The sequence below is a fragment of the Pseudarthrobacter sp. CCNWLW217 genome, assembly GCF_037203985.1.
Lineage (GTDB): Bacteria > Actinomycetota > Actinomycetes > Actinomycetales > Micrococcaceae > Arthrobacter.
The window spans coordinates 1-53897 of record NZ_JBBCBT010000021.1; the positions used below are offsets into that span (position 1 = coordinate 1).

At 64.6% G+C, this 53897-nt stretch carries 60 protein-coding genes, 1 tRNA gene and 1 pseudogene (1 of these 62 running past the window's edge); 30 read left to right on the plus strand and 32 right to left on the minus strand.

The features are described from left to right. Positions 1 to 910, plus strand: a pseudogene (locus tag V9L18_RS19490) (HNH endonuclease signature motif containing protein); the annotation flags it as partial. 50 nt (positions 911 to 960) lie between these two features. On the opposite strand, the gene V9L18_RS19495 reads toward V9L18_RS19490, so the two are convergent. Further along, positions 961 to 1034, minus strand: a tRNA-Cys gene (locus tag V9L18_RS19495). 302 nt (positions 1035 to 1336) lie between these two features. On the opposite strand from V9L18_RS19495, the gene V9L18_RS19500 reads away from it, so the two are divergent. The 5 genes from V9L18_RS19500 to V9L18_RS19520 all read left to right on the plus strand — a co-directional run bounded on the left by V9L18_RS19500 (position 1337) and on the right by V9L18_RS19520 (position 4405). Further along, positions 1337 to 1855: a flavin reductase family protein gene (locus tag V9L18_RS19500; protein ID WP_337348808.1), complete on the plus strand. Its 519-nt coding sequence runs from the start codon at positions 1337 to 1339 to the stop codon at positions 1853 to 1855. Beyond that, positions 1852 to 2163 carry a hypothetical protein gene (locus V9L18_RS19505; RefSeq protein ID WP_337348809.1) on the plus strand — a complete coding sequence of 104 codons (312 nt, stop codon included), beginning with the start codon at positions 1852 to 1854 and terminating at the stop codon, positions 2161 to 2163. The genes V9L18_RS19500 and V9L18_RS19505 overlap by 4 nt, the downstream gene beginning before the upstream one ends. Then, positions 2160 to 2603, plus strand: coding sequence for a hypothetical protein (locus V9L18_RS19510; RefSeq protein ID WP_337348810.1), 444 nt, complete (start codon positions 2160 to 2162; stop codon positions 2601 to 2603). The genes V9L18_RS19505 and V9L18_RS19510 overlap by 4 nt, the downstream gene beginning before the upstream one ends. 458 nt (positions 2604 to 3061) lie before the next feature. Beyond that, a complete protein-coding gene (locus tag V9L18_RS19515) occupies positions 3062 to 3661 on the plus strand; it encodes a J-domain-containing protein (protein ID WP_337348811.1) in 600 nt (199 codons plus the stop codon). Positions 3662 to 3793: 132 nt separating this feature from the next. After that, positions 3794 to 4405 carry a PadR family transcriptional regulator gene (locus tag V9L18_RS19520; RefSeq protein WP_337348812.1) on the plus strand — a complete coding sequence of 204 codons (612 nt, stop codon included), beginning with the start codon at positions 3794 to 3796 and terminating at the stop codon, positions 4403 to 4405. Positions 4406 to 4457: 52 nt separating this feature from the next. Here the strand turns inward: V9L18_RS19520 and V9L18_RS19525 are convergent, their stop codons facing one another. The 3 genes from V9L18_RS19525 to V9L18_RS19535 form a co-directional block, all read right to left on the minus strand. Beyond that, positions 4458 to 4997, minus strand: coding sequence for a GNAT family N-acetyltransferase (locus tag V9L18_RS19525; protein WP_337348813.1), 540 nt, complete (start codon positions 4995 to 4997; stop codon positions 4458 to 4460). A 41-nt stretch (positions 4998 to 5038) separates the two neighbouring features. Further along, complete coding sequence (locus tag V9L18_RS19530) at positions 5039 to 7213, minus strand: transglycosylase domain-containing protein (RefSeq protein ID WP_337348814.1); 2175 nt, start codon at positions 7211 to 7213, stop codon at positions 5039 to 5041. Positions 7214 to 7343: 130 nt separating this feature from the next. Beyond that, on the minus strand, positions 7344 to 8663 hold the full coding sequence (locus tag V9L18_RS19535) for an ammonium transporter (RefSeq protein ID WP_337348815.1): 1320 nt from the start codon (positions 8661 to 8663) through the stop codon (positions 7344 to 7346). A gap of 353 nt (positions 8664 to 9016) precedes the next feature. Between V9L18_RS19535 and V9L18_RS19540 the strand changes: the two genes are divergently transcribed. Next, complete coding sequence (locus tag V9L18_RS19540) at positions 9017 to 9811, plus strand: alpha/beta fold hydrolase (RefSeq protein ID WP_337348816.1); 795 nt, start codon at positions 9017 to 9019, stop codon at positions 9809 to 9811. Between the two features lie 22 nt (positions 9812 to 9833). Here the strand turns inward: V9L18_RS19540 and V9L18_RS19545 are convergent, their stop codons facing one another. Further along, positions 9834 to 10628: a carbon-nitrogen hydrolase family protein gene (locus tag V9L18_RS19545; RefSeq protein WP_337348817.1), complete on the minus strand. Its 795-nt coding sequence runs from the start codon at positions 10626 to 10628 to the stop codon at positions 9834 to 9836. Positions 10629 to 10660: 32 nt separating this feature from the next. Between V9L18_RS19545 and V9L18_RS19550 the strand changes: the two genes are divergently transcribed. Further along, positions 10661 to 11317, plus strand: coding sequence for a GntR family transcriptional regulator (locus tag V9L18_RS19550; protein ID WP_337348818.1), 657 nt, complete (start codon positions 10661 to 10663; stop codon positions 11315 to 11317). 69 nt (positions 11318 to 11386) lie between these two features. On the opposite strand, the gene V9L18_RS19555 is transcribed toward V9L18_RS19550, so the two are convergent. Then, a complete protein-coding gene (locus V9L18_RS19555) occupies positions 11387 to 12778 on the minus strand; it encodes an MFS transporter (protein WP_337348819.1) in 1392 nt (463 codons plus the stop codon). 150 nt (positions 12779 to 12928) lie between these two features. On the opposite strand from V9L18_RS19555, the gene V9L18_RS19560 reads away from it, so the two are divergent. Continuing rightward, positions 12929 to 13615 carry a DUF2848 domain-containing protein gene (locus V9L18_RS19560; RefSeq protein ID WP_337348820.1) on the plus strand — a complete coding sequence of 229 codons (687 nt, stop codon included), beginning with the start codon at positions 12929 to 12931 and terminating at the stop codon, positions 13613 to 13615. A 33-nt stretch (positions 13616 to 13648) separates the two neighbouring features. After that, on the plus strand, positions 13649 to 14047 hold the full coding sequence (locus V9L18_RS19565) for a DUF3592 domain-containing protein (RefSeq protein ID WP_337348821.1): 399 nt from the start codon (positions 13649 to 13651) through the stop codon (positions 14045 to 14047). Positions 14048 to 14066: 19 nt separating this feature from the next. Here the strand turns inward: V9L18_RS19565 and V9L18_RS19570 are convergent, their stop codons facing one another. From V9L18_RS19570 to V9L18_RS19580, 3 genes are all read right to left on the minus strand, one after another. After that, positions 14067 to 14405 (minus strand): DUF202 domain-containing protein, encoded by a 339-nt coding sequence (locus V9L18_RS19570; protein WP_337348822.1) that lies wholly within the window; start codon positions 14403 to 14405, stop codon positions 14067 to 14069. A gap of 3 nt (positions 14406 to 14408) precedes the next feature. Next, entirely contained in the window at positions 14409 to 14813 is a 405-nt protein-coding gene (locus V9L18_RS19575) for a YidH family protein (protein WP_337348823.1), read from the minus strand. Positions 14814 to 14895: 82 nt separating this feature from the next. Then, on the minus strand, positions 14896 to 15255 hold the full coding sequence (locus V9L18_RS19580; protein WP_337348824.1) for a YnfA family protein: 360 nt from the start codon (positions 15253 to 15255) through the stop codon (positions 14896 to 14898). Positions 15256 to 15309: 54 nt separating this feature from the next. On the opposite strand from V9L18_RS19580, the gene V9L18_RS19585 reads away from it, so the two are divergent. The 4 genes from V9L18_RS19585 (at position 15310) to V9L18_RS19600 (ending at position 19150) form a co-directional block, all read left to right on the plus strand. Beyond that, the gene (locus tag V9L18_RS19585; protein WP_337348880.1) at positions 15310 to 16344 is read left to right on the plus strand and encodes an LLM class flavin-dependent oxidoreductase; all 1035 of its coding nucleotides are present in this window, start codon (positions 15310 to 15312) and stop codon (positions 16342 to 16344) included. Between the two features lie 100 nt (positions 16345 to 16444). Beyond that, the gene (locus tag V9L18_RS19590; protein WP_337348825.1) at positions 16445 to 16648 is read left to right on the plus strand and encodes a hypothetical protein; all 204 of its coding nucleotides are present in this window, start codon (positions 16445 to 16447) and stop codon (positions 16646 to 16648) included. Between the two features lie 221 nt (positions 16649 to 16869). Continuing rightward, the gene (locus tag V9L18_RS19595) at positions 16870 to 17967 is read left to right on the plus strand and encodes a ferredoxin reductase (RefSeq protein WP_337348826.1); all 1098 of its coding nucleotides are present in this window, start codon (positions 16870 to 16872) and stop codon (positions 17965 to 17967) included. 13 nt (positions 17968 to 17980) lie between these two features. Then, positions 17981 to 19150, plus strand: a complete 1170-nt coding sequence (locus tag V9L18_RS19600) for a fatty acid desaturase family protein (protein ID WP_337348827.1) — start codon at positions 17981 to 17983, stop codon at positions 19148 to 19150. A gap of 80 nt (positions 19151 to 19230) precedes the next feature. Here the strand turns inward: V9L18_RS19600 and V9L18_RS19605 are convergent, their stop codons facing one another. Both V9L18_RS19605 and V9L18_RS19610 read right to left on the minus strand, forming a co-directional pair. Continuing rightward, positions 19231 to 20067 carry an alpha/beta fold hydrolase gene (locus tag V9L18_RS19605; RefSeq protein WP_337348828.1) on the minus strand — a complete coding sequence of 279 codons (837 nt, stop codon included), beginning with the start codon at positions 20065 to 20067 and terminating at the stop codon, positions 19231 to 19233. Positions 20068 to 20174: 107 nt separating this feature from the next. After that, the gene (locus V9L18_RS19610) at positions 20175 to 20372 is read right to left on the minus strand and encodes a hypothetical protein (protein WP_337348829.1); all 198 of its coding nucleotides are present in this window, start codon (positions 20370 to 20372) and stop codon (positions 20175 to 20177) included. 150 nt (positions 20373 to 20522) lie between these two features. On the opposite strand from V9L18_RS19610, the gene V9L18_RS19615 reads away from it, so the two are divergent. Then, the gene (locus V9L18_RS19615) at positions 20523 to 20738 is read left to right on the plus strand and encodes a hypothetical protein (protein ID WP_337348830.1); all 216 of its coding nucleotides are present in this window, start codon (positions 20523 to 20525) and stop codon (positions 20736 to 20738) included. An 88-nt stretch (positions 20739 to 20826) separates the two neighbouring features. Here the strand turns inward: V9L18_RS19615 and V9L18_RS19620 are convergent, their stop codons facing one another. From V9L18_RS19620 to V9L18_RS19635, 4 genes are read right to left on the minus strand one after another with little or no spacing between them, the layout of a single operon-like run. Continuing rightward, positions 20827 to 21462 carry a methyltransferase gene (locus V9L18_RS19620; protein WP_376048469.1) on the minus strand — a complete coding sequence of 212 codons (636 nt, stop codon included), beginning with the start codon at positions 21460 to 21462 and terminating at the stop codon, positions 20827 to 20829. Between the two features lie 2 nt (positions 21463 to 21464). Further along, positions 21465 to 22475, minus strand: a complete 1011-nt coding sequence (locus V9L18_RS19625; protein WP_337348831.1) for a Bug family tripartite tricarboxylate transporter substrate binding protein — start codon at positions 22473 to 22475, stop codon at positions 21465 to 21467. After that, positions 22472 to 23995 carry a tripartite tricarboxylate transporter permease gene (locus tag V9L18_RS19630; RefSeq protein ID WP_337348832.1) on the minus strand — a complete coding sequence of 508 codons (1524 nt, stop codon included), beginning with the start codon at positions 23993 to 23995 and terminating at the stop codon, positions 22472 to 22474. Before V9L18_RS19630 ends, V9L18_RS19625 begins: the two co-directional genes overlap by 4 nt. A 2-nt stretch (positions 23996 to 23997) precedes the next feature. After that, positions 23998 to 24594 carry a tripartite tricarboxylate transporter TctB family protein gene (locus tag V9L18_RS19635; protein WP_337348833.1) on the minus strand — a complete coding sequence of 199 codons (597 nt, stop codon included), beginning with the start codon at positions 24592 to 24594 and terminating at the stop codon, positions 23998 to 24000. A gap of 153 nt (positions 24595 to 24747) precedes the next feature. Between V9L18_RS19635 and V9L18_RS19640 the strand changes: the two genes are divergently transcribed. Together V9L18_RS19640 and V9L18_RS19645 are read left to right on the plus strand one after the other, a co-directional pair. Beyond that, complete coding sequence (locus tag V9L18_RS19640; protein WP_337348834.1) at positions 24748 to 25590, plus strand: MurR/RpiR family transcriptional regulator; 843 nt, start codon at positions 24748 to 24750, stop codon at positions 25588 to 25590. Continuing rightward, the gene (locus tag V9L18_RS19645) at positions 25587 to 26783 is read left to right on the plus strand and encodes an MFS transporter (RefSeq protein WP_337348835.1); all 1197 of its coding nucleotides are present in this window, start codon (positions 25587 to 25589) and stop codon (positions 26781 to 26783) included. Before V9L18_RS19640 ends, V9L18_RS19645 begins: the two co-directional genes overlap by 4 nt. Before the next feature lie 62 nt (positions 26784 to 26845). On the opposite strand, the gene V9L18_RS19650 is transcribed toward V9L18_RS19645, so the two are convergent. Then, positions 26846 to 27589, minus strand: a complete 744-nt coding sequence (locus V9L18_RS19650) for a GAF and ANTAR domain-containing protein (RefSeq protein WP_337348882.1) — start codon at positions 27587 to 27589, stop codon at positions 26846 to 26848. A gap of 551 nt (positions 27590 to 28140) precedes the next feature. Between V9L18_RS19650 and V9L18_RS19655 the strand changes: the two genes are divergently transcribed. The 3 genes from V9L18_RS19655 (at position 28141) to V9L18_RS19665 (ending at position 31673) form a co-directional block, all read left to right on the plus strand. Then, entirely contained in the window at positions 28141 to 28737 is a 597-nt protein-coding gene (locus tag V9L18_RS19655) for an adenylate kinase (RefSeq protein WP_337348836.1), read from the plus strand. Then, positions 28734 to 29606, plus strand: a complete 873-nt coding sequence (locus V9L18_RS19660; protein WP_337348837.1) for an NAD-dependent epimerase/dehydratase family protein — start codon at positions 28734 to 28736, stop codon at positions 29604 to 29606. Before V9L18_RS19655 ends, V9L18_RS19660 begins: the two co-directional genes overlap by 4 nt. Positions 29607 to 29849: 243 nt before the next feature. Further along, the gene (locus V9L18_RS19665) at positions 29850 to 31673 is read left to right on the plus strand and encodes a S8 family serine peptidase (RefSeq protein WP_337348838.1); all 1824 of its coding nucleotides are present in this window, start codon (positions 29850 to 29852) and stop codon (positions 31671 to 31673) included. A 94-nt stretch (positions 31674 to 31767) separates the two neighbouring features. Here the strand turns inward: V9L18_RS19665 and V9L18_RS19670 are convergent, their stop codons facing one another. The 6 genes from V9L18_RS19670 to V9L18_RS19695 form a co-directional block, all read right to left on the minus strand. Next, entirely contained in the window at positions 31768 to 31965 is a 198-nt protein-coding gene (locus V9L18_RS19670) for a hypothetical protein (protein WP_337348839.1), read from the minus strand. 14 nt (positions 31966 to 31979) lie between these two features. Next, positions 31980 to 32189, minus strand: a complete 210-nt coding sequence (locus V9L18_RS19675) for a hypothetical protein (RefSeq protein ID WP_337348840.1) — start codon at positions 32187 to 32189, stop codon at positions 31980 to 31982. A gap of 37 nt (positions 32190 to 32226) precedes the next feature. Then, on the minus strand, positions 32227 to 33537 hold the full coding sequence (gene mmsB, locus V9L18_RS19680; RefSeq protein WP_337348841.1) for a multiple monosaccharide ABC transporter permease: 1311 nt from the start codon (positions 33535 to 33537) through the stop codon (positions 32227 to 32229). Positions 33538 to 33541: 4 nt separating this feature from the next. Further along, entirely contained in the window at positions 33542 to 35071 is a 1530-nt protein-coding gene (gene mmsA / locus V9L18_RS19685; protein WP_337348842.1) for a multiple monosaccharide ABC transporter ATP-binding protein, read from the minus strand. Between the two features lie 108 nt (positions 35072 to 35179). Further along, on the minus strand, positions 35180 to 36304 hold the full coding sequence (gene chvE / locus V9L18_RS19690; protein ID WP_337348843.1) for a multiple monosaccharide ABC transporter substrate-binding protein: 1125 nt from the start codon (positions 36302 to 36304) through the stop codon (positions 35180 to 35182). Positions 36305 to 36535: 231 nt separating this feature from the next. Continuing rightward, the gene (locus V9L18_RS19695) at positions 36536 to 37666 is read right to left on the minus strand and encodes a DNA alkylation repair protein (RefSeq protein WP_337348844.1); all 1131 of its coding nucleotides are present in this window, start codon (positions 37664 to 37666) and stop codon (positions 36536 to 36538) included. Between the two features lie 233 nt (positions 37667 to 37899). Between V9L18_RS19695 and V9L18_RS19700 the strand changes: the two genes are divergently transcribed. Beyond that, a complete protein-coding gene (locus V9L18_RS19700) occupies positions 37900 to 38604 on the plus strand; it encodes a phosphatase PAP2 family protein (RefSeq protein ID WP_443197979.1) in 705 nt (234 codons plus the stop codon). A gap of 2 nt (positions 38605 to 38606) precedes the next feature. Continuing rightward, positions 38607 to 38915 (plus strand): MmcQ/YjbR family DNA-binding protein, encoded by a 309-nt coding sequence (locus V9L18_RS19705; RefSeq protein WP_337348846.1) that lies wholly within the window; start codon positions 38607 to 38609, stop codon positions 38913 to 38915. Positions 38916 to 38976: 61 nt separating this feature from the next. On the opposite strand, the gene V9L18_RS19710 is transcribed toward V9L18_RS19705, so the two are convergent. Continuing rightward, a complete protein-coding gene (locus V9L18_RS19710) occupies positions 38977 to 39297 on the minus strand; it encodes a MerR family transcriptional regulator (protein WP_337348847.1) in 321 nt (106 codons plus the stop codon). A 152-nt stretch (positions 39298 to 39449) separates the two neighbouring features. On the opposite strand from V9L18_RS19710, the gene V9L18_RS19715 reads away from it, so the two are divergent. The 3 genes from V9L18_RS19715 (at position 39450) to V9L18_RS19725 (ending at position 40763) form a co-directional block, all read left to right on the plus strand. Further along, positions 39450 to 39872, plus strand: a complete 423-nt coding sequence (locus V9L18_RS19715; RefSeq protein WP_337348883.1) for an Hsp20/alpha crystallin family protein — start codon at positions 39450 to 39452, stop codon at positions 39870 to 39872. Positions 39873 to 39959: 87 nt separating this feature from the next. Further along, positions 39960 to 40355: a J domain-containing protein gene (locus tag V9L18_RS19720; RefSeq protein ID WP_337348848.1), complete on the plus strand. Its 396-nt coding sequence runs from the start codon at positions 39960 to 39962 to the stop codon at positions 40353 to 40355. A 30-nt stretch (positions 40356 to 40385) separates the two neighbouring features. Further along, on the plus strand, positions 40386 to 40763 hold the full coding sequence (locus tag V9L18_RS19725; protein WP_337348849.1) for a hypothetical protein: 378 nt from the start codon (positions 40386 to 40388) through the stop codon (positions 40761 to 40763). Here V9L18_RS19725 and V9L18_RS19730 read toward each other — a convergent pair. Beyond that, positions 40755 to 42143, minus strand: coding sequence for an ATP-binding protein (locus V9L18_RS19730; protein ID WP_337348850.1), 1389 nt, complete (start codon positions 42141 to 42143; stop codon positions 40755 to 40757). The two genes, V9L18_RS19725 and V9L18_RS19730, sit on opposite strands and share 9 nt — an antisense overlap. A 140-nt stretch (positions 42144 to 42283) precedes the next feature. On the opposite strand from V9L18_RS19730, the gene V9L18_RS19735 reads away from it, so the two are divergent. After that, positions 42284 to 43831 carry a GH1 family beta-glucosidase gene (locus V9L18_RS19735; RefSeq protein WP_337348851.1) on the plus strand — a complete coding sequence of 516 codons (1548 nt, stop codon included), beginning with the start codon at positions 42284 to 42286 and terminating at the stop codon, positions 43829 to 43831. A gap of 11 nt (positions 43832 to 43842) precedes the next feature. Here V9L18_RS19735 and V9L18_RS19740 read toward each other — a convergent pair whose 3' ends face one another. Genes V9L18_RS19740 through V9L18_RS19750 form a run of 3 tightly spaced genes read right to left on the minus strand, consistent with a single transcriptional unit; the run spans position 43843 to position 46414 of the window. Beyond that, the gene (locus V9L18_RS19740; RefSeq protein WP_337348852.1) at positions 43843 to 44901 is read right to left on the minus strand and encodes an App1 family protein; all 1059 of its coding nucleotides are present in this window, start codon (positions 44899 to 44901) and stop codon (positions 43843 to 43845) included. A 45-nt stretch (positions 44902 to 44946) separates the two neighbouring features. Continuing rightward, a complete protein-coding gene (locus V9L18_RS19745; protein WP_337348853.1) occupies positions 44947 to 45678 on the minus strand; it encodes a DUF72 domain-containing protein in 732 nt (243 codons plus the stop codon). 1 nt (position 45679) lies between these two features. Next, on the minus strand, positions 45680 to 46414 hold the full coding sequence (locus V9L18_RS19750; protein WP_337348884.1) for a GAF and ANTAR domain-containing protein: 735 nt from the start codon (positions 46412 to 46414) through the stop codon (positions 45680 to 45682). A 147-nt stretch (positions 46415 to 46561) separates the two neighbouring features. On the opposite strand from V9L18_RS19750, the gene V9L18_RS19755 reads away from it, so the two are divergent. From V9L18_RS19755 to V9L18_RS19765, 3 genes are all read left to right on the plus strand, one after another. Continuing rightward, a complete protein-coding gene (locus V9L18_RS19755) occupies positions 46562 to 48370 on the plus strand; it encodes a glycoside hydrolase family 15 protein (protein ID WP_337348854.1) in 1809 nt (602 codons plus the stop codon). 117 nt (positions 48371 to 48487) lie between these two features. Next, positions 48488 to 48781, plus strand: a complete 294-nt coding sequence (locus V9L18_RS19760; RefSeq protein WP_337348855.1) for a hypothetical protein — start codon at positions 48488 to 48490, stop codon at positions 48779 to 48781. Next, positions 48781 to 49506, plus strand: coding sequence for an HAD family hydrolase (locus V9L18_RS19765; protein ID WP_337348856.1), 726 nt, complete (start codon positions 48781 to 48783; stop codon positions 49504 to 49506). Before V9L18_RS19760 ends, V9L18_RS19765 begins: the two co-directional genes overlap by 1 nt. Before the next feature lie 58 nt (positions 49507 to 49564). Here V9L18_RS19765 and V9L18_RS19770 read toward each other — a convergent pair whose 3' ends face one another. Further along, positions 49565 to 49810: a hypothetical protein gene (locus V9L18_RS19770; RefSeq protein ID WP_337348857.1), complete on the minus strand. Its 246-nt coding sequence runs from the start codon at positions 49808 to 49810 to the stop codon at positions 49565 to 49567. 170 nt (positions 49811 to 49980) lie between these two features. Between V9L18_RS19770 and V9L18_RS19775 the strand changes: the two genes are divergently transcribed. Beyond that, positions 49981 to 51162, plus strand: a complete 1182-nt coding sequence (locus V9L18_RS19775) for a zinc-dependent alcohol dehydrogenase (RefSeq protein WP_337348858.1) — start codon at positions 49981 to 49983, stop codon at positions 51160 to 51162. Positions 51163 to 51181: 19 nt separating this feature from the next. On the opposite strand, the gene V9L18_RS19780 is transcribed toward V9L18_RS19775, so the two are convergent. The 4 genes from V9L18_RS19780 to V9L18_RS19795 form a co-directional block, all read right to left on the minus strand. Continuing rightward, a complete protein-coding gene (locus V9L18_RS19780; protein ID WP_337348859.1) occupies positions 51182 to 51544 on the minus strand; it encodes a VOC family protein in 363 nt (120 codons plus the stop codon). 66 nt (positions 51545 to 51610) lie between these two features. Then, positions 51611 to 52720, minus strand: coding sequence for a serine hydrolase domain-containing protein (locus tag V9L18_RS19785; RefSeq protein ID WP_337348860.1), 1110 nt, complete (start codon positions 52718 to 52720; stop codon positions 51611 to 51613). A gap of 176 nt (positions 52721 to 52896) precedes the next feature. Next, entirely contained in the window at positions 52897 to 53367 is a 471-nt protein-coding gene (locus tag V9L18_RS19790) for a hypothetical protein (protein ID WP_337348861.1), read from the minus strand. A gap of 319 nt (positions 53368 to 53686) precedes the next feature. After that, positions 53687 to 53897: the end of a bifunctional allantoicase/(S)-ureidoglycine aminohydrolase gene (locus tag V9L18_RS19795; RefSeq protein WP_337348862.1), read on the minus strand. 602 nt of this gene lie beyond the right edge of the window; the window shows 211 of its 813 coding nt (coding positions 603-813); its start codon lies off the right edge, out of view — the gene reads right to left on this strand; it ends in the stop codon at positions 53687 to 53689.

The following is a 53897-nucleotide window of genomic DNA, read 5'->3' on the forward strand; positions in this document are numbered from 1 at the left end:
CACCCTCCAGGGCCCGGCCGAGACCCGCACCATGACCCAGCTCCGCGCCGACATCGCCGCCCAACTGCTCCTCAGCGGTGGATTCCCCACGGGCAGCCCCGCCGAGGCCCGCACAGACACAGCAGCTGGCAACAGCGCCGGCACCAGCAGTGTGAGCGTCAATAGTGGCGGGGCCCGCAGCACCAGCGACGGCACCAAAACGAGTACCGGCTTCAGCGACGGAACTGCCCCCAGCTCCAGTGATGTCGTGGCTGGTGGCGTTCCGGCCGCCGACTCGGCCACCGCCAGTGATGTCATGACGGGCCGGGTCCCGTTACCGGCGGCGCAGGTCCTCGTGACCGTGCCGGTGTTCGCGCTGATGGGCCTCACCGACGAACCAGCCACCCTCGACGGGTACGGGCCGATCCCGGCGTCGATGGCCCGCAACCTGGTCGCCGACGGCGCCGGCTCGTTCCACCGCGTCCTGACCGACCCCCGCAACGGGGCGCCGCTGGAGATCGGCCGCCAAAGCTACCGGATCCCCGCCGCGATGCGCCAATGGCTCCGGCTCCGGGACGGCAAATGCCCCTTCCCCGGCTGCAACAACCAATCCCTGGACAACGAAGCAGACCACCTCCTGGCCTGGGCCGACGGCGGCACCACCGGCATCAGCAACCTCGGCCAGCCCTGCCCCAAACACCACCGGCTGAAACACACCACCGCCTGGACACCCACCGAAGCCAGCATCGACAAACCACCCGGCTGGACCTCACCCACCGGACGCCACTACCAAAGCGAACACCAAGACTGGGAACCACCCCAATGGCCACCCCGCATCATGGACGAACTGGCGCGCCACGAACCAGATCCGTCACCAGTTGACGGCAGGCTGCCCGGCGATGCTCTCCCTGATGACGCGCTGCGTCTGTGACCCTTTGCTGGACTGCCGGCAGCCACCTGAGATCCGCGCGGCTTGCGGAGTGGACGTGATGGCGGGATTCGAACCCGCGTCAGCGGTTTTGCAGACCGCTCCCTGGCCTCTCGGGCACATCACGTAGCAGTAGCTTAAGCACCAGCCGCGGCATTGTCCCGCTCTGTTAACCAATCCTGCGGACGATTGCGGTGTACGACGTTTGGCGTCGCTCGATGAACCGGCCACCGCTGACTGACGCGATGGGGCCCGAATCCGCAACGGTGGTGAACGCACTGGTCAAGGCAGTGTTTCCAGGCTTTTTCGTTACCCCATGCTTCGGGCCGTGAAGCCAGGTTTCTCTGCGCGTCGGTGCGTTTCACCTGTGGTTGAAAGGGTCGTGGACGGGTGGTTGGTTTGGATTATCGGCCTTGAAAGGAAAAGAACATGACGGAACATTTTGATCTCAGCCCCCAGCGCCTGCGTCACGTCCTGGGCCACTTTGCCTCCGGTTTGACGGTGATCACCGCGGTGACGGACAACGGCCCGGCCGGCTTCACTTGCCAGTCCTTCTCCTCCCTCTCCCTGGATCCGGCGTTGGTTACTTTCAGCCCCGCCCGCAGTTCCGGCACCTGGCCGCAACTCCGGAAAGCCGGACGGTTCACGGTGAACATCCTGCCCGCCGGGCACCAGCACCTCGCCGCCCAGTTCGCCCGGTCCGGAACCGACAGGTTTGCCGGCGTCGACTACACCGCCTCGCCGCTGGGCAGTCCGGTGCTGGATCAGGCCCTCGCATGGGTGGATTGCGAACTGCATGATGAATACGACGGCGGTGACCACACCATCGTGGTGGGCGCGGTGTGCGCACTCGGTGCCAGGGATGGCGCAGAGCCGCTGCTCTTCTTCAAGGGCGGCTACTTCGAGGGCGTGCCGTCCCGGGCCAAGTTGCTGGAGAGCGTTGCATGACGCCGGTCAAGTCAGGCTCCCGCAGGCGGGGCCGGCGCCCGCTCCAGCGGGATCCTGCCGACGGGCCGGGTGCTGGCCTCCACTATGACGCCGTTCAGGACCACGCCGTCCAGGACTGGTCCGCGATCGGGGTGGGGTCGACCGTCAGGGTCACACCTCCGGCGGGCATGCCCTACTTCGGCCGGGTTGACGCCAAAACGCCCGACTCCGAAATTGTCTGGGTGCTCAGCCTCGAAGGATCCGGCCGCCAGATGCACGGCAACCTAGACGGGGTCAGCCTGCTTCCTGCCGCGAGGTGGCCGTTGTGATCAAGGCACTCACCCGCAGGATCCAAGTGAGCTGCGGAGACGAACTGTCCCTGCTTCGCCGGCAGATGTACGCACTCGCCAGGCAGGACATCCACGAGGGTGCGGTGGACAGCGCCGCCACAGCAATGGCCCGCAAGCCCTCTTGCGTGAACCACGGCGTCAGCGTGGACGTGGTGTGCTTCGCGCTCCGTCCTACCAACGAGGACGCCACGTTCATGATCTCGGTGGCGATGCACGTGCATCCCGACCGCCGGTCCGGGGATGTGTACTGGGAGGAAGCCGACGCCTGGGCGCAGGCCGTCGCCGGCCATGAATGGTTCAGGGTGGAGCCACGCGGCCGGCTGGAAAACCCCGACAGCCGGGTCTTCCACTACGCACTGACCGAGACCGAGCATGATGCCGAGCTGGCGTCGTCCTGGATTCGGCAGCCCACAGCTTGAGCACTGCAGGACCAGTTCTTGCACGCCCCGGCCCCGGGCGCTTTCCTCGACCTTCTTCAGCGACTGCTGAGCCAGGGCCTTCCGCCGGAAATCGGGGGAGACGAAACGCGTTTGACCTCCCAATAGCCCATGTTCCGCGTCCATCTGCCCGCGCAGCCCTGCTGCCAGGGGTGGTCCAACCGGTCTGGACCCAACTCACGCTCTTTCGCGGGACGCGAATCGCATGCCAGCGTTCCTTTGACAGCCACTGTAGGAGCAGCCATAGGCGCGAGCCCAGCTGGTCGGGCCAAGGCTGTCACGGGGTGAAACCAGGCGTCAGCGGGTGCGATGCGCGGTCACGAACGGCAACAAAAAGCTCCATCAGGTCTCGATGGTGATGAATTAGCCCGTTGAAACCGAATGCGGACACTTGAATACTGGAAGTCAGGAGCGGCGCAGTTCAGGGGCGGTGACGGGACATGGGTGAAGCTGACAACGCCTTCAGGCGGCGGCTGGAACGCGGTGCGGAGCTGCGTTCCTACCGGGGCGCGGGCATTAGCGCCGAGGAAGAGGCACAACTGGAGGCCGCTGAGGAAGACGAGCGGCAAAAACGACGCAAGGTTGACGACGCCAAACGGGTGGAGTACCTCATCCGCGACGCCATGGCCCAAGGCAAGTTCGACAACCTCAAGTACTCGGGCAAGCCGATTCCCGGCATGGGCGAGGCCTACGATCCAGACTGGTGGGTCAAGGGCCTGATCCAGCGCGAGAACATCAGTGGCCTGGGGCCCAAGGCCATCCTGCTGCGCACCGAGGACGCCGAACTGGATGCCCGCCTGGATGCCCAGTTCACCGAAAAGCAGGTCCGGGACATCCTGAAGGACTTCAACGCCCGTGTCGTCGACGCCCGGCGGCAGCTGCAGGGCGGCCCGCCCGTCGTCACCAAGACCCGGGACATCGACGTCGAAGTGTCGCGCTGGCACCAGCGCCGCACCGCCCGCGCCAAGGCCGCCAGCCCTGAGCCGCAGCCGGAAGCCAGGCGCACGTGGTGGCAGCGGCTGTGGAACGGCACCGGTTAGCGGGATAACGACGGCGGCACCTTGCCGCCGTCGTCGGCTATTGCCAAGCGATACTCAGCGATATATCGTTAAGTATCGCTCGCCGGTGTGGTGGGCGACTGGAATCTCCACAACCGGAAGGACAATGCCGCTATGAAAGGCATGTACGAAGACAACAAATATGCAGAGAATGAGCCGCACCGCGGACGCTTCGGACGCGGGCACGGCCGCCGCGGACCGCATGGCCACGGCGGCGGTGGCTTCGGGCCGCGCGGTTTCGGGCCCCGAGGTTTCGGCCCGGGCTTTGGGCCGGGGTTTGGACCGGGCGGTCCCAGGCGGGCCAACAGGGGTGATGTCAGATCAGCCATCCTGTCCCTCCTGGCGGAGGCGCCGTCGAACGGGTACGGGCTGATCAAGACGATCGCCGAAAAGACCTCCGGCGCGTGGCGCCCCAGTCCGGGCTCGGTCTATCCCACCCTTCAGCAGTTGGTTGACGAGGAACTCATCAGCCCTGTTGGCGAAGGCCGGCGTACCGAATTCGCGCTTACCGACGCAGGCCGGGAGTATGTGGCAGAGAACAGTGAGGAACTGGACAACGCCTGGAACGCCGCCGGAGACGCCACGGGACCCGCTTTTCACGAGAGCATCGGAAAACTCATGGGGGTCATCCACCAGTTCCGCGGCGCCACCGAGGAGCAACGCACTGCCGCCATCGAAAAGCTCGATGAAACCCGGCGGGCGCTTTACCTCATCCTCGCTGACTGAAGCATCTGCTGAAACACCCGACAGTATCTGTTGAAATACACGACGACGGCGGCTACGGCTGCGGGGCAGTCGCCTCGAAAAGCTCGCAGAGCGAGTTGTAGTACCGGGGGGTCTGCCCCAGATGCCGCATACCGATCCTGATGCAGACTTTCTGGGAGGCAGCATTGGCCGGCGCCGTCACCGCCACCACCCGCCTGAGTCCGCTGGCAAAGGCGAAGTTCAGGGCAGCGGCCGCTGCCTCGGTCGCGAAACCGTGGCCCCAATGGTCGGGATGGAAGTGCCAGCCGATTTCCGTATCGCCGGACGGCTGCAGCGGCAGGGAAGGCCCGGACGCGGGGATGGATTTCAGGAGCAGGTTTCCCACCAGCTGGCCGGACCCCTTGAGCTGCACAACCCAGACCGCGTGCACAGGGTTGTCCATTTGCCGCCAGTCCCGGATCCGCCCCTCTGCCTCGGCCCGCCCGGCCATCACGCGGGGAGGATTGCCGATGAACCGCTGCACTTCCCAGCGGGAGTACAGGTCGAAGGCGAAGTCAGCGTCCTCCGGCTCCCACGGTCGCAAGATCAGCCGGTTGGTCTCAATGGTTGGCATCGGATCATTTTCGCACCCTCGCTTGCGACCAGGCCGGACTCCTAGGGCTTTGCTGAGGGAGCGGGTGAAGGGGACGACATCGAAGCAGGCGGCGGCGGGAACGGATTTGCAGGGTAGAGCTTCACCACTTGCAGCATGTAGTTGACCCACTGCGGGCCGGCGATCATATAGCCGTCCAAGCGGGGGTAGAACACGCCGTTGATGGTGACGTTCTGGCCGGGCCGCTTCTGGCCCTCCAAAGCATCACCGAAGAAGGACGCGGTGGCCAGGCCTGACGTGTAGCCAACAATCCAGGTGGCGCCGTTGTTGTTCGAGGTTCCGGTCTTTGCCGCGGTGGGCACCACAGTGTGGATCTTGGGATTGATCCACACGCCGGAGCCCACTTTCAGGACGTCCTGGAGAACTGCGTTGACACCACGTGCCACTTCGGGTTTGACCGCGTTGCGGCATTCGCTGGCCTGGGCGGGAAGCTTGCCGCCGTTTACGTCCGTCACGTCCACCACTGCGATGGGGACGCAGTAGCGGCCGTCATTGGCGAAGGTCGCAAAGGCATTCGCCAGGTGCAGCGGGGCCACGCCGATGGCCCCCAGCAGGTTGCCCAGCTGGTGCATGTTGATCTGCGCGCCGTCCAGGCCGCTGTGCAGCCCCACAGCGTCCACCATTTTCTGGATGCCGCAGAAATCAAGCTGGGCGGCGGAGGCGAACGTGGCGGTGTTGATGGAGTTGTAGAGGCCGTAGTTCACGGGCATGCGGCGGTAGTAGCCCTCGTCCGCGTTCTGCAGGTCGTCTGCGGCGCCCAGCTCGGGATTGTTCTGGGCCGTGCTGTACGCGCCCAGGACCCTGCCGCAGCTGGACCGCCAGGGGAATCCCAACGGATATACCCGCCTGGAAGCGTCCACTTCGGCCGTCATGGACTTGCCTTCATTGAGCCACTCAGCGAAGGTGAACGGTTTCATGGTGGATCCCGGTTGGAAGCCGCCGGCACCATTGAGGTCATTGCCCTGCGGATCGCGGGCGTCCACGTTGAAATTCAGCTGCGTGTCGAATTTCCCTTCCTCCGGCAGGAACACAGTGTTCTGGGCCATCGCGAGGATGTTGCCGGTACCAGGCTGGATCGTCACCAGCGCCGCCCCCCACCTGTCGGGATTTGCACCCGCCGTGCTGTCCACCTGTGCCTGCGCCGCAGCCTGCAGCCTTGGATCCAGCGTGGTCTTGATGGTCAGGCCACCCCGGTAGAGCCTCCGTTCGCGTTCTATCAGGCTTGCCCCGTACGCCGGGTTGTTGAGGATGAGGTGGGAAATGTAGTCGCAGAAGTACGGCGCCATCGTGGCGTTGGCGCAGCCCTGCCTGCCGGGGTTCAGCTTCAGTTCGATGGGCGTTGCAACAGCGGCGTCATGCTCGGCCTGGGTGATTTTTTCCGTGGCAAGCATCTCGGAAAGCACCTGGTTGCGCCGCACGATCGATTTGTCCGGGTTGACCGCGGGGTTATAAAAGCTAGGGCTGTTCACCAGTCCGGCCAGGAGCGCGGCCTGCGGCAGTGTGAGGTCCTTCGCCGAGGTGCTGAAGAAGTACTGCGAAGCGGCCTCGATGCCATACGCATCCCGGTTGAAGAACACGATGTTGAGGTAACCCTCGAGGATCTGCTCCTTGCTGAACTTCTTCTCCAACGCGACGGCAAGCTTCATCTCCCGGAGCTTGTCAGCCATGCTCTTTTGGCCGCTGAGAATCACCTCGTCCGTCTTGTCCTGGGACAGGTAGGCCTCGTTGATCACATTGGTGACGTACTGCTGGGTGATAGTGGACGCACCCTGCCTGCCGCCACTGGTCATGTTGGAGATCGCAGCGCGCAGGATCCCTTGGGGGTCGATTCCGGCGTGCTCGTAGTAGCGGCTGTCCTCGATGGCTACGACGGCGTCACGGATGTAGGGCGACATCTGGTCCAGCGGGACTTTGATCCGGTTCTCGGCATAGAACGTTGCAATGAGCTGGCCATCGGAGGCCAGGACCTTGGTGGATTGCGACGGCGGCGCGACCACAAGTTCCTCAGGCAGGCGGTCGAAGAAACTGATGGAACTGCTGACCCCGAAGCCTGCGGCTGCCACCGCCGGAACCACCAGGCTCGCAACAAGAACGCCGCATAATGCGCTCGCGGTGAAGAACCCGATGACCCTTCCGAGGGTCGCGACCAGACCGTGTCCGCGTTTCTTCTTCGCCATTTTTTCAGCTCTCAGGCTAGCGACGTGACATCAGCATACGCCGCCCGTCTTCGCATCCTCCAGAGCCGTTATCACATAGAAACCGATCCTTTGTGGCGCAACAAAGGCGCAACAGAATGGGGTCGCAGTGTCAGGCGAAGCTGTCTTCCTTGGCGCGCTGGGAGGCGGACTCCTGGGCTGCCGGCTGCGCGGCAGCGAGGTGGCCGGACGGGTTGAAACGGCTGCCCAGTTCCCCGAAGGAGTAGGCGCTCTCGGCGTGCTCGGCGAGGTCCACGCCCACGGTCTCGGCCTCGTGGCTGACCCGGAAACCGATGGTCTTGTTGATCGCGCGCCCAATCACCAGCGTCATACCGCCGGAGAGGACCAGGGTGACCACCACTGCGGCGGTCTGGGCGATCAGCTGCTGCACGCCTCCGCCGTACAACAGTCCACCACCCACGCCGTCCACGGGAAGGGCGATGAATCCCAGGGCCAACGTCCCGATAAGGCCCGCGCCGAGGTGGACACCCACAACGTCGAGGGAATCGTCCAGGCCGAAGCGGTACTTCAGGTCCACAAACCAGCAGCAGGCTGCGCCGGCCACCAGGCCCAGGCCGATGGCGGCCACCGGGCTGATGTTGGCGCAGGACGGGGTGATTGCCACCAGGCCTGCCACCACGCCGGAGGCAGCGCCGAGGGACGTCGGGTGGCCGTGCCGTACCTTTTCGACGACCAGCCAGCTGAGCATGGCTGCGGCGGGGGTCACCAGGGTGTTGACCCAGATGAGGCCGGCCTGTTCCGCCGTCGTCGCCGCGCCGCCGTTGAAGCCGAACCAACCGAACCACAGGATGGCGGCACCAAGCATGATGAAGGGGACGTTGTGCGGTCGGTGGTTGGGATCCTTGGCGAAGCCGTGCCGCTGGCCCACGATCAGGGCAAGGACCAGGGCAGCAGTGCCGGAGCTGATTTCTACTACTGCGCCGCCGGCGAAGTCGATGACTTGGCCGAAGATCGACGTCAGGGCGCCGCCGGCACTGAGGAGTCCGCCGCCCCAGATCATGTAGGCGAGCGGGCAGTAGACGAGCGTGATCCACACAGGAACGAAGACTGCCCAGGCGCTGAACCGGGCACGGTCCGCGATGGCGCCGCTGATCAGGGCCACGGTGATGATGGCGAAAGTGGCGCTGTAGCCGGCCTTGATGAGCTCGGGCGAGCCCATGAGGTTCTGCAGGCCGAAGTTGGCAAACGGATTGCCGAAGAGGCCCAGGATGCCTTCGCCGGTGGTCATCGAGTAGCCCCAGAGCACCCAGACCACACCGACGATTCCCGCGGAGATGAAGCTCATCAGGATCATGTTGAGGGCCGCCTTGGCGCGGGTCATGCCCCCGTAGAAGAGGCCTAGCCCAGGGGTCATGAACAGTACCATTGCCGCTGAAATCATCAGCCAGACGTGTTGCGCAGTGATTTCCACCTGCGGGTCCCTTCGCGTTGAGCCTGCAATACGGGACTCTCCAGTTCGGCCCTCGCATTCCCCCTGGTCAATATTTGCCGCCGTGTGTTTCCGTTTCTGCTTCGCTAAGTTGCAGGCAGGTTACGCAAACGTCGCCTACGTGAAGATCGCATGACCGATATGTTTCCGAAATGTTAACGAAGCCTGTTGAGCTGTCCGGAGAACCCCGGATCAGCATGCTGGATGCCACCAGCGGCGCGAAATTGGGTGCACGGAGGGTGAGAAGCCGCCGACGGACGCTAAAGGCCAGAAGGTTTCGTGAAAATGAACGGCAGCTCACCGGGCCCGCGGTGGGATTCACGTACGGTGATGGGATGCCCACGTCAATCCAAGGATTTACTGTTACCGCCGGGCAGGGAGTGGAACTGCGTTGCTATGACACAGGCGGCAGCGGGCCCAACGTAGTGATCCTCCACGGCCTCGCCAGCAGCGCCCGCGAATTCTTGCCGACGGCGGCAGCGCTCCCCGAATGCCGCACAGTGCTGGTGGACCAGCGCGGCCACGGCGCCAGCACCCGCCACCCAAGGGATGTCTCGCGCGCTGCTTACGTGTCCGACGTCGTGCGTGTGCTTGAGGCGGTGGGCCCGCCGGCAGCCTTGGTGGGGCAGTCGATGGGTGGCCATACGGCCATGCTCGTGGCCGCAGCGAGGCCGGACTTGGTATCCAGGCTGGTGCTGCTGGAGGCGGACGCCGGCGGGGGAGGGGCGGAGGACCGCGCGGCGATGGGGGATTATTTCCGGTCCTGGCCCGTGCCGTTCCCCAGCCGGGCCGCGGCCCAGGCCTTCCTTGGCGATGCACCGCTCGCACTTGCCTGGGCGGCGGATCTGGAGGAGCGCGACGGCGGCTTTTGGCCGCGGTTCGACGCCGATGTCATGGTGGCGGCCATCAGTGCGGTGGCCGTCCCGCGCTGGGGGGAGTGGGAAAGCGTGGCTGTGCCCACCCTGGTGGCCTACGGGGAAGCCGGCATGTTTGACGAAGCGGGCAAGGCCGGGTTTGTCCGGCGAGGCAGGAATGCGACGCGCGTTGACCTCCCCGGGGCCTCCCATGACGCCCACCTGGACTGTTTCGGGCCGTGGATGGCCGCACTCAGGGGATTTGTGCTTCCGTGAACGCGGCCATCTCCCGCACGCCCTAGAAGGACCGGGCGTTCTCCAGGACGGGCAGTTTTCCGCGGACCTCGGCAACGACGGACGGGTCAATGTCGACGATCGCGAGTTCCGGTTCGCCGCCAAGCGCCACCAGGGCTGAACCCAAGGGAGAGATGACGGCACTGTGCCCGATGCCCGTGGGTGCATTGCCGGCGGTGGTGATGCCGACGCTGGCCGGATCACCCTGGCCGCAGGCCACCACAAAGGTGGTGCTGTCCAGGGCCCGGGCCCGGACCAGAAGGTCCCACTGCTCCGCCTTGCCCTCGCCGGCGCCCCACGAGGCGCAGACGATGTTGACCTGGGCGCCGGCCTTGGCGTTGGCGGTGAACAGGGCGGGGAAGCGGACGTCGTAGCAGGTGGCGAGGCCGAAGGTGGTGCCGTCCACCTCAAAGGTCACGGGACCGGTTCCGGCCTCCACGGTGTCTGACTCGGCGAAACCGAATGCGTCAAAGAGGTGGATCTTGTCGTAGGAGGTTTCCACATGAGGTCCAGTAACCAGCAGGGTGTTGCGGACGCGCCCGTCCCGCCCTGGAGTGAACATGCCCGCCACTACCGTGATGTCCAACTCCTTGGCGAGGCTGCGCACACTGCCGGCCCAGGCGCCGTCGACCGTTTCAGCGATATCCGTCAGCCGGTGGCCGAAGGCGCGCATGGCGGCTTCCGGGAACACCACGAGTTCCGCCCCGGCTGCTTTTGCGCGGGTGGCGTATTCTCGGATCAGTTCCAGGTTGGCGGCCAGATCGGCTCCGGTGATGATTTGGGCCACTGCTAAACGCATGAAATTACTCCATTCTGTTGTATACATAATGTATGCGAAAAATGTCGGGAACGGCGGCCTCTGGCCGGGAAAAAGCGTACGCGTACCTGCGCGAAAACATCCTGACCGATCCGGACATGCAGGGCCGGTTCCTGAACGAACAGGAGCTTGCCGCCGAAATCGGCGTTTCGCGGACCCCTGTGCGTGAGGCCCTCCTGCTGCTCGTCTCCGACGGCCTGGTGGAACTGATCCCGCAGCGCGGCGCCTACGTTCCGCCGGTGACCGGCCGTGAGATGTCCGAACTCATGGAACTGCGTGGTGTCCTGGAAAGCCATTCCGCCCGGCTGGTGATCGACCAGGGCGTGGTACCCGCCCGGACCATGCAGGACACCCTCGACCAGCAGGCAGCCCTTCCTGATGAACTGAATCCTGAGGCTGCGCGAGAGTTCATCCGGCTGGACACCCTCTTCCACCAGCAGTTGATCGATGCTGCCGGCAACGAACTGATCTCCCGGACTTACAGCAAGCTGCATGTCCGCCAGATCCTGGTGGGCGTGTCCGCGCTGTTCCGCACCGGTGGCCGGCGGGAGCAGGTATGCGCCGAACACCAGGACATCCTCGATGCCCTGGTGTCCGGCGATTCCGCGAAGGCCCAGCAAGCCATTGACCATCACCTGGCTGTCACGCGGGACATCCTGCTCCGCAACTGAAGGAGTTCTTGTCCACATGACTTCCACGGCGCGTTTTGGGCGACTTCCGTGGACAAAAACTCCGGGTTCTCACTCGGTTTCGCGGATTCCGGACGGCTGCGGTGCGGCCCCGGTGCCTTCCAGCAGGAGCCGGTAGTCCTCGTCCTCCACGGTGTTCGAATCCCGGCCCAGGGCCAGTCCCACCAAGGTGACGGCGCCTGCAACGGCAACGTAAATCGCCACGGGAATCCAGGTGCCGAACTGGGACAGCAGCACCGTGAACATCAGCGGGGCAATGGCGCCGCCGATCACGCCTGCAAAGGTGTAGGCCAGTGAGCTTCCGGTGGAGCGGAGCCGCGGCGAGAACTGCTCCACGATGAACGCGGCCTGCGGCCCGTACATAAAGGAGTGCGCCATAAGCCCCAGCACGATGCCAATGATCAGCACCGGCTCGTTGTCGCCGCCGAGGACCCCGAAGAAGACGAACGTCCAAAGGGCGCCCAGGACCGCGGCGGTGCCGTAAACCACGCGGCGGTTGAAGCGGTCGGACACGGCGCCGGCCAGGGGGATCATGAACAGCTGGAACGCCGAACCGATCAGGACTGCGGTGAGCACCTGGTTGCGCTCGTAGCCGAGGGTCTGGATGCCGTACGTCAGCGTGAACACCGTAAAGAGCGCGTAGAGGACGTCCGGGCCGACCCGGCACAGGATGGCGGCGATCAGCGGGCGGAGCTCTTTGCTGAAGACTTCGCGGACCGGGGCGTTGGGCTGTTCGCCGTGCGCCTCGATGGCCTTGAAGATGGGGGTGTCCTCCAGCTTGAGCCGGATCCAGAGGCCGAATCCCACCAGTACGGCGGAGACCAGGAACGCGATCCGCCAGCCGAAGCTGAGGAACTGCTCCTCGGTCAGGGCCAGGGTCAGGATCGCCAGGGCGCCGTTGGCCAGCAGGTTGCCGGCCGGTGGGCCGACCTGCGCGGCTGAGGCCCAGAAACCACGGCGGTGCGGGTCACCGTATTCGCTGGAGAGCAGCACTGCGCCGCCCCATTCGCCGCCCACGCCAACGCCCTGGGCGAACCGCAGCAGCACCAGGATGATGGGGGCGGTGATGCCGATGCTGCCGTATCCGGGCAGGACGCCAATGAGGACGGTGGCCACACCGATGATCATCAGGGTGGTCACGAGGACCTTTTTGCGGCCGATCCGGTCTCCGAGCCGGCCGAAGATGATGCCGCCCACAGGGCGGGAAACGTAGCCCACCGCATAAGTGGAGAAGGCCAGGATGGTGCCCGTCAGCGGATCCGAGGACGGGAAGAAAACGATGGGGAATACGACGGCGGCCGCGGCGGAGTAGACGGCGAAGTCGTACCACTCGAGTGCGGTGCCGGTGAGGCTGGCGGCGAAGGCCTTGTACAGGCCCTTGGGATGAATCGGCTTGTCCTGATGCGGCGCTGCGCCGGAAACCGGAACTGGGACTCTAGCCATGGTGTTTGTCCTCCACGAGTAATTTGAGGGTGACGCCTGTCACGCTGGCGTTAAATGTATACATTACGCATACTGGATGTACATAGGCGACTGTTTCCGGTTTCCGGTTTGTAAATTTTCCCCGCAACACACGCAAAGGATGGATCCACCATGACGGTTCTCAGCTTCGAACTTCCCGACGGCAGCACGCGGGATGTACAGGTCAATCACCTCCTCAACGCAGGCTACGCAGGGCGCGAGCAGGAAGAAGTGCAGGCCCATATTGCCGAACTGGCAGAACTTGGCGTGCCGGGACCTGCAACAACTCCGGCCCTCTACCCAGTGTCCCCCTACTTGGCCCAGCAGGTCACGGAAGTCCGGGTCCAGCATGCCCGGACGTCAGGGGAAGCCGAATGGGCGCTGGTCATCACCGACGACGGCGTGCTGCTGACGGTTGCCTGCGACCACACCGACCGCGAACTCGAGGTCCACGGCGTTGCCTGGAGCAAGAACGCCAGCCCGGATGTCCTGGGCCGTAAGGCATGGCGCCTGGAGGAAGTGCGCGGCCATCTGGACCAGATCACGCTGAAGGGCTGGGTGGGGGAGGGCGACACCCCGGACACCCTGATACAGGACAGTTCCCTGGGAGCCCTGCTGACCCCTGATTACTGGCTGGAAGTGCTCGCCGAACGCGGCCTGAACGAACCGGGAACGGTACTCATTTCGGGCACGGTCGCCATGACCAGCGGGGTGAACCAATTCGCCCGCAGCTGGAGGGTGGAAATGACGGACCCAGTCACAGGATCCACCGTGGACGCCCAGTACGTGGTGGAGCAGATGGCCGAACCAATCGGCTGATTCCGTTAACCCGTTCCCTGTAGCATCTTGACTATGCCAACTGCGCTCGAAATGGCAGGTCCCATCCTGGAAATGCTGACCTGGTTATGCCTGCCTGCCGGGCTGATGCTGCTGGTCTATGCCGGGTTCCTGCGGCGATTCGTGAACCCGTGGGTGGTCGCCGAGGGCGTGGTCTATTCAGATGCGAGCGGGACGGGCTTTCGGTGGTTTGACCACAAGTACCGGATCCATCATGCGCCCATGTCCCCGCACGACATCAAGGACATGGCAGTGGGCGACACCCTTCCCATCTACTACCACCCCAAACGTCCCACCCAGTGGCAGACCGCCGCACCGGAAGCGGCCGGGAAGACTGCCGTAGTGGTGGGGCGGATCCTTACCGGTGTCGGCACAGTGGCGTTTTTGGCGGGGTTCATCCTCCCCATGTTCTGAACCGGCGCCGGGGGGCGGACTAGGTGACGAGTACCACCAGGATGCCCAGGCCGCCCAGCGCAACTGCGGAGGCCGCGGTCCACAGCACAGCGGATGTGTCGGCGTCGACGGTTTCCTGCCTAATCCCGCGCGTGCTGGTGCGGTAGCGGCGGCGCTGCGTGAAGTAGATGGCACCGGCAGCGCCGGCCGAGACAGCAAAAAGCAGCAGGATGGGGAGCCCGTGGTGCGGGAGCCAGCGCAGGAAAATAGCGCTCACAGTCACCAGCGCCATCATGGTCCGGCCCCATGCCAGCGTGGTCCGCTCAGGCTGGAGGCCCGGATCATCATGTCCGGGCGGTGCCGCCCTGGTGCGGGCCACGGGTCAGCGCCAGAGGATAAAGATGAGGACGACGGCGGCGGCCAGCGCCCCAGCGCCGGCCAGCAGCGGCACGATGAGCGGCAGGGGGAGCGGGGTCTTGTTGCGCATGCTCCGTTCCACCCTGATCCAGCGCACCGCGGCACCGGCGCTCAGCAGCATGCCGAGAAGGAGCAGCAGGATTGCAAGGCCCTTGCGGACCGGTTCGAGGAACAGGTCCGAGGTGAAGGCCTCGATGGCGATTCCCCCGGCCAGGAGCGCCAGGGAGGTCCTGATCCAGGCCAGGAACGTGCGCTCGTTGGCCAGCGTGAAGCGGGGATCCGGCTCCGTGCCGCCTGGCAGCAGCCGTTCGGCGATTTTCCCCCGCTGCGGAGGCGCGGGATCGCCGGGCGGTGGCTGTTTGGTGGACACGGGGACAGTTTAGCCTTTGGCCGGGGCTGATCCGCCGGATCCGGCTGCCTGGGGCATGTCCGTCACCTGAGGCCAGGGGTGCTCAGCCCGCGTTCCTCGGGGCAAACATGATCACTGCCACGCCGAGCAGGCAGATGACGGAGCCGGCAATGTCCCAGCGGTCAGGCCGGAAACCGTCAAAGATCATTCCCCAGGCAAGGGAGCCAGCTACAAAGACACCGCCGTAAGCGGCAAGGATGCGGCCGAAATGGGCATCGGGCTGCAGCGTGGCCACAAAACCGTAAAGGCCCAGGGCAATGACGCCCGCCCCGGCCCACCACCAGTCCTTGCCCTCCCGGACGGATTGCCACACCATCCACGCGCCGCCGATCTCAGCGGCCGCCGCCAGGGCGAACAGCACTACTGTCTTCGCAATCGAGACGGTTTCAGCTGGAACATTCACAGCCCCATCATGCCAGCCGGGAATGCGGGCGCGTGCCGGGTGGTTGCCCCCTACATGCAGCGCATCGGATTCCTCTCCTTCGGCCATTGGGGCCCCGGCCAGGGTTCCCGCACCAGGAGCGCAGGGGATGCCCTGCTCCAGGGCATCGAGCTGGCGGTAGCGGCAGAGGAACTCGGAATCGACGGCGCCTTCTTCCGGGTACACCACTTCGCGCGTCAACAGGCGTCCCCCTTCCCGCTCCTGGCGGCCATCGCGGCCCGGACCAGCCGGTTAGAGCTGGGCACCGGCGTGATCGACATGCGCTACGAGAACCCGCTCTACATGGCCGAGGAAGCCGCCGCGACGGACCTGATCAGCGGCGGCCGGCTGCAGCTGGGCATCAGCCGCGGTTCACCCGAGCCGGCCCGCAACGGGGCCGCAGCGTTCGGTCACGTCCCGGAACCAGGGGAAACGGACGCGGACATGGCCCGCCGTCACACTGAGCTCTTTCGCCAGGCCATCAGCGGCGCCGGGGTGGCGGAGGCGGACCCACGTTATGCCGGCGGAACGCGGGGACTGCTGCCCGTCCAGCCACAATCGCCCGGCCTTGCGGAACGCATCTGGTGGGGAGCCGGTAGCCGGAAGACGGCGGTCTGGGCCGCAGGACTGGGGATGAACCTGATGAGCTCCACTTTGCTGACCGAAGACACCGGCGTCCCCTTCGACCAGCTGCAGGCGGAGCAGATCCAGCTCTTCCGCGACGCCTGGGCTGCCGCCGGGCACAGCCATCAGCCGCGCGTTTCGGTCAGCCGCAGTATCCTGCCGATCGTTGATGAAGAGGACAACAGGTATTTTGCGGGCAGCGCCCTTCGCGACAGCAGGGACCAAGTAGGTGTCATCGACGGCCTGACAGCAAGGTTTGGGAAGACCTACGCCGGTGCCCCAGATCTGCTTGCCCAACAGTTGGCCGCCGACGCCGCTGTCCAGGCCGCAGATACGCTTCTGGTGACGGTCCCCAACCAGCTCGGCGTCGACTTCAACGCCAAGATGCTGGGCAATATCGCCCGTCATATTGCCCCCGCGATCGGATGGAGCGCGGCCCGTTCCTGATCCGGCGCAGATTCGGCTGTGTGATCTGACCGGGAGGGAATATCCTGAGAGTGTGCGGGCCACTGCAGCCCGGACATCCTGACAGCCCAGAGAGGCTCCCATGTCTGACAAACTCCACCTGTCGCCGGACGACGACTTCCCCGAAGATCTCTCGGTGGTGCCGGACCAGGACCTGCAGGTCCTGGACAGCCAGGTCCAGCGCCAGCTGGACTACGAGTACGTGGTCGAGGGTGAGCCCAACCCGGAGACCGAATTCAGGCACTTCGACCTCGATGAGGAATTCCAGGAACGCGACGCCCGCTGAGAATGCGGGCCCTCTCCGTCGACCCCGGACCCTGGCGCGGCAGCCCTATTGGCTAATAATCAGTAACCTTACTAAAATCCCCATGGAACCATCCAACGACAGCAGCCGTTATTCTTGTAGCGGCTTGGGGGCTTAGCGTCCATCATCAGAAGCGTGACTGCGGGAAACGGTCATGTGACGGGAGAGAGAAAAATGGCTCGCGCCGCTTTAGGCTTGACCGCATGATCCGGCTACGTCAGCTGGCCCAGGCGGCCTCTGTTTTAACCACGCCCTTGGCGCCCGAAGATATTCTGGCGCTGTTCAACCCTGTCTTCTCCGCGAGGCAGCTCCGCGGTGTGGTTACACGCGTGGTGCAGGAGACGGCCCAGTCGGCAACGATCTTCTTCCGGCCAGGCCGCGGCTGGCATTCACACCTGGCAGGCCAGTGGGCCCGCATCGGTGTTGAGCTGGATGGCGTGCGCCACTGGCGCTCCTATTCCCTCAGTGCCCCCGCGGGCAAGGACCCTGCCATCACGGTCACCGACGTCGGAGCTGTTTCCGGGACACTGGTACGCACCACCCGGCCCGGCGACGTCCTGTTCCTGGCCCCGCCGCAGGGCGACTTCGTTCTGCCGGAGCACCCGCGCCCGCTGCTGATGGTCACCGCAGGGAGCGGCATCACCCCGGTGATGTCCATGATCCGTACGCTGGTGCCGCGTCGCCGGGATGCCGACGTCGTACTCATCCACTCGGCCCGCACCCCCTCGGACAGCCTCTTCCGCGAGGAACTCGACGAGCTGGCAGACCAGTTCCCCAACTTCCGGCTGGCGCACTGGTTCACCGGCCAGCAGGGCCGCCTGGACTTCACCACCACCGCCGAGCTTGACGACCTCTGCCCGGACTGGAAGGAACGCGCGGCCTACGCCTGCGGTCCGGACAGCTTCCTGGACGATGCCGAGGCGCTCTGGAAGCAGGCTGCACTCACCGCCGGGGCCCCGGGCACCGCCGTCGCGATTGCCGGCGATCCCGGCAACCTCATGATTGAACGGTTCAACACCACCTTCGCCGGCGGTCTGGGACACGACGGTGGCCTGGTCACCTTTGAAGCGTCGGACCGGGAAGTGGACGCCGACGGCGACACCCCCCTGCTCGATGTGGGCGAGGACGCCGGGGTGCTGATGCCCAGCGGCTGCCGCATGGGTATCTGCCACAGCTGCCTGACCCCGCTCCTTGCCGGTCAGGTCCGCGACCTCCGCACGAACGAAGTCCATGGTGAACCCGGCCAACTGATCCAAACGTGTGTCTCGGCAGCCGCCGGACCCGTCAACCTCGAACTCTGAGGAGCAATACCGCATGTCAGTAGTTTCAGAAACCAAAACCGCCCCCACTGGAGCGGCAAAGACGCGCCCCGGCGCGCTGGCGGAATCCGGCAGCCCGTTGGTCCGTCCGCCCGCCGCAGCCCACCTGTCCGACGAACAGGTGGCGGAGCTGGGCCGTGAACTCGATGCGATCCGCGACGAGATCCTGGCCAAGCGCGGCGCCTCAGACGCCGCCTATATCCGGCGCATGATCAAGATCCAGCGCGGGCTGGAGATCTCGGGCCGCGCGGCACTGCTGGTCAGCAAGAATAAGGCGGCCTGGGTTACGGGCACTACGCTCCTGAGCCTCGCCAAGATCCTGGAAAACATGGAACTGGGCCACAACATCCTGCACGGCCAGTGGGACTGGATGCGGGACCCGGACATCCACTCCACCACCTGGGAATGGGACTTCGTCACGCCCTCGCGCTCCTGGCAGCACACCCACAACGACCTGCACCACCGCTGGACCAACGTGGTGGGCAAGGACAACGACGTCGGGTACAACCTCCTGCGCATGGACGAGAACCAGCCGTGGAAGCCCATCAACCTGGCCAACCCGCTGTTCAATGCCATCCTGGCGCCCATCTTCGAGTGGGGCATTGCCATCTATGACCTCGAGCTGACCGAGTACAAGGAAGGCAAGAAGTCCAAGGAGGCGTTGAACAAGGACCTCAAGGCCCTGGGCCGCAAGGTCATCACCCAGTTCACCAAGGACTATGCTGCTACCCCCGCCGTCGCCATGCTCACCGGCTCCGGCAAGCAAGCCCTCTACGGCACCTTGGCCGCCAACGCCGTTCGCAACGTCTGGGCGCACGCTGTCATCTTCTGCGGTCACTTCCCCGAGGGCACCGACACCTTCACCGAGGAAATGGTGGAAGGCGAAACCCGCGGCGACTGGTACGTCCGCCAGATGATCGGCTCCGCCAACATCTCCGGTTCAAAGTTCATGCACCTCATGACCGGCAACCTGTCGCACCAGATCGAGCATCACCTCTTCCCGGACCTGCCGTCGAACCGGTACGCCGAGGTTGCTCCGCGGGTCCGCGAGATCTGCCAGCGCTACGGCCTGAAGTACACCACGGGGCCGCTGCTGAAGCAGGTGGGATCGTCCTGGGCCAAGGTCTTCAAGCTGGCCCTGCCGGGCAAGGCTGCCAGGGCCTGACCCAGGCGGTATCCGTACAGCACAGCGGAGGGGCCAGGCGTGATGCCTGGCCCCTCCGCTGTGCTGTTTACAACCGGCCTTTACTTCTTAAGGAAGCCGAGCAGGGCTTCGTTGACTTCCGCAGCGTGGGTCCATAGCAGGCCGTGCGGGGCGCCGTCGATCTCTACGTAGTCGGCGCTGGGCAGGGCCTTGGCAAAGAGGCGCCCGGTGGAGTCAATCGGCAGGATGTTGTCCGCCGTGCCGTGGACAATCAGGGCAGGAACATCGATGCGCGGGATGTCGGCACGGAAATCGGTGAGCCAGGTGGGCTGGGCAGCCACCGATGCGGTGGCTCCTGCTCCGGCGGCAAGGTTCCAGCTGGCGGTCAGGGCTCCCTGGCTGAGTCGCGGCGTCCCCAGGAATGTATCGGTGTTGTAGAAGTTCTTGAAGAATTCCGTGAAGAACGCGTAGCGGTCCGCCGTGACTGCTTCCGTGAGTCCGTCGAAGACCTCCTGCGGAACGCCGTCGGGGTTGTCGTCCGTCTTCAGGAGGAACGGTTCCAGGGAACCCAGGAACGCGGCCCTGGCCACGCGCGCCGAACCATAGGTGCTGAGGTAGCGGGCAACTTCGCCGGTACCCATGGAAAAGCCCACCAGCACCGCGTTGTTGAGGTCCAGCGTGTTCAGGAGGGTATTGAGGTCGGCGGCGAACGTGCCGTAGTCGTAGCCTCCGGTGGGCTTGCTGGACTTGCCGAAACCGCGGCGGTCGTAGGTGATGACGCGGTAGCCTGCCTCCAGGAGGGCGGCCGTCTGCTTTTCCCAGGAGGAACCGTCCAGCGGGTAGCCATGGATCAGGACAACAGGCTGGCCGCTCCCGTGGTCTTCGTAGTAGAGATCGATATTGGTGCTGTTCTCGGTTCCAACGGTGACGAATGCCATCTTGGCAGTCCTTTCGAGGCTTCGGAATCAGGTTCAGGGCGCAACCAAAAGGCCGCGCCAAGCATTCCCTACTCTAGGGAACGCCCGACGCGGCACCAAGGACCGGGTTACTGGGATGGCTGGGGCAGCTCGCACGCAACCTGCGGGTTGACCCCCATGTAGTTCAGGGGTCCCGCCACGATGGTCACGGCCACCGTCCCAACCTGGGCGCAGGACCCCGGAGCTCCGCCGAAGTAACCTCGCTGCCAGGCGGCGATTCCTCCGATGATCAGCCAGATAATGATCAGTGCTCCGAGAAACTTCATGGTGTCCTCCGTTGGCATCGCCGCCTGTGCATTCAATTATGCGCCGTTAACCGGAATCCAGACAGCGCCGGTCAAATCCATCATGTCCAGGCAGCCAAGCTAGCGCTTCGATTTGCCGAGTATGTGCTGAGCCTGTGAAAGGCTGGGCCCATGGAGGACACGGGCGTGGCGGGCGGCGTGCCGCGGTTGCTGACGGTGGGCCACGGAACCGCAAGCCAGGACGAATTCGGGGAACTGTTGGCCGGTGCAGGAGTCCAGGCCCTTGTGGACGTCCGGCACCTGATGCCCGGCGGGAGACTGGCTCATCACCAGCGGACCTCTGGCGTGCGCGTCGCCGGGAACGGGCTCGTCTACGACCGGGTGTAGCTATGGCGCCGAGTTTGCGCCGGAAGGCTGTGGGAACACCGATCTACCAGTGTTCCCACAGCCTTCTGGCAAGTGAGGGCAGTGCGGGTCAGACGGAGGCGCCCTCGAAAGCGATGCGCTTGGCGGCTTCGCGTGCCTCGATTTTCCCTGCCTCCGCCAGGACCTGCTCCGCTTCCTCGCGACGTACCACAACTACGCCGTCAGCATCTGCCACGATGATGTCGCCTGGGGCAACCACGACGCCGTCGATCGCCACCGGGAGCTGCAGCCGGCCGGGGCCGAACTTGTAGGGTCCTGCCGGGGTGACCGAGCGGGCGAAGACCGGCAGGCCGCAGTCCGCGAGGGCATCGGCATCCCGGACGGCGCCGTCGATCACAAAGCCCGCCAGCCCCAGGTTCTTGGCGCGAAGCCCGATCATGTCCCCGATCAGGGCACGGGACTGGTCCCCGCCGCCGTTGACCACGATCACGTCGCCCGGCTGCGCTTCGTCGAGGGCCTTGTGGATGTAAAGGTTGTCTCCAGGGCGGGTCCACACCGTATATGCGGGCCCGGCGAGCTTGGCGCCAGGCCAACTGGGTGACAGGGCCGATGCTACGCCGATGCGTTCCTGGGCGTCGCCGATGTTGGCTGCCGGAATGGCTCCCAGGCGGCGCACGAGCTCAGCGGTGGAGAGAGTAGGGTCTTGTGCCTGCATAGTGTCGCCGGCCTTTCTGGACGTGTCCATGGCTACTGCTGCTTGAGGAGTTCGTCGATGACCGGCTTGATCAGGGTTTCGCGTTCTTCCCACATCTTGCTGACCTCGGCCGCCGGAACCCACGTAGGCTGCGTGGCCGCACCCTTGAGCTTTTCCTGCACGGCGGGAGTCTCGGCCGCGGTCTTCAGTGAGGCCTCGAGCTTCGCCACAACTTCCTTGGGCGTCTTGGACGGGACTGACAGGGCGAAGTTGCTGGCCATTGGCTTGACGTCGTAGCCGGCGCTCTTCATAGTGGGGACTTCCGGGACGAAGGGGCTTGGGTTGTCCTCGATCACGGTCAGGAGCTTGATGTCGCCGGACTTGTACTGCCCGAAGAAGCTGGACACGCCGCCCAGCGCGAAGTCCACCTCGCCCGAGACAATGGCTGCCACCTTGTCCGCACCGCTGTTGTAATGCACGATGTTGAAGTCCAGGCCCAGCTGGTCTTCCAGGAGGCGCAGGTTGATGTGGTCGTCACCGGCACGTGAATCGGTGCCCACGGTGACCTTCCCGGGCTCCGCCTTGACGGCGTCGAACAGTTCCTTGAGGGTCTTGTACTTGCTGTCCTTGTTCACGCCGATCACGACCGAGTTGGTGGCGAAGGAGCCGATCGGGGTGAAGCTGCTGCGGTCGAAGGCTGCCTTCTTGCTGGGATCCAGGTAGCGGCCCAGGATGGACGGGATGTTGGTGTTTCCGAAAGTCAGGCCGTCCGCCTTGGACTGGGCGACGTAGTTCAGGCCTACCACCTGGCTGCCGCCTTCCTTGTTGACCACTTTGATGGTGGCGCCCAGGTCCTCCTGCATGGCCGGTGCAACGATGCGGGCCAGGATGTCGTTGCCGGCGCCGGCTGCGGAGGGGACGATCCACTCGATAGTGGAGCCTGCCTTGGGGAAGTCCGCGGCGGCAGTGGTGGTGCTGCTGCCGGCCTGGCCGCCGCAGCCTGTGAGGGCCAGGGCAACTGATGCAGCGAGGGCGGTGGTGGTCAGTGCGGTCATTTTTTTCATTTCGCAAGCTCCTTTGGTGCGATGGGGGTGGGGGTCTTTTTCTTCAGCATTGAAGCAATGAGGGGGCGGACTGCGCCGAACAGGATGGCCAGGACAATCACGCCGATCAACGTGAGGCTGATGGGGCCTTGCAGGAATACGTTGTAGTCGCCGCGGGAGAGCGCCAGGGACCGCTGAAAATTCTCTTCCAGCAGAGGGCCCAGGATGAGTCCCAGGACCAGCGGGGTGAGCGGTACTTTGACCAGCTGGAAAATGTAGCCGAGGATGCCGGCGCCCAGCATGATCAGGATGTCGAACGCGCTGCCGTTGATGGAGTAGGTGCCCAGGAACATAAACGCCAGGATGGCGGCCATGAGGTAATGGAACGGAACCTTCAGCACAGCGATCCAGACCCGGGCCAGCGGGACGTTCAGGACCAGCAGGATCAGGTTGCCTACGATCAGGCTGGCGATGATGGCCCACGCAACGTCGGGGTTGTCACGGAACAGCAGGGGTCCGGGGATGAGGCCGTTCATGGTGAACGCGCCGGCCATGATGGCCACGGTGGCGGAGGTGGGGATGCCCAGGGTGAACAACGGGATCATGGACGAGACGGCCAGGGCATTGTTCGCCGCCTCCGGTCCGGCGATGCCTTCCACTGCGCCCTTGCCGAATTCCTTGCTGCGCTTGGAGATCCGCTTTTCGGCGGCGTAGGAGGCCAGCGACGTTGCCGCGCCGGGGGAGCCCGGCAGGAGGCCCATGAAGAAGCCGATCACTGATCCGCGCAGCGACGGAAAGGCTGAGCGCTGCAGGTCCGTGCGGGTGGGCAGGAGCCTGGCGACCTTGAGCGGAGAAGGGACCCCCAATGGGCCCTTCTGGGCCTGGCCCAGGACTTCGCTGAGGCCAAAGACGCCCATCACGATCGCTACTAGTCCGAGGCCGTCGAACAGTTCCGGCATGTCGAAGGTGAAGCGGGCAATGCCGACGCCGGAATCCACTCCCACGGTGGCGATCGCCAGGCCGGCTGCCGCGCTGAGCAGGGCCTTGGCCGGGTTGTTGCCGGCGAAGCTGGTGATCAGGGCGAAACCGAGGAGGGACACCAGGAACAGTTCGGGGGCACCGAATTCCAGGGCGAGCCTGCTGAAGGGTGCCACCACCACGAAGCCGATGACGCCGATCAGGCCGCCCACGAACGAGGCGAGCGCCGCGATCACCAGCGCCGGGCCGCCGCGTCCCCTTTTGGCCATCTGGTAGCCGTCGAGCGTGGTGGCGATGGAGGATGCCTCACCGGGAATCCTGAGCAGGACCGCCGTCGTGGTTCCGCCGTACGCTGCGCCGTAGAGGATGGCGGCCAGCATGATGATGGCGGAGGTGGCATCCAGGCCGAAGGTTACCGGGATAAGGAGTGACACGGCGGCAGCCGGGCCGAAGCCGGGGAGCACACCCACCAGCATGCCCAGGACACAACCGAGCAGCGCGAAGAGGAGGTGTTCGGGCGTAAATACGGTAGCCAGGCCACCGAGGAGCTGATCGAATCCCATGGCTACAGCCCCAGTCCTGCGAGGAAGTCGATGCTGGCGGTCGGCAGGGCCGTTCCCAGCCAGACCTCAAAGACCAGGCGTGAAGCCAACGCGGAGCCAACGGCCACCAGGGCGGCCATCCAGAGTTTGCGCTTGCTGACGAAGAAGAGGATGGTTCCAAGCATCAGCGTCATGACGATGGTGTAACCCAGCAAGGGGAGGAGCAGGGCGGCCAGGAGGATTGCTCCTGAGATGATCCCCACCCGGGCCCACCCCTGGCGGTCCGGGAAATCCGGGGCGTCAGGCTCGTCGCTGTTGTCGTCATCGAGCAGGGAAACCAGTGCCGATTCTGACTCGTGGTGCGGCGGCAGAGATTCGACGGTGTCGCCCGTGACGTGCGCCGGCGCCGAAGTCCGGCGTGCGGCCACGAGCTGGAAGGCCCACAGGACTCCGGCCAAAGCCATCAGCGTCCCAGCCACCGTGGGAAAGAATCCGGCCCCCACACCGGAGGTGTTCGTCAGCCCGTAGCCGGCGCCCACCACTGCCATGGTCAGGCCTCCGCCAACAGCCGCTGCGGCCACCGTCCATTCAAGCGCAACTGGTGCGTTGAGGGTTTGCATCTTCGTTGTCCGCCTCTCTGCGGCAAAGTGGAGAAAATAGGGAAAGCAGGATGGGTCAAAACCTCACTTGCAATCTTGCACAGGATTGCATGTTCGTGAGAGAGTGTCAAGCATCACAGTTATTCCGTAGAGGAATCTCAAAGGAGAGCCAGAGTGAGTTTCAAAGCAGTAGTGGCCAGCAGTACGGTCAGGCTCAGTGCCTCCGAAGAGCGCGTCATGAACGTCCTCATGGGGGACGACATGTCCGGAATTCCAGCGGCCGAAGTTGCGGACCGGGCCAAGACCCACGAATCAACGGTGGTGCGGCTGGCAAAGAAGCTGGGCTACCGCGGCTATCCGGACCTGCGCAATGACCTGCGCAAGGACGAAACCGCGATCCATGACCACCACGGTGGAATCATGCGCGGGGACACAGGCTATGACCTGGCCGCTTTCGTCGCCGATGAAATCGTCGCGCTAAAGCGGCTGCCGCATTTTGTTTCGCAGGACGATTTGGACGCCGCCGCCAGGACGCTGCATGGATCACGGACGATTTACCTGTTCTCAAGGGACGACGAAAAGCCCACGCGTGACCTGATGGCACGCCGCCTGCGGCGGTTGGGCTTGACGACAGTAACGCTGGGGACGACACCGAAAGACCTGGCCGAGCGCTTCGTCAGCTTCGATGAAAACAGCACCCTCATTGGTTTTGCGCTGCGCGAGGCGCCACGCCAGCTTGCCGCGCTGGTGACCGAGGCAGCCCGGAGGGGAGGCAAGAGCATCCTGATCTCTGATGTGCCGGGCTACCGCTTCCGCCCCAGCCCGGACCATCTCATCACCGCCAGGCGCGGTGACGACGGCGAGTACCGGACCCAGCTGATTCCCGTTCTCCTGGCCTATGCCCTGCAGCTGGCGATCTTCCACTTGGACCCGGCCCGGTACCGGGCCGCCAGGGACAGCATCGAGGATCTGACCCGCCTCTTGGGCGGGGCGGACGAAATTCCGCTGCGGGCGTGAATTCCGGCTGGCGGACAGCACTCAGCGCGCAGGCAGTCCTCGCCCAGGCTGCCTGGGTGGGTATCCGGCTCATCATCGGCTATCGGGCGCTTGCCGAAGGTGCCGACCCCGTTTTCCTGGGCGTCCTGGCTTCGAGCTTCGCACTGCCGGCACTGCTGACCGCCCTGCCTGCAGGGCGCCTGGCTGACAGGTTCGGGGGCACCGCCATGGCCTTTATCGGACTGCTGACGGCCGCTGCCGGGACCCTGACCATGCTGGCGGTCAGGGGGCTTCCCATCCTGCTGGCGGCCAGTGCCCTCATCGGCCTGGGTCATCTCATGGTGATGGTGGGCCAGCAGGCATTTGTGGCACACGTCAGCAGTGAAGGATCCACTGACAGCGCGTTCGGCACGCTGACCGCCGCCGCTTCGATCGGCCAGCTCATCGGTCCGCCCGCTGTCACGCTCGTGGCTTCGCTGGGCATCCGGGACGGGGCCGCGCCGGACACCACGCTGGGGCTCCTGGTGTGCCTCGGATTCAGCGCCCTGGCCACACCCGCCTACTTCTTCCTGCGGCGGACGGACGCCGGGCTGCGCAAGGGCCGGCGTAAAACAGCGGCTGAACCCGTCAGCGTGGCCGGGGTCCTGAAGGCTCCAGGACTGTGGCGCTCGCTGGTGGTCAGCGGGGCGGTGCTGGTGACGGTGGACCTGATGTACGCGTTCGTCCCGGTCTGGGCCACCGAACAAAACGTCAGTGCCGCCGTCGTGGGTATGCTCCTGGCGCTCCGGGCCGCCGTCTCGGTCGCGAGCAGGGTGGGCCTCACCCGCCTGATCGCGCGCTTCGGACGCAAGGCGATGCTGATCGCCTCCATTGGTGCGGCGGTCCTCTCACTCGCTGCCCTGCCGCTGGTGGGCCCTTATGGCGCCATAGCCGTGATGATCGGGCTGGGGCTCGGGCTCGGCATCCCGCAGCCGCTCACCATGGCCTGGGTGGTGTCGCTGACCGCATCATCGAGCCACGGCGCAGTCCTGGGACTGAGGATGACCGTCAACCGGCTGGCGCAGATCACGCTGCCCATCGCCGTCGGCTCCTTTGCGGCGCCCCTTGGCGTGCTGGGGATTTTCTGGGCCAATGCCGCGCTGCTCCTGGGAGCCATCGCGGTGGTGGCAGGGTCCGACGCCGGGCAGCCGCCTGGGGCGGATACCGTCACCTGACGCAGGGCGCCTGCGGCACCAACCGCCGGAACGCCCGACGTCGGCCTGCCGCCGTTGGTGGGTTACCCGTCGTAGTGGGTGCGCGCCGGCCCCTGCCCCAAGGAGTTGACCACGGCCGCCGCCACATCGTGAAGCTTGGAATTACGGGTGCTGGAGGCAGTCTTCAGGATTTCGAAGGCGTCCAGCTGGCTGCAGCGGTTCTGCGCCATGATGATTCCCACGGCCATGTCGATGACGGTGCGGGATTCCAGCGTTGCCCTCAGGTTCTTTGCCGTCTCGCTGTAGTGGGCGAACCGCACGGCGAGCCGGAGGGCAAGGGACGTCTGGCTGACGAAGTTCGCCGCGAATTCAAGGACACGGCCGTCGAACCGGTGGGGCCGCCGTGAATACAGCTGCAGGGCGGCTTTCGTTTCACCCTCCAGTTCGAACGGCAAGGAGAGCACGGAGCGGACCCCCTGGCCCAGGACAGCTGCGGCGTAATCCGGCCAGCGGTCATCCTCGGTCACATCAGGAATGTGTATGGTTGCCTGCTCAAGGGACGCGGCCATGCCAGGGCTGTCGCTGAACTGGTACTCGATCTGGCCGATGGCCTGGGCCTCCGGCCCGCTGCTGGCAACCGTGGCAGTCTTGCGCTCGCGCAGCAGGGTGATGGTGCAGAAGACCTCGTCGTCAAGGTCCGAGAGGCCGCGTACGGAGACGCGGGCGAGCTCGTTGAGGAAGTCCTCAACATCGGAGCTGTTGAGGACGAGTTCATGGAGGTGCTCGGTGATGGATGTATCGGATTTTGCTGTTGACTCGCTGGCCACGATTCTTGGTGCCATTCGCTCAGGTCAAAACGAGCCGGCAACGTTCCGCCAACCCTCAAGGGGACCTGGCGGTAAGGGTCGCTGGATCGACGAACTTTCCAACGGCCTGCTGCTAAACCGATATCCAGAAGTATATACACGCTCCGGCCCCTGAAAACGTCATCTTGGGCCTGCGCACCGCCCTGGTAGGCAGTCCTTGGGTATGTGCCCGAATGTGACCCCGCAAGCCAGGCTCCGGCTTGTTGGCTTGAAGTTACAAGGAATTTGTGAGGTCCCGCGGACCTGGGGCTTCCGCTGAAATAATCCTGCGTTTTGCGAGTAATACAGAGCACTCGGCCTGTAGTCCAAGCAGCGGCCGCCAGTGTGACCTCAAACGTTGCGGGTTGTCTTCCGACCTGGTGCTAGGCTCCCCTCAACTCAAAGCCAGGCCCCGGATCGCCTACCGGAGGCTGGCATTGTGTTGCCTCTTATGGGCAGAATGAAGCACGCGTTGGCGTTGCCGGCGACGGACCCGAAACCAGCGGCGATGGCGCCGCGGAGGGACGTAGAACATGACCAGACTGCTCATCATCGGTCCGCCCGGCTCCGGCAAAGGCACCCAGGCCGTGCACATCGCGCGGCATTTCAAGATCCCTGCCGTCTCAACCGGCGAGATCTTCCGTGACAATGCCAGCCGGGAAACACCGCTGGGCAAGGAAGCCTCCAAATACCTGGACGACGGACTCTTTGTTCCCGACCACCTGACCAACGTCCTGGTTAAGGACCGCTTGCTGGCCGCCGACGTGCAGGATGGTTTCCTGCTGGACGGCTACCCCCGGACGGCGCCGCAGGTCACGGAGCTGGACAACATGCTGGCGGCCCGGGACCAGCGCGTGGACGCAGTCATCGAACTCCGGGCCCCCGACGCCGAACTGGAACAGCGGATGCTCAAGCGCGCCCAGGACCAGGGCCGCAAGGACGACACGGTGGATGTGTTCCGCCGAAGGCTGGATCTGTACCATCGCGAAACGCATGAGGTAGTGTCCGTTTACGCAGGCCGGGGGCTGGTTGTCTCCGTTGACGGCAGCGGAAGCCCGGACGAAATCACCGAAGCGGCTATCGCCGCCGTCGAGAAATTCCTCGCGACCCAGGACAGGAAGATCCCATGAGAATTGCAGTGACCGGCGGCAGCGGGAAGTTGGGGCGGCATGTTGTCCGCAGGCTCACAGCGGACGGGCACCAGGTGCTGAACCTGGACCGTACCGGGGACCGGAGCCCGGGGCTGGCCATTGTGGACCTGCGTGATTATGGCCAGGTCCTGGATGTGCTGCTGGGACTGGATGACAGGCACACCGGTTTTGACGCCGTCGTCCATCTCGGTGCCATCCCCGCGCCGGGCATCCTGCCGGACGCTGCGACGTTCGAGAACAACATGCTCTCCACCTACAACGTCTTCCAGGCGGCCCGCCGGGCGGGCATCAAGAAGGTGGTTTATGCCTCCAGTGAAACGGTGTTGGGGCTGCCGTTCGACGTCGACCCGCCCTACATCCCCGTGGACGAGGAATACCCCGCCCGCCCGGAGAGCACGTATTCGTTGGTGAAGCATCTCGAAGAGCAGATGGCCATCGAACTGACGCGCTGGGACCCTGAATTGAGCATTGTGGCTTTGCGGTTCTCCAACGTGATGGATGCCGAGGACTACGAACGCTTCCCGTCGTTCGATTCCGACGCCATGCTCCGCAAGTGGAACCTGTGGGGCTACATCGATGGCCGTGATGGCGCCCAGGCCGTGGCGCGGGCGCTGGAGAACGGCACGCCTGGCTTTGAGGCCTTCATCATCGCGAACGCTGACACCGTGATGAGCCGTTCCAGCGCCAGCCTCGCCGCGGAGGTGTTCCCGAATGTCGCGGTGACCAGGGAACTGGGTGAACACGAGACCCTGCTCGGCATTGGCAAAGCCAGGAGGCTGCTGGGCTTCGAACCCGAGCACAGCTGGCGGACCTACCACCCCAGCAGGACCACGCCCACGGAAGACTGAAACCGGCGGGACCCAGCCCTGGGGATTGGCCGGCGCGAGGGGCGTTTTCCTCAGGACAAACCACAGGTTTGCGCAGCTGATTAAGGCTTGGCGCAGGATCGGCGAAGTTCCGGGCAACGGCATGCCGCAGGCTCCTATTCTGGTGGTGGGCGGGGCTTCCCCGCCCGCCAATACCAAGCCCCAGCGCCCCGCAAGGACCCCAAAATTCCACTTTCACGCCTGCTTCGGCCCGCCGCCACAGCGATGCTTGTTTCCGCCGTCGCACTGACCGTCCCCGGCCTTCCCGCCGCAGCCGTTGCACCCGCCGCCCACGAGGCCAGCGTCCGCTACATCGTCCGCTACGCCGCAGACGCCGACGTCGCCGCCGAGACTGCGGCCATCCGCTCCCAGGGCCTCGGGGTGGGCCGGACGTTTTCGCACGCGGTGCGCGGCGCCGTCGTGACAGCAACCCCTGGTCAGGTCGAGGCACTGTCCCGCTCAGGGCGCGTCGTTTCGGTGGAGGCGGACGCTCCGGTCACCCTTTCCGAAACGCAGCAGCCTGCGCCCTGGGGGCTGGACCGGGTGGACCAGCGGGCCCTGCCCCTGTCGGGCTCCTACAACTGGACCTCGGCGGGCGCCGGGGTCAGCGCCTATGTGGTGGACACCGGGGTGCTCGGATCGCATAACGAGTTCGCTGGCCGCATCACGGCGGGCTGGACGGCCGTGGCCGACGGCCGCGGCTCCACGGACTGCAACGGCCACGGAACGCACGTGGCCGGAACAGTGGCAGGGACCACTTACGGTGTGGCAAAGTCCGCGACTGTGGTCCCCGTCAGGGTCCTGGATTGCAGCGGTTCCGGGTACAACTCCGATGTGGTTGCCGGCCTGGACTGGATTGCGGGCAACCACACTGCCGGCACGCCGGCCGTGGTCAACATGAGCCTCGGCGGTGCCGCCAGCTCGGCCGTGGACGCGGCGCTCCAAAGCGTCATTAACGACGGCGTTGCCGCCTTCGTGGCCGCCGGCAACTCCGCTGTTGATGCCTGCGGCACTTCACCCGCCCGTGTTCCCGCCGCCGTCACCATAGCTGCCAGCGATTCCGCCGACCGGCAAGCCAGCTTCTCGAACTACGGATCCTGCGTCGACCTCTACGCGCCCGGGGTGGGCATCACCTCAGCGTCCTACACCTCCACCAACGCAACCGCCTCGATGTCCGGCACTTCCATGGCAGCGCCCCACGCTGCGGGAGCGGGGGCGGTACTGCTCGCCCAGAATCCGGCACTCACTCCGGCGCAGGTTGCGGCGACGCTGGCCTCCAACTCGACTGCCGGCGTCGTGATCGGGACCGGCGCCGGCACGCCAAACCGCCTGCTGTACTCAGCCGGCACAGCGCCCGCTCCGACCCCCTCACCCGCGCCGGCCCCCGTGGTTACTGCCCCGGCGGCTCCTGCCCCAACAGTCACGGCCAAATCACCCGCTGCAACTTCGACGGCGGTGGCTCCGGGCAGCAATGTCACTGCCACCTTCAGCGCTGCGGTCCAGGGCGTGGGCAGCGGAACTTTCATCCTCAAGAACGCCGCGGGTTCCCTTATCCCAGCCACGATCACCTACAACGCCACAACGATGACTGCGACCCTTGACCCGGTGTCGAACCTGGCGGCAGACTCAAAGTTCACGGCGACGCTGGTGGGCGGAGCCACCGCCATCCGCGACGCCGCCGGCACCCCGCTGGCCACCACCAGCTGGACTTTCACCACCGGGCCGGCGCCCACCGTTACCGGATTCACCCCCGGCAGCAACGCCATCCTGGTCCGGCGCTCCAACAACGTTTCCGTGACGTTCAGCGAAGCCGTTCAAGGCGTCACCACGTCCACCTTCACGGTGAAGAATGCCACTACCGGCGCGGTCGTTGCCGCTACGGTCTTCCGCAACGGCAGCACCAACCAGTGGTTCCTTGATCCGCAAGCGGCCCTCGCCGCCAAGACCAAATACACGGTGACAGTCTCCGGCGGGGAAGCAGCCATCCGCGACCTTGCCGGGAACCAGTTGGGCACCAAAACCTGGCAGTTCACCACAGGTTCCTTCTGACTGGTTTTCCAACACAACGAAGGGAGGCCGACGGCGGCACGCGCGTGCCGCCGTCGGCCTCCCTTGGTTGATCTCCCGGGCACTCCGAAGCACCTTAACGAATCGGCAGGACCTCGTAGCCGTCCGTCTTTGCCACCATCTGCCGGCCGTGGTTGCCGTTGAACTTCAGCCACATGACAGACGAGTCGGCTGCAACGGCCTCAACTTCGCCGGTACGGACCACGCGCCCCCCAGAGCGCAGTTCCACCCAGCTGCCCACGAGCTGATGCCAGTCTTCGGTTGCTTCGTCCACGGTCCCGGCAGCCCTCAGGAAATCAGTTCGCGGGTCATTCCGAAAGGAACCTGGTCTGACAGTGCTGCGGTGTAGCGGCCAGGGGCGACCCGGGTCACCAGGATGCCGTGCGTGCCTGTCAGGAGGGCGGCTTCCTGAAGGCGCCTGACGGCAGCCTCAAGTTCTTCGTCCAGAAGATGCCGGCTGGCGACATCTATCTCAATGCGGTCCATGGGGGTAGACAAAGCGGCTCCTTGTGAAGTGTTGGGGTAGGTTTCCTGGTTATTTAGGCTTCGCTGCGGAAACGGGGACGGGGCGATCCTTTGCCTGGTCCTTCGTTCCCGCGGGTGCCTGGGATTCCGACGTCGCCGGCGGGGAAGTCCTGAGCTTGAAGCGCTTCCCGATGGTGCTGCCCCCGCCACCGCTGCGGTTCTTGTTGAAGATGTCGAAGCCGACAGCCAGCAGGAGGACCAGGCCCTTGATGAGTTGCTGGTAGTCAGTGCCAAGGCCCAGGATGGACATGCCGTTGTTCAGCACGCCCATGATCAGGCCACCGATCATGGCGCCGGCCACCGTGCCGATGCCGCCCTGGACAGCGGCGCCGCCGATGAATGCAGCGGCGATGGAGTCGAGTTCGAAGCCGGTGCCGCCGGCTGGCTGTGCCGAGTTGAGCCTCGCCGTGAACACCAGCCCTGCCAGGGCCGCCAAGACGCCCATGTTAACGAAGAGCCGGAAGGTGACGGCCTTGGTCTTGACACCGGACAGCTCCGCAGCATGCAGGTTGCCGCCGATCGCATAGGTGTGGCGGCCAAAGACGCTGTTGTTCATGAGCGCCGTGTAAACGATCACCAGGACGGCCAGCACGATCAGGACGATCGGGGTGCCACGGTAGCTCGCGAGGAGGAACGTGATGATCAGCATGAGCAGGGCCACGAACGTGGTCTTGGTGGCGAACCAGGCCATGGGTTCGTTTTCGAGGTCGAACTTCTTGCGGATACGGCGCTCCTTGAGTGCCTGGATGAGCAGCGCAACAGTGGCTCCCACACCCAGGATGACAGTCAGCCATTCCAGCACGGATGTTCCCCCGGAGATGTCCGGGAGGAATCCTCCGCCCAAGGCACGGAGTTCGGCCGGGAACGGGGTGATCTGCTGGTTCTTCAGCGTGATCAGGGTCAGGCCGCGGAAGATCAGCATGCCTGCCAGCGTGACGATGAACGCGGGAATGCCCACATAGGCGATCCAGTATCCCTGCCAAGCGCCGACAAGCGCTCCCACCAGGAGGCAGGCGGGGATAGCCAGCCACCAGGCCCACCCCCAATGGACCATCATGACGCCGGCGACGGCACCGATAAAGCCGGCGATTGATCCCACCGAGAGGTCGATGTGGCCGGCGATAATCACCATCACCATGCCGATGGCAAGGATGAGGATGTAGCTGTTCTGGACCACCAGGTTGGTAACGTTCTGGGGCTCCAGGAGGATGCCGTTGGTCAATACCTGGAACAGCAGGACGATCAGGATCAGGGCAACGAAGATGCCAACCTGCCGGAGGCGGCTTGTCAGGAAGCCGAGGGATTCTCGTAGGGCGGACATGGTCCTATTCCTTCTCTTTGGTCATGTAGTGCATGAGTTTTTCCTGGGATGCTTCGGCGATGGGCACCTCGCCGGTGACGTGGCCCGCGGACAGGGTATAGATCCGGTCGCAGATGCCGAGGAGTTCGGGCAGCTCTGAGGAGATGACGATGACTGCCTTTCCCTCCGCCGCGAGGTTGGCAATGATCGTATAGATTTCGAACTTGGCGCCGACGTCGATCCCACGGGTGGGTTCATCGAGGATCAGCACGTCCGGGTCCGAGAACATCCATTTGCTCAGCACCACCTTTTGCTGGTTGCCGCCGGACAGCTTGCCGGTGATGGCGGCAACTGACGGCGCCTTGATGTTCATGCTCTTGCGGTAGCCGTTCGCCACCACAGTCTCCCGGTTTTTGTCCACCCAGCCGCCCTTGACCAGCTTGCGGAGCGCAGCCATGGAGATATTCCGCTGGATATCCTCGATGAGGTTCAGGCCGTAGTGCTTCCGGTCTTCTGTGGCATACGCGATGCCGTGTCCGATCGCCTGGGACACCGTGGACGTGTTGATTTCCTTGCCGCGCTTGTACACCTTCCCGGACATCGCCGTGCCGTAGGTGCGCCCGAAGACGCTCATGGCCAGCTCGGTCCGGCCGGCTCCCATCAGGCCGGCAAGGCCCACCACTTCGCCCTGGCGGACGTTCAGGCTGGCGTTGTGCACCACCATGCGTGTGTGGTCCTGGGGATGCCGGACGGACCAGTCCTCGATCCGCAGGACTTCCTCGCCGATCTTGGGTTCCCTGTCCGGGTAGAGGCTTTCCAGGTCCCGGCCCACCATGCCGCGGATGATCCGTTCCTGTGTGATCTGGCCTTCATCGAGCCGCAGGGTCTCAATGGTTTTGCCGTCGCGGATGATGGTGACGGCGTCAGCGACCTTGCGGATTTCGTTCAGTTTGTGGCTGATGATGATGCTGGTGATTCCCTGGCCCTTTAGGTGCAGGATCAGGTCCAGGAGGTGGCCGGAGTCCTCGTCGTTGAGCGCTGCTGTGGGTTCGTCGAGGATGAGGAGCTTGACTTCCTTCGACAGCGCTTTGGCGATTTCCACCAGTTGCTGCTTGCCCACGCTGATGTGTTGGACCGGAGTGATGGGATTTTCGCTCAGGCCCACCCGGGCCAGCAGTTTTGCGGCCTCCAGGTTTGTTTTGCGCCAGTCCACCCAGCCGTTCTTGGCCTGCTCGTTTCCGAGGTAGATGTTTTCGGCGATCGAAAGATACGGGCTCAGGGCGAGCTCCTGGTGGATGATGACAATCCCGCGCTTCTCGCTGTCGTTGATGCTGGAGAAGTTGCAGGGCTCGTTTTCGAAGAGGATTTCCCCGTCGAAGGAGTTGTGCGGGTAGACGCCGGACAGGACTTTCATGAGCGTGGACTTGCCCGCCCCGTTCTCGCCGCAGATGGCGTGGACCTCGCCCCGGTTCACGTCCAAAGTGACATCCTGGAGGGCTTTGACGCCCGGAAAAGTCTTGGTGATTCCTCGCATTTGAAGAATGGGTGTGTTCATCGTCAATTCCCACTGACTGGTTGAAACTGGGCAAGCCTGCGGCTGCAGGGGCCTACGTGGAAGGGGTTGCGGCGCGGCCTTGTGGCCGGCCGCAACCCCACAAGAAAGTTACTTGACGTCGGCGTCTGTGTAGTAGCCGGAGTCGATGAGTTCCTTCTTGTAGTTGTCCGCAGTAATGATCACGGATTTGAGCAGGTAGGCCGGAACCACCTTGACCTTGTTGTTGTAGGTCTTGGTGTCGTTGACCTCGGGCTCTTGGCCCTTCAGCAGGGCATCGACCATCTTCACTGCCTGGGAACCCAGCTGGCGGGTGTCCTTGAAGATGGTGGAGTACTGCTCACCGGCGATGATGGACTTCACGGAGCCCTTCTCAGCGTCCTGGCCGGTGACAACCGGCAGATCGCCCTTGGCGTAGCCACCGGTGCTGGTCAGTGCGGAGATGATGCCGATGGAGAGCCCGTCGTAGGGGGAGAGCACGCCGTCAAGCTTCGTTCCGGAGCTGTAGGCGGCAGTGAGGATGTCCTCCATCCGCTTCTGGGCAACGGGGGCCTGCCAACGCAGGATGGCTGCCTGCTCGAACTTGGTCTGGCCGCTGGGAACCTTGAGGGTTCCGGCATCCATGTACGGCTTCAGGGTGTCCATGGCGCCGGTCCAGAAGAAGTTGGCGTTGTTGTCATCCGGACTGCCGGCGAAAAGCTCAACGTTGAACGGGCCCTTGCCCTCCACCTTCTTGCCGCTCGCGTCAACCAGGCCCAGGCCGGTCAGCAGTGACGTTGCCTGCTGCACGCCTACCGTGTAGTTATCGAACGTGGTGTAGAAATCAACGTTGGGGGTGCCGTTGATGAGCCGGTCGTAAGCGATGACCTTGACGTTCTGTTCCTTCGCCTTCGCGAGGACATCGGTCAGGGTTGTACCATCGATGGCCGCGATGATGAGTGCTTTGGCACCCTTGGTCAGCATGTTCTCGATCTGGGAAACCTGCGTGGGAATGTCATCGTTGGCGAACTGGAGGTCAGTCTTGTAACCAAGGTCCTTCAGGGACTTTTCCACGTTTCCGCCGTCGGCGATCCAACGCTCGGATGTCTGGGTGGGCATGGAGATACCCACTAGGGATTCACTGGGATTCGCAGTGGCGTCCGGGGTGGATGTGCCACCCCGGCTTCCGCACCCTGTGGCACCCACAGTGACGGCGAGGACGACGGCTACGGCGCCCAGGAATTTCCTTATTCTCACGATTTCTCCTTCCGCGGAAGCTTGTCCGCGAAGTGGTGCTGGGGCGGCAAGCGTCTGCGCTTGCCGGTGAAGCGGTACTGGCTGGATGCCAAGGCCAGGGCCTTTGACATCTAAGAGCTGTGAACCGGCCGGGGACGGGGATCAGTTGTGTGCCAAAATAAGGTTCGACCGTGTTCGTGTTAGCGCTAACAGACAGGTTACTGGAGAGTTACATGTGAGTCAAATCACTTTTTATAGGGCCGTTTCAATCGGACTTGTGTCCACTTGAAACTCCGCACGGCCGTGGCGGACGCCGTTGATCTGGAGTTCCAGGACATGCATCCCGGGGTGGTGGACGCGAGTGGTCATCGGCCTGAAGGCGTGGCGCTTGGTGAGGATCCTGGACTCACCCGCAGCGAGCGTCAGGGCCGTGAGCTTAAAGACCTTCACGGACTGGCTGCCGTTGGCCTTCCGGTAGTGGATGGCATAATCCACTGCCAGCCGCGCGCCGTCGGTGCCCATATTTGAGACCCTGAACTCGAATCCCAGGTCCTCGGGCATGGCCACCACCTGCCGGTCGAGCCGAAGTTCTGTGACAGCTACCGACGCCGGGGCGAACCCCTGCAGCGCCAGCGCACCTGGGTGCCCCTTCTTGACCAGTGTCCGGAGGCCGTGCCTGACCACCCACGCTGTATTGGTGTCCGGCGCGGCTAGCCAGCGGGCCGCCGTCGCAACCACAATCTCCGGCGCATGGCGGGCGAGGTCATTGAGGTGGTTTGCCACCGACCGCCGCACGTAGTCGGAGGGGTCGCGGTAGAGGGCATTGAGGATGGGCAGGGTTGCCTCCGGCAGCTTCACCAGGGCCGGGACCCGGACAGCCCACGGAAGGTAGGCCCGCGTCCCTTCACTCGCCAGGCGGCGGACGTGCTCGTCCGGGTGCCGCGTCCACTGCAGGATGGCCTCGAGGGCTGCCTCCGGATGGTGGGCGAGCAGGCGCCGGATGGCAAACTCGCCGGTCAGCCGGGGCGTCAGTTCAGCCAGCAGCGCCAGGCAGTCCTCGAAGTCCGGCACGGAGCCTGATTCGAGAGCGAGGGTGACAGCGGCTTCGGAGACCGGCCAGAGGATCCATCCGGTGAAAGCGGGGTTCTCCAGGGCGCCGCGGAAGATGCCTGCCGCCGTCGTGTAGCCGGAACCCGGGATGCGTTGGAGATCGTGCAGCAGCGCCCCGCTGACGCTGTCCGTACGTCCGCGCAGGCTGAGCTCGTCCAGCGTGGTGGCGGCGACGGCGAGGTTGGGCCACACCGTACCGGGTGCTGCCGTGGCAAGAATGTCAGCCAGCGACTCCACGCCTTGCCTGTTGATCAGCTCATTCATCGCACCCATGACGTCAGGCTACCCGCGGCTGGGGCTCCATGCGGAACCAGTGCAGGGGGAGCCGGCCGCGCGATCCGCCCACCATCGGCGGAAGAACGGGGATAATCTTCACCTGAGGAAAGTCTTCACGGCGCAGGGACGGAAATAGACACGTGGCAAAGCAGTCAGGGCAGCAGGCATCCAGCAAGGCGCCGCAATGGTGGCGCAGGTTCCATGACAAATTCGTCGTGGAAGAGCGATACATGGAGCCGGCGGCGCGGAGAAGCCTCTATCGCTGGTCCGTACTGTTGGCGGCGGTCGGTGCGCTCCTCTTCGTTGCCACTCTCATGGGCGTCCTGCAGGGCGACGGGCTTGCCTCGGCCGATGAGGATGCACGGAACTGGCTGCTCGCCATCCGTTCGGAGCTGCTTACCGTTGTGATGATCTTCCTGGCGGTGGTCTTCGGGCCCATAGCCCTGCCGATTATCGTCCTGGTAGTCATCCTCGTATGGGGATTTGCGGCCAAGCATGCTTGGCGGCCCATGCTGCTGGCCGGCGGCATGATCACCGGCGTGGTGATATCGCAGATCATCTTGCAGATCGTCAAGAGGTCCCGCCCGCCGGTGGAGCTGATGCTGTTTGGCGCCGACCACACGTTCTCGTTCCCCTCCGGCCACGTCCTGGGCGCCTGCGACTTCCTGCTGGTAGGAACCTTCCTGATATTCTCGCGACGCGAAAACACCAGGGCGGCGGTCCTCGGTTTTGTTGGGGCCGGCGTCGGAATTGTGTTGGCTGCGCTCAGCAGGCTGTATTTGGGATACCACTGGCTTAGTGATGCCCTGGCATCACTTTCCCTCTCGCTGATCATCCTGGGTGCGGTGATCGCCCTGGATACCTGGCGCACCGCCCGGATCCCCGGCGAACGGATTACCGGGGAACTGTCCAAAGCCGACGCTCCGGGTGACTAGCCATGGCGACCGCGATGGACGTCCGCAGGATGTGCCTGGCACTGCCCGGCGTTTCTGAGCGCAGCAGCTGGGGCCAGCCGGCCTGGTTCGCCAAGACTTTGATGGCACGCATCTGGGAAGAGGGCGTGCTGACGGTCAAGACCGACGAGCGCGAGGCCTTGGCGGGCACGGAACCGGACACCTACTTCTGGACGCCGCACCACGACCGTTCACCGCAGCTTGTGCTGATCAGGCTGGACCGCATTGGTACCGAGGAGCTTGCCGAACTGCTGGAGGAGTCTTACCGGCTGGCAGGCGGCCGCAGGCCCTGACTGCGGTCTGTCCGGCACGGCAGGCGGACGCGATGCGCAGACGCGTACCCGGCACGAGGCGCTAGGCGTCGGGGCGGGAGCGGGCGCGTTGGAGCGCCCTGCGCAGCTTTGCGTTGGCTGCCTCCAGCTCAAGGACCTTCGCCACGCCGGCGAGGTTGAGCCCCTCTTGAAGCAGTTCCCCAATGCGCAGGAGGATGGCGATGTCTGTGTCACTGTATTGCCGTGTGCCGCCGGCCGTCCGGACCGGCGTGAGTAGCCCCCGCGTCTCATAGAGCCGGATATTCTGCTGCCCCGTGCCTGTCAGCTGTGCCGCCACCGAGATCGCATATAGCGCCCGTGCGGCCCCGGACTGGGGCGTTTGGCCGGATGCCGCCTCTGTCATGTCTGCTCCAAAATCCCTGCTCAAAAATCCTGAACGAATCCCTTGCTTCAGTTTGGCACGAGTGCTATAAAAAATCTATATCCACCACCATAGATCGGTGTGATGGGTATAGACCAAAACCAAACAAATGCATGCTGAAGGAGTGGGAAATGATGTTGATGCGTACGGACCCGTTCCGTGAGCTGGACCGGCTTACCCAGCAGGTCTTTGGAACCGCGGCCCGGCCGGCGGCGATGCCGATGGACGCGTGGCAGGAAGACGGCGAGTTTGTTGTCGCCTTCGATCTGCCGGGCGTTGATGTGGACTCCGTAGATTTGAATGTTGAGCGGAACGTCCTGACAGTGCGGGCAGAGCGGCGTGACCCCACCCAGCCAAACGTGGAGTTGGTAGCCTCCGAACGGCCCCGCGGCGTGTTCAGCCGCCAGTTGATACTGGGTGAGACCCTGGACACGGAAAACATCAAGGCCAGTTACGACCGTGGTGTCCTGACCTTGCGGATCCCGGTTGCCGAGCAGGCCAAGCCGCGCAAGATCGAGATCGAAACGAAGGGCCAGATGCACGAGATCGGAAGCTAGTCCATCCTTAAGCGGCGGATATCCGCTTAGGCGCGGGCATGGGGCCGCCCTGCCCGCGCCCAAGCAGTTCGAAAGAAGGCGGCGCCCATGGACACGCCGGACAAGGTTGAGCTGCCAGACCACTACGCAGCCCTGCGGGTGGAGGCTTCGGCCAGCCAGCAGGAAATCGCCCGCGCCTACCGTGCCCGCATGCGCAGTCTTCATCCCGACGTCGACGTCGGCCCGCGCATTCCCGGCGGGGCCGATGGGAATGCCGCGGCCCGCAAAAATGAGCTGTTGCGCATCATGCAGGCCTTCGCAGTGCTTCGTGATCCAGCCCGCCGGGCTGCTTACGACCGCAGTCTTGCCGAACGGCAGACGGTTTCCCGTCCGGAGACGGGACCGCAAAGCATCCCCGTCCGGCGTGTCCGCAGCCGCGAGAACCGCGCAGGGGCCACGATCAGAATTACGCCCGTCCGCTGGGAAAGCGGACCGTGGGCATGACCCCCTTCCAACCCAACGAAGGAGCAGTACATGAGCGAGTGGCGCCGCTACGATTCACAGTTGATGCCGGTTTTCCACGAGCGGTTCGAAGAACGCTGGGGCAAGGGTACGGCCCCTTTCCTTGATCCGGAGGCGCACGAAGAGCCAATTCCGCGGGCCCAGTGGATCAATCCGGCCACCGGCGCGGCGCTGGCGGTAGTGCCCGTCTGGACCGCCGACGATGGCCAGCACCGTTCCTTTGGTGTGTTCTATCTGCCCCCGGCGGGAGGCATCTGGGTGTTGCGTCCCGGATACACCGGGTACCTGGAACCTTCCGACGGCGAAACAGAACACCTGGTTACCCTCCGGAATGACGCCTACCGGAAGGCCGTGGCCCACGCCAAGGAGTTCCTGTTTGGCTCACAGTGAGTTGTCCGGGCCGCTCCCCAACAGGCTGCGGGTGAGGGCTTCGGCGTCGGCCATCAGGTCCTCCACCGCAGCAGCGAGGTGGGCGTCGGACACCGGCGCCTCGTCCAGGGCGCCGGCCACCACGGCCCGACGCACCAGTTCGCGGGCGAAGGAAGCAGTGGTGCCCTCTGTCCGTTCCGCTGCCAACTCCAACGCCTCCGGGCTGAAGGACACCCGGCGGCCATAGAGTTCCAGCAGCCGGACCCTCTCGGCGTTTTTCGGGAGCGGAATCTCGACGGCCAGGTCCACCCGGCCCGGACGCTGCGCCAGGGCCCGTTCCAGCATGTCCGGCCGGTTGGTTGTCAGGACGAATGCGACGTCGGCATCGTTGTCCAGGCCGTCCATGGCGTCCAGCACCTCAAAGAGCAGCGGCTGCGGACCATGCCCGAAGCTCCGGTCCTCGGCGATGAGGTCGCAGTCCTCCAACACCACGATGGACGGCTGCAGCGCCCGGGCCATTCGAGCCGCGTCCGAGATCCGGGCGAGCGAACCGCCGGAGAGGAGGATCGCCGTCGACCCAACACTCTGGCTCAGCAGGTGCCGCACGGTGTGGGTCTTGCCTGTCCCCGGCCTGCCGTAAAGCAGGATGCCGCGTTTGAGGTGCTGGCCGTGGTCCTTGAGCGAGGCGCGGTGCGTGGCAATGCCCACGGTGTGGTCTGCCACCTTCCGCAGCAGCCCGGCGGGCAGGATGACGTCCGACGCCGGGAGGCTGGGCCGGTGGTGAAAGGTCACGCCCGCAGCGCTGGGCCCATACGCGGACATCACGAGGGAGATGACCTGTCCCTTGAGGACACTGTTGTTGTCCATCCGCAGGCGGAACTCTGCCAGGAACGCGGTGGCGGTTTCCTGCCCGGCTGCGAGGACTTCCAGGCAAGCGGCCTGGCGCCCGGATTGGGGCTCGGCATCTCGCTGCAGGACGGCCAATGGGTTCCCGGCGAAGCTGAAGAGCCACAGGCCCAGGGCCACGGCCTGCCGGTGGCTGTCCGGGCCCACCGCGAGGTTGGCATAGTCGGGCTGGGCGAGTGGAAACTGCGGAAAGAGCTGCGATTGCTGGACCATGTCACTCAAGGACTGGTGGTGCCGCTGGCCGCCGCCTCCGATGCCCACCAGCCGGGCCCCAGGGTCCTGTTCAACGAGTTGCGCCATCACAATATCGGCGTCCACAAAGCGGTGCGGCGGAATTTCCTCCACCACCACCGAAAGGTCCGAAGCTGGCGTGCCAAGATGTTCGGTCAGGGCTTGAAGCAGCTGTTTTCCCGCTTGCTCCCGATGGTTTCCGGATTGCGCCAGCTGGACCAGCGCCGCAAAATCGTCGATGAATTTCCCCAGTTTTTCATCCATCCCCAGACCCTAGCAGGCGGCAGCCAGCCAGGCCCGGGACCCGTGGCCAGGGCAGCGTGGCTGACGCTCGTCAGCGGCCCGGCCGTGTGCCATCCTAAGGGGTACAGTTTCCGAACCCAGCTAAGGAAGTTGGCACTACAGTGCATATCACCGCCAAGGACCTGGCCGCGCTCATCCCATCCGGGTTCACCCTGGGCGTGGCCACTGCGGCCTTCCAAATCGAGGGAGCGCTTGAGGAGGATGGCCGCGGACCGGCCGGATGGGATGGCTTTGCGTCCAGGCCCGGAGCAATCGTTGACGGTCACAGCCCCGCGGTCTCCTGCGACCACTACCACCGGATGCCGCAGGACGTCGCGCTCATGAAGCAGTTGGGCGTGGACTCCTACCGTTTCTCCCTGGCGTGGCCCCGGATCCAGCCCACCGGCAGCGGAGCGGTGAACCGCGCAGGACTTGATTTCTACGACCGCCTCCTTGATGAGCTGCTGGCCAACGGGATTTCCCCCATGGCCACCCTCTACCACTGGGACACCCCGAAAGCACTGGACGACGCCGGCGGGTGGATGAACCGGGACACCGCCTACCGCCTGGGGGAGTTCGCGGCGATCGCCGCCGACGCCTTCGGGGACAGGGTGGCGCGCTGGGCAACGATCAACGAACCCGCCACCGTCTCCACCAACGGCTACACCTTGGGACTCCATTCGCCCGGTGAGGCCCTCATGCTCAACGCTTTCCCCACCGTGCACCACCAATTGCTGGGCCATGGGCTCGCGGTGCAGGCGCTGCGCGCAGCAGGAGTGCCGGGCGAGATTGGCATGACCAATGTCTACTCGCCCATGGTTCCGAACTCAATCAATCCCCTGGACTACATCAGTGCCGGCCTGATGGACCTCGCCCAGAACCGGCTGTACGCGGACCCCGTTCTTTTGGGCAAGTACCCGGACCTTATCCGTGCCGCGAAGTTCTTCAGCTCCTTCGACCACCCGGAGGAGGACATGAAGCTCATCTCCCAGCCGCTGGATTTCTATGGCCTGAACTACTACATGCCCACCAAAGTGGCTGTTGGCCCGGGACAGGGCGCTGTTCCCGCGAGCATGGCCGAAGCCATGGGCAGCGACCTGAGTGCGATGGGCAACGGCGGCACTCCCTTCCACGTCGAGACCTGGCCCGAAGCGGACATCACGTCCTACGGCTGGCCCGTCAAACCCGAATACATGCGCGTGGCGCTGAAGGAGATGGCGGAGCGCTACCCGAACCTGCCGCCGGTGATCATCACCGAGGGCGGGGCAAGTTTCGAGGACATCATCGTCCGGGACAAATCCACCAACATCAGATTCATCCCGGACGAACGGCGCCTGAAATACCTCTCGGACCACCTGGAAGCGGCGCTCAAGGCCACCGCCCCGGGCGGTGAGGCGGAAGCCGTTGACCTCCGCGGTTACTACGTGTGGTCGCTGATGGACAACTTCGAGTGGTCCGCCGGCTACAACCAGCCGTTCGGGCTGCTCCATGTCGATTTTGAGACCCTGGAGCGCACGCCAAAGGCGTCCTACTTCTGGTTCCAGGAGCTGCTCGAAGAGCGGAACCTTGTGGCCGCGGCTGACACCGCCGTCGCGAAGGCCGCCGGACCGGAACCGGCTGTGACAGAGGAGAACGACGACGACGTGACCACCTTGGGTGCCACCGCGTAGCTCCTGGGGGGCTAAAGCAGGTCCAGGGCCCTGAGTTGCTTGGCCATCCCGGCGCCGTCCGTGGAGTAGATCCATGGCACCGCCGAAGCGCTGTGGTCGCCGTCTTCGGAGTGTCCGCCCGCAAATACGGCCTCGCTGACCGAAAGCTGCCGGATGGCTATGGCGGCCACCTTGTCCGCGTGCTCCTGGGCGAAGCCTGAGTAGATCTGTTCGTCATGCTGGCCGTTGTCGCCGATCAGGAGCCAGCGCATGTCGGGGAATTCCTTCGCGAGGCGTTCGAGGTTGCGGTGCTTATGCTCCTGACCGCTGCGGAACCACCTGTCCTGGGTCAGTCCCCAGTCCGTGAGCAGTAGGGCACCGGCCGGGTACATATTGCGGCTTAGGAAACGCGCCAGCGTGGGGGCTGCGTTCCACGGTCCGGTGGACAGGTAGATCACGGGGGCGTCCGGATGCTCGATTGTGAGCCGGTCCAGGAGAACAGCCATTCCCGGCGTTGCCATGCGCGCCCGCTCGCTCAGCACAAACGTGTTCCACAGCGCAAGGAACGGGCGGGGGAGTGCCGTGACCATCACGGTGTCGTCAATGTCAGAGACGATGCCAAACTTGGTGTCCGGTGCGATCACCTGGATGAGCGCCTCCACCGGCTCGGTGCCTTCGGCCCGCAGGACAGCGGTATGCCAGCCAGGGGACAGCTTAATGTCCACCACCGTGTCGATCAGGCCGCCGCGGTCCGCCTTCACGTGCGTGACCACGTCTTCGATGGTGACTTCGACATCGGTGAACTGCACGGGAACACTCGTGAAAGCCCGCCAGCCGCGCACGTTCTGGGTTCCGTTGCGGGCCGCGTGGTCGGCCCTGCTGCCGGGAGCGGGCTCCTGCGTGAGCAGCACCCGGCCCAGTACCCTGACCCACTCGGTGGATCCGTACCCCTGGTAGGCGATGGTCTTGGGCACGAACTTCCAGCGCTTTGCAACCTGCAGCCGGACACCGTTAACGCTGTCCGAAAGCCGGTGGGCAAGCCTGAAAGCGCGCTTGCCGGCCAATGATGTTCTCTGGGGAGCCGTGTCCATGCCTCCACTCTGCCACAGGCGATGCGGTGACCGTCCAGCGTGACCTCAGCCCGCGCCCAGGATCCAGCGCAGGGTGTCGGCGTTCCGCACAGCGTTCCCGCCGCCGTCGTTATTGAAATACACAAACACGTCCCGCCCTCCGCCATCCCATTCCCGGATGCGATCCGCCCACCAGCCCAGGTCGGCGTCCGAATACGAGCCCCCATAAAGATGCTGGTGATCCGGGCCGTGCATCCGGACGTACACAAACGGCGCCGTGGCCCGCAGGATGCATGGCAGGTTGGCCCCGCTCATGATGCAATAGGCGGCCTTATGCCGCTCCAAGAGCCCATAGACATCCGGATGGTCCCAGCTTGGGTGCCGGAACTCCACTGTGACCCGGATCCACCACGGAACTGCGGAGAGGAAGAAGTCCAGCCTGGCGTCATCCCGCGCCTGCTGGGGCGGGAGCTGGACCAGGAGGACCGCGCGTTTGTCACCGAGTTCATGCCAGCATTTGGCGATCCGCTCCAGCCAAACCTCCGGCGCGTACAGCTTCTTGCCGTGCGTGAGCCCGCGAGGGGCCTTCACCGACATGGCGAAGCCGTCGGGAAGCCTGCGCCGCCAGCTTGCGAAAGATGTGTCGCGGGGCCAGCGGTAAAAGCTCGCGTTCAGCTCAACCGTGCTGAAGCGGGACACGTAGTACTGAAGCCTGTCGCGGGCGGGCAGCCCTGGCGGGTACAGCACGTTCTCCCAGTGGTCATAGCTCCAGCCGGATGTTCCAATGTGGATGGCCATGTCAGCTGAAATGGGTCTTGAGCGTGCCGCCGCCTGCGGATTCCACTATGGCCAGGGCCACGTCGCGCAGTTTCATGTTGCGCGTGCTGGAGGCGGATTTGATCAGTTCCATCGCCTCGTCCTGGGTGCAGCGGTTCTGTCCGATGATGATCCCCACCGCTGTATCGATCACCGTGCGTGAGTCCAGTGCCGCCTTCAGGTTGGCAGCAGTATCCGTATGCTGGGCCAGCCGGACGGCAAGGCGCATTCCCTTGGAAGCCTGGGACACGTAGCCGAGTGCATGCTCAACGGCGCTGGAATCGAAGACGCCCGCGCGGTCGGAGTAGAGGTTGATACCTGCCTTGGCGTCGTCGCCGGAGAGCTCGAATGGGATGGCCAGGACGGACCGGATCCCGTGGTTCAGCACGGTGGCAGCGTAGTCCGGCCACAGCGTTTCTGTGGTGAAGTCCCTGATGTGCACCACCACCCCTTCCCTGGCGCATTGGAGGCACGGCCCGTCGCCATACTCGTACTGCAGTTCGTCAAGCAGTCGGGCCCTAGGGCCACTGCTCGCCACGGTGGCCGCTGTCCGGTGGCGGAGCAATGTAATGCCGCACAGGACTTCGCCCCGTGGACCGGAAAGGTTCTCTGCCGAGAAAGTCGCCAGTTCGTTCAGGAAGTCCTCCACGTCCTGGGTGTCCAGGAGGAGATCCTGTATTTTCTCGATGACGAGGCTGTGCGTAGCTGGCTGTTCCAAGGTATGCCTCCGCTGTTGCTGGCTGGTACTGAAGAACCTGGCCTGCTGGCGGCCACCACGGGTGGCCACAGGCAGCTGCTTTACCTTGATTTCAGGCTACACCCCTTGAACCTTCGGCCGCGGAGGTACGTGTGGCAGTGTATGGGAATGGCGCGAATTGAAGATTATGCGGTGGTCGGGGACCTTCACACCGGAGCGCTGGTGAGCACTTCCGGATCCATCGACTGGCTGTGCTTGCCGCGGTTTGACTCTCCGGCCTGCTTCAATGCACTCCTGGACACGCCGGAAGCCGGCCGTTGGCTGCTGGCGCCTGCGGCCGGCGGGACCTGCACCCGGCGCAGCTATCGCGAGGGAACCCTAGTCCTGGAAACCGTGTGGGAAACCCCCGAAGGCACCGTCCGGGTGATTGACTTCATGCCACCCCGCGACGAGGTGGCTGACATCGTGCGCATCGTGGAGGGCGTCAGCGGCAGCGTCAGGATGCACAGCGAGCTGGCGTTGCGCTTCGACTACGGGCACATTGTGCCCTGGGTCCGCAAGGACGAGCACGGCATCCACGCCATCGCCGGGCCGGACGCCGTCTATTTTGTGACCGGGGCGCCCGTGCGCGGCGAGAACATGCACACCGTCAGCGACTTCACCGTCGATGAAGGCCAGAAGGTTCCCTTCGTGCTGACGTGGGCACCGAGCCACGTCCAGCGGCCCATGACCGTCGACGCCGAGGAAGTATTGAGCACCACCACCGCGTTCTGGCGTGGCTGGACCAGCCAGTGCACAGTCACGGGGAAGTACCGGGACGCCGTCGTGCGCTCGCTGGTGACCCTCAAGGCCCTGACCTACGCGCCGACCGGGGGGATTGTTGCCGCCGTGACCACATCGCTGCCGGAACAGCTGGGCGGCCCCCGCAACTGGGACTACCGCTATTGCTGGCTGCGGGACGCGACCATGACGCTGCAGGCACTGCTGGCGGCGGGATACACCGCGGAGGCCGCAGACTGGCGGGACTGGCTGCTCAGGGCAGTCGCCGGCGACCCCGCTGACCTTCAGATCATGTACGGAATCCATGGCGAGCGGCGGCTTCCGGAAATGGAACTGCCCTGGCTGGCCGGTTATGAAGGCTCCAGCCCGGTGCGGATCGGGAACGGCGCCGCGGAGCAGCTCCAGCTGGACGTGTGGGGCGAGGTGCTGGACTGCCTGTCACTGACCAGGAATTCGCTGCTGAAACACACCGACGAGGCGTGGGATGTCCAAGTCGCCCTCATGCAGCACCTGGAGACCATCTGGGACCAGCCGGACAACGGTCTTTGGGAGATGCGCGGCCCCCGCCGCCACTTTACGCATTCGAAAGTCATGGCCTGGGTGGCCGCAGACCGCATGGTGAAGGGAGTCCGGGAGTCCGGCTTGCCCGGGCCCGCGGAGCGCTGGGAGGCGCTGCGGGACACTATCCACCAAGACGTCATGGCCAACGGCTTCGATGCTGGACGGAACACGTTCACCCAGTCCTACGGCCGTCCGGAACTTGATGCGAGCCTCCTGCTCATCCCGCGCGTGGGGTTCCTGCCGCCGGACGATCCCCGGGTGGTGGGCACCATCGATGCGATCCTGAGCGAGCTGACCGAAGACGGATTCGTGCTCCGCTACCGCCCGGCGGAGAGCGACGACGGCCTTCCCGGGGACGAGGGCGTGTTCCTGGCGTGTTCGTTCTGGATGGTGGAGGCGCTCCTGGGCGCCGGCCGCCGCAGTGAGGCTACCCAGCTGTTTGAGCGGCTCCTTGGACTGCGCAATGACGTGGGGCTGCTCAGTGAGGAGTGGGCCGTCAGGGCAGGGCGCCAGCTCGGAAACACTCCGCAGGCCTTCAGCCACTTTGGGCTTGTGACTAGCGCGCTTGAGCTGCATCAGGATACGGTTCGCCGGAGTGATACGCCCATACCGCCGGAAACGGAGAATGTGGCGTGACTGCTTGCAATGGGGGGATTGCAGCACTTCTCCCCGAAGGAATCAGTAAGTATACTTACTAAGACAAGCACAGCGCGCTCCCAGCACAGCGCAGTGACTGACGGAGGGGTGATTGGAATGGCCGGTTATTTTGAACTGGTGGATGCACCTGACGGTGGCTATAGAGTCAGGATGTTGGACGGGGCGGGGGACCTGATGGCTATTTCAGTGACGTTTCCCACAAAACGTGCCGCGGTGGCCGGTGTTGCCATGGCGCGCGAGATTGCCGGGACCGGGCTGATCCGGGACCGCAGCCGTGACGGTGCCGGTACGGTGATCCGTGAACGCGTTCGGCCGGTGAACTCCGCCAAGGAGGAAACTTCCGCGCGGACCAGGAGGGTTTCGGGGGCTACGCGGGCTGCCGCTGGCTGATGGACTCCCAGCACCTTGGCCCGGCGGCCTCAAGGGGGCGCCGCCGGGGCGTCCTGTTCGATGTGGACGGAACCTTGGTGGACTCCTCCTACTTCCATACGCTGGCCTGGTGGCAGGCATTCCGGCAGCAGGGCTACGACGTGCCAATGGCCTCTATCCACCATTGCGTCGGCATGGGTGGCGACCGCTTGGTGGACAGCCTCCTGCCCTCAGGCCGGGATAAGGATTCCGACGCCGAGATCCTCGCCAGCCATGCAGCGATCTTTGCATCCAACTGGCCAGCCCTGCGCGCCTTTGACGGAGCCAGGGACCTCCTGGCGCAATGCCACGCCGGAGGCTTGGCTGTGGCCCTCGCGTCGTCCGCCCGAACCCAGGACCTCCTGGCGACACGGCGGGCCCTGGGAGCTGACGCCCATATTCATGCGGCAACCAGTGCCAATGATGCCAAGGCAAGCAAGCCTGCGCCGGATATCCTGATCGCCGCGCTGGAGGCGTTGGGGGTCAGGCCAGCCGACGCCGTATACGTCGGTGATGCGGTGTGGGACATGCAGGCCGCAGCAGCCCTCGGCATCCCGGCCATTGCCGTGACCTGCGGCGGAACAAGTGCCGCGGAACTCAGGGATGCCGGTGCGGTCCAGGTCTACGCCGGCCCGCGCGACCTTCTGGAAAACCTTCAGGACAGTGCCATCGGCAGCCTGCTGACGGCGTCCTCGCCGGTGGGCTGACGCCGGTAGGTTGACGCCGGCGGGTTGACCCGGTTTCGTGGCCCGCTTGGCGATGCTTTTAGCCCGTTGGCGTTCCTTCGGCGGCGGTGTCGTCGGCTACCGCCGGCTTCGCCCAGGACACAACAACTTTAACGGAGCCGTCGTCGTTGCGGTCCACGTCAGTCACCACTTCGGCGACGCTGGCGCCCATGGCCAGGATTTTTGCGCGGTACGTGGTGACCAGTTCCTCCAGGCTGGATTCGGTCCACTCTCCAGGACGCATCCGGGTGGAAATCTCAACAGGTTCCGGCTGGTACAGCGACATGACGGTCCTTTCCCGCTCGTTCGTGTGATGCAAAAATCCATGTGCTTCTTACGCTAGGAGGCTTGCCGTCCCACCACAAGGAAATTTAGTCAGTCTGCTTACTTTATTTTGCAAAAAGGGCTAGCGTCGGATGATCGGCCGGAGACCCGGCACCCAGAGGAAGGCAGAAGATGAGGGCATTGACGTGGCAAGGCAAGCGCTCCGTGAGCGTGGAAGAAGTGCCGGACCCTGTGATCCAGGACCCAACAGACGCCATCGTGAGAATTACCTCCACGGCGATCTGCGGGTCGGACCTGCACCTATATGAAGTCCTGGGGCCATACATGCACAAGGGTGACGTGATCGGGCACGAACCCATGGGCGTCGTGGAGGAAGTGGGAAGCGCCGTCACCCATCTCCGGAAGGGAGACCGGGTGGTCATTCCCTTCAATATTTCCTGCGGCCACTGCTACATGTGCCGCCGGGGCCTGCAGTCCCAATGCGAGACCACGCAGGTCAAGGAGAAGGGCTCAGGAGCCGCCCTGTTCGGCTACTCCGAACTGTACGGCTCGGTACCAGGGGGCCAAGCCGAATACCTTCGCGTGCCGCATGCCGACTACGGACCGGTCACAGTGGGCCAGGAACTGCCCGATGAACGCTACCTCTTCCTCTCCGACATCCTTCCCACAGCCTGGCAGGGGGTGGAGTATGCCGATGTCCACCCCGGCGGCACTTTGGCCGTCTTCGGTTTGGGCCCGGTCGGCCAGTTCGCGGCCCGGATCGGTGTGCACAAGGGCCTGCGCGTCATTGGCGTTGATCCGGTTCCGGAGCGGCGCGCCATGGCAGCACGGCACGGCGTGGACACCCTCGACTACGGCAAGGACCTCGCCGAGGAGCTGCGGGACATGACGGAGGGGCGGGGCCCCGACGCCGTGGTTGACGCCGTCGGCATGGAAGCGCACGGTTCACCCGTTGCCGGGTTCGCCCACCAGGCCTTGGGGCTCCTGCCGGACAAGCTTGCGCAGAAGGCCATGGAAACCGCGGGCGTGGACCGGCTTGCCGCCCTGCATACGGCCCTGGACGCTGTCCGCCGCGGTGGTACCGTCTCGCTCAGCGGAGTCTATGGCGGCCAGGCGAGCCCGATGCCCCTGCTGAGCATGTTCGACAAGCAGATCCAGCTGCGCATGGGCCAGTGCAATGTCCGACGCTGGACGGATGACCTTCTTCCCTTGGTGGAGGACGACGCCGATCCGCTGGGTGTGATGGATCTGGTCACCCACCGTTCGGGCCTGGACGGCGCGCCGGCGTTGTATGAGAAGTTCCAGAAGAAAGAAGACGGCTGCATCAAAGTGGTCCTCAACCCGGGGGGATGATCTTCCGGGTCCGGAGGGCTCAGGACCGGGCCACATCCACCACGCAGAACCGGTTCCCGTCCGGATCCTCCAGCACAACGAAGTCAGGATCCTCGGGGTACAGGTCCCAGTCCGCACGTGAGGCGCCAAGGTCCAGCAGGCGGGCAACCTCGGCAGTTTGGTTGTCCGCGTAGAGATCCAGATGAATCCGGGGGTGTTCCTGCACGGGGGTTTCGCTGAGCATCAGGGCAATCCGCGCACCGCCGCCACCACCGTGCGGTATCAGTACAACCCACGTGTCATCGCCGTCCTCCCGGGGGACGTACCCCAGCGCGTCGCACCAGAAAGCGGTGGAACGGGCAACGTCCTGCACTCCAATAACGGTGGTTCCGATCGTCAGCATGTTTTGAATGCTTCCCTCATTGGGAGCGGCAGGCAAGCCCTTCTGCTGCCAGAAACCCGGTCGGGTTCAGCAGAGGGAGTTCAGCACCTGTTCGGCCAGGGCCTGCAGCTCTTCAATCAGCGGATTGACCGACACAGTGGGTGGTTCCGGCGGGTAGGCCACGGCAATGGTGAGCTGCCGGGAACCGTCTTCGCTCGTCATGGAAACTGTTCCATAGCCGTCGATGTCGCCGGTATGGCCGTGGTACAGCCGGTTGATGCAGGTGTCGTTCCATTTGAAGAGGCCGAAGCCATAAAAATCGCTGTCCTGCCGCAGCATCTCGGTCCGGCTCTCGCTGCTCACGAGCCTGCCCTGCAGCAGGGCCGCGTAAAAGGCGTTGACCTCCGACACCGTGGATACTGCGCCGCCGGCGGCCAGTTCTGATAGCCAGGCCGGCCGGGTCACGTCCAGGCGCTCGCCGTTGATAGTGATGTAGCCATGGACCATGGTGGCCGGTTCGTCTCCGGGCCGGGGGAGGCTTGTCGACTTAAGCCCCAAGGGTCTGGCAATGTCCTCATCCAACACCGAGCTGATGCTTTTGCCACGGAGCCGCTGGACCATCAGGCCGAGCGCTGCGTAATTTGAACTGGAGTATTCGAAGCTCTGTGCGAGCTTGCGTTCCCAGGGAACCGTGGCAGCGAATGCCAATTGCTGTTCCAGGCTGAGTGGCCTGTTCATGAGATCCTGCAGCGGTCCTGAGGCCAGCAGCGGAAAGAAAAATTCGGGCATCCCGGATTCGTGGATCAGGAGTTGGCGTACCGTCACGGGGCCGGGCGGATGGAGGACACTTCCGAACTCCGGGAGGTAGGTGCTGACCTGTTCGTCCAGGTCCACTTTGCCTTCCTCCACCAGCTTCATGACCGAGACGGCAACCATGGACTTGGTGATGCTCCCCACCCTGTACGCGTCTGAGACCGTGGCGGCTTCGCGGGTTTCCAGGTTTCGGACGCCGGCCGCGTGGTTCCACGTCTCGCCGCCGTGCTTCGCTTCGATGAGTACGGCGGGGGCGCCGTCCTCGATCATCCGTCGGCTGAACTCCTCCAAGGCTGCATAGCGTCCCGGTGTTTCCCTGCGATCAGGAGGAGGGGGTTCGCCTGTGCACGCGCCGAAGGCGAGGACCATCATCGCTGCGGTCATCGCAGCAGCGATTCTTCTTACTGTGCGATTGAGCCTGGTTCCGTTCATGCTGGGCAGACCTTTCGGGCCGGCGCTGCGGCGCGGAACCGCAACGCCGGTACCTCAATGCTCCTCGCCGGCCGCAGGCGGGGCAAGGCCGCCTGAAGCCTGCACCGGCCTTCCGCTGCGTTGCAGGCCTAGCAGCCAGGATCCGGCAGGTCTATCCTCCTGGCACCCACGTCGCTGGCGGGAACGATCTGGGTGATCGAAAGCACGGCCGGCGTCGTGTCGCTGGGGTTGCTCACGAAGTGGGGTCCGACCTCGGTGAATGTATCGCCAACGTTGAAGGTCTGGGCGGGTTCGCAACCCAACCGGCGCTGGACTTGGCCTGACTTGACTGTGGCAATCACGATTCCGGGGTGCGCATGCCATCCCGAATAGCCCAATGGGTTGTACGTCAGCTCGAAATCGACGACCGCGACATCACCCTTTGTCTTGAATTCGATGCCGTCCGCTTCGGTCTTCTGCGGTCCGTCCAGCGTGCCGATGACAAGCGGCGTGGACGGTGCCGAGCCTGATCCCGGAGTGGCGGTTGCGATGCTGCTTGTTGCCAAGGTGCCAACCGCAACGAAGGTTGCGGCGGCAAGAGTGGTCTTCTTCCACTTCATGGTGGGTACCTCTTCACCTGCAGGCGGGCTGTGCCGGCCTGGTTTCAATTTAGGTGCGGTGTACGATCGCCCAGCTTTAGTGACCCGCGCCACGGAATACCTTCTTCCGGACGAGCAGCGCCAGCAGCGGGGTAGGCCACAAGGGCCGGTTCCCTCGGCGGTGTGGGCAGCGCCCCGGGGCTGGCTAGTAAAGATATTGGCCGTGCCGGGTGTGGAAGTCAATGCCACGAGTCCCCCCTTTTAACCCAACTAGGTAGCAGCAGATGCTGTTTTGAGCCCTCAAAACGACATCTACTGCTACCTAGTTGGGACAGGGTGGCTAGGTCAGGCGGACCTGGCGGTTCATGTCCTTGTACAGCAAGTAACGGAACTCGCCCGGACCACCCGCGTAACAGGCCTGCGGGCAGAAGGCGCGCAGCCACATGAAGTCGCCCGCCTCCACCTCCACCCAGTCGTTGTTGAGCAGGTACATGGCCTTGCCCTCCAGGACATACAGGCCATGCTCCATGACGTGGGTTTCCGGGAACGGG

What these genes read in the sequence shown, in the direction of transcription:
- V9L18_RS19500 (WP_337348808.1), top strand. Translation starts at nt 1,337, where the DNA reads ATGACGGAACATTTTGATCTCAGCCCCCAGCGCCTGCGTCACGTCCTG.
- V9L18_RS19505 (WP_337348809.1), top strand. Translation starts at nt 1,852, where the DNA reads ATGACGCCGGTCAAGTCAGGCTCCCGCAGGCGGGGCCGGCGCCCGCTC.
- V9L18_RS19515 (WP_337348811.1), top strand. Translation starts at nt 3,062, where the DNA reads ATGGGTGAAGCTGACAACGCCTTCAGGCGGCGGCTGGAACGCGGTGCG.
- V9L18_RS19520 (WP_337348812.1), top strand. Translation starts at nt 3,794, where the DNA reads ATGAAAGGCATGTACGAAGACAACAAATATGCAGAGAATGAGCCGCAC.
- V9L18_RS19525 (WP_337348813.1), bottom strand. Translation starts at nt 4,997, where the DNA reads ATGCCAACCATTGAGACCAACCGGCTGATCTTGCGACCGTGGGAGCCG.
- V9L18_RS19530 (WP_337348814.1), bottom strand. Translation starts at nt 7,213, where the DNA reads ATGGCGAAGAAGAAACGCGGACACGGTCTGGTCGCGACCCTCGGAAGG.
- V9L18_RS19540 (WP_337348816.1), top strand. Translation starts at nt 9,017, where the DNA reads ATGCCCACGTCAATCCAAGGATTTACTGTTACCGCCGGGCAGGGAGTG.
- V9L18_RS19545 (WP_337348817.1), bottom strand. Translation starts at nt 10,628, where the DNA reads ATGCGTTTAGCAGTGGCCCAAATCATCACCGGAGCCGATCTGGCCGCC.
- V9L18_RS19550 (WP_337348818.1), top strand. Translation starts at nt 10,661, where the DNA reads ATGCGAAAAATGTCGGGAACGGCGGCCTCTGGCCGGGAAAAAGCGTAC.
- V9L18_RS19555 (WP_337348819.1), bottom strand. Translation starts at nt 12,778, where the DNA reads ATGGCTAGAGTCCCAGTTCCGGTTTCCGGCGCAGCGCCGCATCAGGAC.
- V9L18_RS19560 (WP_337348820.1), top strand. Translation starts at nt 12,929, where the DNA reads ATGACGGTTCTCAGCTTCGAACTTCCCGACGGCAGCACGCGGGATGTA.
- V9L18_RS19565 (WP_337348821.1), top strand. Translation starts at nt 13,649, where the DNA reads ATGCCAACTGCGCTCGAAATGGCAGGTCCCATCCTGGAAATGCTGACC.
- V9L18_RS19585 (WP_337348880.1), top strand. Translation starts at nt 15,310, where the DNA reads ATGCAGCGCATCGGATTCCTCTCCTTCGGCCATTGGGGCCCCGGCCAG.
- V9L18_RS19590 (WP_337348825.1), top strand. Translation starts at nt 16,445, where the DNA reads ATGTCTGACAAACTCCACCTGTCGCCGGACGACGACTTCCCCGAAGAT.
- V9L18_RS19595 (WP_337348826.1), top strand. Translation starts at nt 16,870, where the DNA reads ATGATCCGGCTACGTCAGCTGGCCCAGGCGGCCTCTGTTTTAACCACG.
- V9L18_RS19600 (WP_337348827.1), top strand. Translation starts at nt 17,981, where the DNA reads ATGTCAGTAGTTTCAGAAACCAAAACCGCCCCCACTGGAGCGGCAAAG.
- V9L18_RS19605 (WP_337348828.1), bottom strand. Translation starts at nt 20,067, where the DNA reads ATGGCATTCGTCACCGTTGGAACCGAGAACAGCACCAATATCGATCTC.
- V9L18_RS19610 (WP_337348829.1), bottom strand. Translation starts at nt 20,372, where the DNA reads ATGAAGTTTCTCGGAGCACTGATCATTATCTGGCTGATCATCGGAGGA.
- V9L18_RS19615 (WP_337348830.1), top strand. Translation starts at nt 20,523, where the DNA reads ATGGAGGACACGGGCGTGGCGGGCGGCGTGCCGCGGTTGCTGACGGTG.
- V9L18_RS19620 (WP_376048469.1), bottom strand. Translation starts at nt 21,462, where the DNA reads ATGGACACGTCCAGAAAGGCCGGCGACACTATGCAGGCACAAGACCCT.
- V9L18_RS19625 (WP_337348831.1), bottom strand. Translation starts at nt 22,475, where the DNA reads ATGAAAAAAATGACCGCACTGACCACCACCGCCCTCGCTGCATCAGTT.
- V9L18_RS19630 (WP_337348832.1), bottom strand. Translation starts at nt 23,995, where the DNA reads ATGGGATTCGATCAGCTCCTCGGTGGCCTGGCTACCGTATTTACGCCC.
- V9L18_RS19635 (WP_337348833.1), bottom strand. Translation starts at nt 24,594, where the DNA reads ATGCAAACCCTCAACGCACCAGTTGCGCTTGAATGGACGGTGGCCGCA.
- V9L18_RS19655 (WP_337348836.1), top strand. Translation starts at nt 28,141, where the DNA reads ATGACCAGACTGCTCATCATCGGTCCGCCCGGCTCCGGCAAAGGCACC.
- V9L18_RS19660 (WP_337348837.1), top strand. Translation starts at nt 28,734, where the DNA reads ATGAGAATTGCAGTGACCGGCGGCAGCGGGAAGTTGGGGCGGCATGTT.
- V9L18_RS19665 (WP_337348838.1), top strand. Translation starts at nt 29,850, where the DNA reads ATGCTTGTTTCCGCCGTCGCACTGACCGTCCCCGGCCTTCCCGCCGCA.
- mmsB (WP_337348841.1), bottom strand. Translation starts at nt 33,537, where the DNA reads ATGTCCGCCCTACGAGAATCCCTCGGCTTCCTGACAAGCCGCCTCCGG.
- mmsA (WP_337348842.1), bottom strand. Translation starts at nt 35,071, where the DNA reads ATGAACACACCCATTCTTCAAATGCGAGGAATCACCAAGACTTTTCCG.
- V9L18_RS19695 (WP_337348844.1), bottom strand. Translation starts at nt 37,666, where the DNA reads ATGGGTGCGATGAATGAGCTGATCAACAGGCAAGGCGTGGAGTCGCTG.
- V9L18_RS19700 (WP_443197979.1), top strand. Translation starts at nt 37,900, where the DNA reads ATGGAGCCGGCGGCGCGGAGAAGCCTCTATCGCTGGTCCGTACTGTTG.
- V9L18_RS19705 (WP_337348846.1), top strand. Translation starts at nt 38,607, where the DNA reads ATGGCGACCGCGATGGACGTCCGCAGGATGTGCCTGGCACTGCCCGGC.
- V9L18_RS19710 (WP_337348847.1), bottom strand. Translation starts at nt 39,297, where the DNA reads ATGACAGAGGCGGCATCCGGCCAAACGCCCCAGTCCGGGGCCGCACGG.
- V9L18_RS19715 (WP_337348883.1), top strand. Translation starts at nt 39,450, where the DNA reads ATGTTGATGCGTACGGACCCGTTCCGTGAGCTGGACCGGCTTACCCAG.
- V9L18_RS19720 (WP_337348848.1), top strand. Translation starts at nt 39,960, where the DNA reads ATGGACACGCCGGACAAGGTTGAGCTGCCAGACCACTACGCAGCCCTG.
- V9L18_RS19725 (WP_337348849.1), top strand. Translation starts at nt 40,386, where the DNA reads ATGAGCGAGTGGCGCCGCTACGATTCACAGTTGATGCCGGTTTTCCAC.
- V9L18_RS19730 (WP_337348850.1), bottom strand. Translation starts at nt 42,143, where the DNA reads ATGGATGAAAAACTGGGGAAATTCATCGACGATTTTGCGGCGCTGGTC.
- V9L18_RS19740 (WP_337348852.1), bottom strand. Translation starts at nt 44,901, where the DNA reads ATGGACACGGCTCCCCAGAGAACATCATTGGCCGGCAAGCGCGCTTTC.
- V9L18_RS19745 (WP_337348853.1), bottom strand. Translation starts at nt 45,678, where the DNA reads ATGGCCATCCACATTGGAACATCCGGCTGGAGCTATGACCACTGGGAG.
- V9L18_RS19755 (WP_337348854.1), top strand. Translation starts at nt 46,562, where the DNA reads ATGGCGCGAATTGAAGATTATGCGGTGGTCGGGGACCTTCACACCGGA.
- V9L18_RS19760 (WP_337348855.1), top strand. Translation starts at nt 48,488, where the DNA reads ATGGCCGGTTATTTTGAACTGGTGGATGCACCTGACGGTGGCTATAGA.
- V9L18_RS19765 (WP_337348856.1), top strand. Translation starts at nt 48,781, where the DNA reads ATGGACTCCCAGCACCTTGGCCCGGCGGCCTCAAGGGGGCGCCGCCGG.
- V9L18_RS19770 (WP_337348857.1), bottom strand. Translation starts at nt 49,810, where the DNA reads ATGTCGCTGTACCAGCCGGAACCTGTTGAGATTTCCACCCGGATGCGT.
- V9L18_RS19775 (WP_337348858.1), top strand. Translation starts at nt 49,981, where the DNA reads ATGAGGGCATTGACGTGGCAAGGCAAGCGCTCCGTGAGCGTGGAAGAA.
- V9L18_RS19780 (WP_337348859.1), bottom strand. Translation starts at nt 51,544, where the DNA reads ATGCTGACGATCGGAACCACCGTTATTGGAGTGCAGGACGTTGCCCGT.
- V9L18_RS19785 (WP_337348860.1), bottom strand. Translation starts at nt 52,720, where the DNA reads ATGACCGCAGCGATGATGGTCCTCGCCTTCGGCGCGTGCACAGGCGAA.
- V9L18_RS19790 (WP_337348861.1), bottom strand. Translation starts at nt 53,367, where the DNA reads ATGAAGTGGAAGAAGACCACTCTTGCCGCCGCAACCTTCGTTGCGGTT.